The sequence below is a fragment of the Blautia sp. 210820-DFI.6.14 genome (assembly GCF_020558815.1).
Lineage (GTDB): Bacteria > Bacillota > Clostridia > Lachnospirales > Lachnospiraceae > Blautia_A > Blautia_A obeum.
Genome location: NZ_JAJCKS010000028.1, coordinates 1 through 43895 on the forward strand (window position 1 = coordinate 1; position 43895 = coordinate 43895).

The window sequence follows — 43895 nt, forward strand, 5'->3', positions numbered from 1 at the left end:
CCAGTACTGGCGTTATTTATTCTACAGGGGCTTGGGGGTGTAGCCACCAAATATACTATTCGTTTTCTGCTTCGAAAAGTTTGTTAAGGATCCACTCCCTATTGATAACTATTTCATCATCATCGCGGAGATCCTTGAAATCATTGCAGTGTGAAGAAGCAAATTCATACATATGTCTTGACATAAATGATCCTTCTTTCAGTGAGATAAATCTCTATTTTTTTATTGCAGAATACGCTTATCCTTTATTATTTCGCCAGGAAATTACTCTGTATCTCCATCGGCATATGATAAGCCTGGCCTCGTTTTGTCAGGCTGTATAGTTTAAAGCTCATGAGTTCCGGAGTTGCATTCAGAGAACTGCAGAGTCCGAAATAATCCAGGTCTTCGTTCTGAACCATATCTTCGATCTCCTCATCATCAATCAGAAGATCGGCAGCAAACAGATTGGCCTGGTATTCTGTATTATCCGTCATATTATAGAGTGTATCATCTTGCATTGGAGCCATTTTCAGCTGGGAACGATGCAGGATGATATGTCCTAATTCATGGGCGGCAACGATCATCTTTTCTTCTTCTGAAAGGAAACTACTGATCATGACATAGATTGTCTTACAACTCATGAAGCAATAGCCTTTCAGTGTTTTATATCTTGAAGTTTCCCCAACAACAATGTTCATCTGATCCATGATCTCAAAGGGATCCCTGGTGCCATATTTCTTGATTAATTTCTTTGTTTCTGTATATATGTAAGTGTTTCTCAAATAAATCACCTCAAAAGTAAAAAATAAAAAGGGCAGAAATATCCTTGTAACTATAAGGTAACAGATTAGGTGTACAATAATCCCGCCTTCTATTATTTTTCCTCTTGGTTTTTCAGATATTTTTTCGGTGTAAATTTCTTTGCACGTCTTTTGGAATCCAGATAAAGGCTCTGGATCTCATCCATAAAAGCTATTTTATCTTCGTCTGTCAGTGATCCACCGGCAAACATAGCTGCAGCCTGTTCCAGAATCTGCTGAGCCTGTCTGGCACCACGGTTACCAAACTGTTCAGATGCTTCTGTGATAAAAGCTTCATTCTCACTCATGAGATAAGAAACGTCACACTGTAATGCATCTGCCAGTTTCTGATACAGAACATTTTGTTTTGGAAAACGTCCTTCTACTTCCCAGGATCGAATGGTCCTATATGAAACACCAACCATACTGGCCAGTTCCTGCTGACTCATCTTTTTTTCTTTTCTTAATGATCTTACTTTTTCACCGAATGTCATAAACATACCTCTTTCTAAGCCTTGTCTTATAAGTTTCATTAGCCGCTTCAAGGCAAAACGGGAAATGTGTCTCCTAAAAAATAAAAATTAATCTTGACAAAGGGAAATATCTCTCCTATAATGTGAATCACAGATAAGGGAAACATCTTTCCTATAAGATACACAATATTTCCTCTTTTGTCAATGAATATGTGAAATGAATTTCCTGTATTTTGAAGGAAACAGGAAAGATAGACAGTCATTGATAGTTAAAATAGGATACATGTTACAAAAAGAGGAAAGACGTATGGGAGGTGGCAATGTGAGTCAGGATCAGACTTCTATTATCTGTATTGATCTGAAGTCCTTTTATGCTTCTGTAGAATGCGTAGAACGTGGACTGGATCCATTTAAAACAAACCTGGTGGTTGCAGATCCGACCAGATCAAAGTCAACAATCTGTTTGGCAATCACTCCGGCTATGAAGTCTCTTGGCATCAAGAACCGGTGCCGGATCCATGAGATACCGGATTGTGTGAAGTACATTACAGCCATGCCGAGGATGCAGTTGTACATGGATTATTCCGCAAAGATCTATGGAATCTATCTGCGGTATGTCTCAAAAGAAGATATCCATGTGTACAGTGTTGATGAGTGTTTTATTGATGTGACAAACTATCTGCAGCTTTATCATCTCACTGCAAAAGAAATGGCGGTAAAGCTTATGCAGGCAGTCATGGAGGAAACTGGCATCACTGCAACTGCAGGTGTGGGAACCAATCTGTATCTTGCTAAAATCGCAATGGATATCGTAGCAAAGCATGTGGATGACCATATCGGAATTCTGGATGAATTCTCTTACAGAGAGAAGCTATGGGATCATAAACCATTAAGTGACTTCTGGAGGATTGGATCCCGGACTGAAAAAAAACTGGCCGGTTATGGAATCCATACGATGGGCGATATTGCAATGGCTTCTTTAAGATCCGAAGACTGGCTGTATAAGATGTTTGGGATTGATGCAGAGCTGTTGATCGATCATGCATGGGGATATGAAACATGCCGGATGAGTGACATCAAGAACTATCATTCGGAGGAACACAGCCTTTCAAATGGTCAGGTGCTGATGCGAAATTATTCTTTTGACGAAGCACTTGTGATCGTAAGGGAAATGACAGATAATCTGGTCCTGGATTTGTTTGAAAAAGGACTGGTAACAAGCTCTCTCACCTTATGGATCGCCTATGACCACAGGTATGAGCATGAGGCATCCAAAGGAACCGTAAAACTCGAAAGAGAAAGTAACAGTTCCAAAAAGATCATAGATGCAGTGGAAGATTTATATCTCAGGATTGCAGACAGATATACCGGAATCCGAAGAATCGAGGTGTGTGCGAACAGGGTTGCTCCTGAAAGTTATGTGCAGTACAGCCTGTTTGATGACCCAAAACAGACCGATAAGGAACGGCATTTACAGGAAGCAGTATTGAATGTAAAGCAGCGTTATGGAAAGAATGCGATTATGCGTGGATCCAACCTGCTAGAGTGTTCTACTTATAGAGAACGCAACGAGCAAATAGGTGGTCACCGTGCTTAGAGGAGGTGCAAAAAGTGCTGGCAAGTGCATATCAACCGTATTTATATTTACCAAGACCGGTTTCCAGGAGGCATCCCATGGATGTAGGACGCAGGGCAAAACAGTTTGCTCCATTTGCGGCACTTCGTGGACTGGATGAAACGATCCGGCAACAGGAAATCATTTATGAACCAAAAAGAGATTTATCTGAGGAAAAGAAAAATGAGTTGGATATGAAATTAAGGATCCTGGCATATGGAATGAAGATACAGGCAACTTATTTTCAAAAGTCATGGAAGAATCCATTAATTGGTCAGTACCATACATTATCTGGAACCGTAGAATTTTTTGATCCATCAGTCCACTTACGGATTGATGATACCGAGATTCAGATCCAGGACATCTGTGATCTGACTGGTGATGTATTTGAAACTATTGAAATATCATGTTAATTAATCACAGCGGAATTTTTTATACCGGAAAGAGTGAGTGGTAGCTGGTGAAAGGATAAAAAAGGATGCACAGATCGACAAAGCAGATCTGATCAGAATAGAAATCGTGCTGTTCGTGTAGCTTTGGCACTTACGGAATGGATGGCATGATGCTCATAAGGCGGATTTGATTTCCCTTTGGTCCGTTGAGTAATAAATGGAGAAATATCTTATTGCTTAAAGGAGGAAGCCTATATGGGATCAGGTGCTATTAAATGGCATGTACACTGCTCTGTATGTGGAGCATTTATTGAAAAGAGCGCACAAAGCGATTCAGAAGTGGAGTGCAAAAAATGTCGCAGTACATTGGAGATATTTGTAAAGGATGATATGGTGTCGGTTCGTCCGATCCACATCAGAGATGAACAATTAAAGTCCAGGATGCGGACGTATTCCCGAAAGATGATGAATCAGGGATCATAACAGAATAGAATGAGCTGTCTGTAGTAAGCGTTGGATTTGGCAGGAATCATCAAGAACGCACCAGACAGCAAGAGTTTGTCAAGGAGCTGAACCTGACTGGAATCACTAAGAGCCCGGCAAAACATTTACGGATACACTGCAAGATCAGAAGTATTTTCTGGTTTTGGAGATTGTTGAAGTATTTGTTTTGTCGGGCTTTTTTGACGTATTTCGAAAAATTTTTAAATTTTTTGTCGTACCTCACTGTAAAACAGGCTCTCAGCGTTTCGTTATATAGAGGTTGAATTCTTTTTTGCAAAAATAATTGTAAATAGAGATTTTGATAATATGACACAAAGGAGGAAGCAAAGATGACTGAAATCGAATACCAGGAATTTGTAAGGCGTTGTCCTTACGATGCTATGGGCGATTATTCCATGTTTCGCAAACAGCAAACAGAGAATAAATCAGAAGATGCACATAGCAACTGAATAAGCCAGGCAATCTGGCAAACTTAATCTAAACGCAGATACATGCGTTACAAAGGAGTCGCGGACTCCCGTTCAAAAAAAACGGGTGAGTTCGTGACCTCTTGTGCTGCAGTTCTTTATGTCTGTGCAGGAATTTTATAAAAGATGGAATGGACCACCCGGAGCCGAAAGGCAGAAAGGTGGTCTTTATGTTGACATTAAAAGAACTGAAAAAAATCGTGAAAGTTGCTGATATGGAGAAAAGGATCCCAAGCGTGAAATCCTTGAAAGAACACAAAGTTGTAGTAAAAGAAATGATCAATGCAGATACAACAATCTCTGTTTATGATCACGGATATGTGCTTTATACAGCGGGAAATCAATCAACCGTATTTCCACTGCATAGTTGTGATGACTATGAATATGTGAGTGTAACTGGCGATAACAAGGAATTCAATAAAGAGTTCTTTGATAATGAAAACTGGTATATCCGTCTGCTGATGGAGGCTGAAGACCGTATGGCATACAGCCAGAGCAAAATCAGCACCAATCATGGTGTATTTTCTAACAGCGATGTTACAGATGATGCGGAGATTATGAGAGGATCTTCAAAAGATTTTGTTGACGATGTTATCGACAGAGAAATTCTGAACGCTTTGATCAAAGAGTTAACAGAGAGACAAAAGACGGTACTCAATCTGGTTTATTTCGAGGAAATGCGTCAGCAGGATGTTGCAGATTATCTGGGAATCAAACAGCAGAGTGTAAATGACCTCCTGAACAGGGCATTAAAAACGATGAAAAAAAAGGCGGAAAACGAAGAATTTTAAAAAAATTTCAAAAAAATTGAATTAGACCACTGTAAAACAGGCTCTGAGCGTTTCGTTATATGAAGGGTTTGCATAGAACACTTTCATGTACCTTGAAAAATGAATAGCCTGCCCGGAGTGATATTTGGTTTGAACATGCATAGAGCGAAAAGCTGCGTGTCTGCCAGAAGAAAACGTATCATAGATGGAAACTGATATAGGAACGGATCCGGGAAAGAAAACAGGAAAACGCTTAAATCTTAAATCAAAATAAAATGTCTGAATCTAAAAAGAGGATGACAGTAGAAATCATGTGGCGGTATTTGTGACAAACAGGTACCGCCATATATTTGTGCTGTTATCTCAGCTTGTGCTGACTGTCCCAAATAGCGCAAATTTCAGGAAAGGAGGCGATCATCTTCGGATAAAAGATAATATGCAGAAACTAACAGATAACCATACACAAAAGAATCAGAAAGGAAGGATTTAAGAGAATGAACGTGAAAAAGAAAGCACGCAGGGTGATGTCCGGTTTACTGACTGCAGTAACGGTTCTATCGACGGTACTCTCTCCCGCTGTTGCCTATGCTTCTGATGATGCTGGGTCTGTAAAAAAGATTCCGTATTATGAGGAGATCAAGGATCAGTTGGATGAAGATGAAGTGGTAACTGCAAAGGATTATGAGATCAAGGTTGGAGACAATTTCGATGTAAAGAGTGATTATACCGGTCTTACGATCCAGGATGACAGCAAAGTAAAAGTTACATTTCAGGAAGCAAAAGATACGGACGGGAATGATTTTTCTACCGATTATGCCAATTCCTATAAGGCAGTCTATTATGTAGAACCACAGACAACGGATCACCCAACCTACCAGATCAATCGAAAGATCGTGGTAAAAGAAGCGGATCAACAGAAAGATTCGCAGTCAGAAAGTTCTTCTGATCAGGATGCTGGTTCTTCCGATAAGACAGAAACAGAGGATTCTGAGGCTGACTCGTCTACAGAGGAAACTGATGTTGCTGACACGGAGAGCAAAACAGAACTGACAGAAAAAGAATTTGATGCAGAAATCGAAGCAACGGAGGATCAGGAGACCGTTGATCCGGAAACAGGGATCACACTCTCAGAGGTTATGCAGGAAGCTGTTGACCAGGAAGTTGCTCTTGCAGATCTTGAAGCAGGCGAAAGTATTACTTTTGATATGCCAATGATGCTTGCTTCCGGTGAAACAGGAACAAAATCAGTCACAGTTACAGCCGGCTCCTGGTACTATTACGCAGACTATGGATTAGGTTCTTATCTGACTTGTCCATATTATGTGAAATGGGGAAGCATCAATGCGACAGCATACTGTGTTGAACCATCGAAAAAAGGACCGGGAAATGGAACTTATACGATCCAGAAACTTGCCGATGGAAAGACACTTGCAAAGGTCTGCTATTACGGAACAAAAGCAAGTGATGAGAATGGTTTCTTCGATGAGAAACATCCGGATTTTCCGGCAGGAAAGAGATTCATCATTACCCATCTTGCAGCAGCTTATGCAAATGGATCCAGTGACTGGGCATCCGGAACCAATGCAACAGGAAAGAACCTGGCAATGGAACTTTACAATTATTGTGTAAATATGCCGGACATTCCGTCTGTAGATATGAGCTTTTCCGAATCTAATGTAAAGGCTTATGTGGAAGGAAACAGCCAGCGAACAAGAGTGATCACATTCAAAGCAGATAAACTGCAGACAATCACATTTAAGTTGCCAAGCGGTGTAAAGCTTGTAAATGTGACAACCGGTAAAACCAGTGCTGCAGGAGCAAGTGTAGAAATCAGTGGAGGTACACAGTTTTATCTGACAGCACCACTTGATCAGGCAGAGAGCGTCAGTGCTACATTTTCTTCTCGGATGAAGGGAAGCATTGATAAAGAATACTCTGCTTACAAGATTGTAACAGGATCCGGAACACAGGATCTGGCTCTTGTTTTCGGGGAAGGTGTCGGAAATGAGAAATATGTGGATTTTAAAGTAACCTGGACAAAAGAATGCAAGGTATCCATTGTAAAGAAAGACCAGGATACAGGCAATGCACTGGCTGGTGCAGTGTACGGGATCTATTCCGATGCTGCATGTACAAAACTGATTGCAGAGATGCCTGCAACAGATCAGAATGGTGCTTCACAGCTCACAATGGAAAAGACACAGGAAGTTGTTTATCTGAAAGAAATCTCTGTTCCAACAGGATATCAGATTGATACAAAGTCTTATAATGTGACTCTTGCTATCGGAAAGACAACGACCAAAAATGTAACAGACAAACGTGTAAATGCAAAGATCAATATTGCAAAACAGGATGCTGAGACAGGGAATGCAGCACAGGGTGATGCAACGCTGGAAGGTGCAGTATATGGCCTTTATGCAAGGGAAGATATTGTTCATCCGGATGGAAGAACCGGAACGATCCATAAGAAAGACAGCCTGATCACATCCCTGACAACGGATAAGAATGGCGAAGCTTCTGTATCGGATCTCTATCTTGGAAAGTATTATCTGAAAGAGCTTAGTGCTCCGGTGGGATACGTACTGGATCCGACAGAACATGAGGTGGACTGTACTTACGAAGGTGCTACTGTTCCGACAGTAGAAAGAACTTCTGTATGTAAAGAAACCGTCATCAAGCAGCCGTTCCAGATTATCAAGGCAGCAAACAACGGGAAGACCGATGCAGACCTTCTGCAGGGAGTTGGTTTTTCGGCATGGCTTGTCAGTGATCTGAAAGTAAAAGCAGATGGAAGCTATGATTTTGATTCAGCCAGACCAGTTGTACTGACTGCAGATGGCCAGACAGAAATGTTTACCGATGAAAAAGGATATGCAAGATCGATTCCGCTTCCATATGGAACTTATGTGGTAAGAGAGACCACAAGCAAACACAACTATGCACCGGTCGATGATTTTGTAGTGAAGATCACAGAGAATTATCCGGATACACCGCAGACATGGCGAGTGCTGCTGGATAAAGAATTCAAAGCAAAATTAAAGATCATCAAAAAGGATGCAGAAACACAGAAATCTGTACTCCTGGCTAATACTGAGTTCAAGGTATACGACCTGGATAATCAGAAATATGTGGAACAGACAACATCCTATCCGAAGCCAACGGTACACAAATCCTATTTCACAAATGAGGAAGGATACCTGGTACTGCCAAAGAATCTGAAACCTGGTAACTACAGAATTGAGGAAGTGACGGCACCCGATGGGTACACAATATCCAAAAACTATGTGACAGTAAAAGTTGATACAGATACTGCTTATCTGACCGATCCTGTCACAGGAGATGCAGTCATTGATGTGGAATATACCAATGCCCCGGTCAAAGGTCAGTTAAAGATCTATAAACAGGGTGAAGTGTTAAAGGGATTTGATAAGGACTTCCAGTATGAAATGGCTGGACTTGCAGGTGCTGAATTTGAAGTCTATGCAGCAGAGGATATCTATACTGCCGATCATCAGGTAGATGCAGATGGACAGAGAACTCTGTATTTTGCAAAGGATGCACTGGTAGCAACCGTCACAACGGATGCAGATGGTTATGCAACCGTAAAGAATCTTCCACTTGGCAGATACTATGTCAAAGAGAAGAATGCACCGGACACTTATGTGTTAAATACTGTGCCGGAAAATGTCGAATTTGCTTATGCGGATCAGGATACTGCAGTGATCGAGAAAGAAATCTCTGTCACAGATGAACGACAGAAAGTGTCGATTACGGTCGAAAAACAGGATGCTGAGACAGGCAATACAGTAGCCGGAGCAGTGTTCGGTATTTACAATGCAAAAGACATTCAGACGAAAGATGGAAAAGTGATCGTTAAAGCAGATACTCTTTTACAGGAAATGACTTCTGATGAAAAAGGTCAGGCAGCATGTACACTGGATCTTCCACTTGGAAGCTATTATGTAAAAGAACTGAAAGCACCAGATGGATTCGTATCTTCGGATGAAGTATTGAGATTTGATGCTTCTTATCAGGGGCAGGATGTACAGACAGTAACATTAAAATCCGTAAAGAAGAACCAGCCGACAACTGTTGAGATCACAAAATCAGATGCAACAACCGGTGTAGAACTGGATGGAGCTTATCTGAAAGTAACGGATAAAGATGGAAATGTAGTAGACAGCTGGACATCTTCCAAAGATGCACCGCATGTGATCAAATATCTGAAAGTGGGTGAGAATTATACCCTACATGAAGAGTTTGCACCACATGGTTATCTGGTAGCCAATGATGTGACATTCACAGTCAAAGATACCGGAGAGGTTCAAAAAGTGGAAATGAAGGACGAGGTACCGGTTGGTGAACTCATAATCAACAAGAAGGGAGAATTCCTGGATTCTGTTACACTGGCCGATAAGGTCAAAGGTGTGGTGGAACACATTTTCAACTATGTAACTGGAAAGCTGACAGATGTTACGTTTGAAGTCTATGCTGAGGAAGACATTAAGGCTGCCGATGGCGTCAGTGACGATTACTATAAAAAGGATGAACTGATTGCAACAATAAAGACAGATGAAACCGGTATTGCAAAACTGGAAAATCTTCCACTTGGTAAATACTATGTGAAAGAAACAGGAACTGCTTACGGTCATGTACTGGATGGTGAGATCCGTCATGTAGATCTGACTTACATGGATCAGAATACACCAGTTGTAGTCTATGACAAAGACTGGCAGAACAACCGCCAGAGAGTAGAAGTCAGTGTACTTAAGAAAGAAAAAGATTCTGACCGTACATTGGAAGGCGCTATCTTTGGATTATTTGCCAAAGAAGACATTAAGTCTGAGACAACTGGTAAAGTCCTGATCGAAGCCAATGAGATCATTGAACTGAAATCTACGGATGAAGAAGGAAAGATCACATTTGTTGCAGATCTTCCAATAGGAGCCACTTACTATGTAAAAGAACTCTATGCACCGGATGGATTCGTAACCAACGATGAAGTAAAGGAATTTACTTTTGAGTATGCAGGTGAAAATCAGCCGACTGTAACCTATGATTTTACATTTGAGAATCAGCCAACCGTTGTAGAATTTACCAAATCCAGTCTGACAACCGGAAAAGAACTTCCAGGATGTAAGCTGAAAGTGGTAGATGCCGATGGAAATATCGTGGATGAATGGACTTCCGGTAAAGAAGCACATGTGATCCGTGAGCTGACTGTCGGAAAAGAATACGCACTGGTTGAAACAAAACCGGCCGATGGTTATGTGACAGCTGAAAGCGTGAAGTTCACCATCAAAGATACTGCCGATGTGCAGAAAGTTGAGATGAAGGATGATGTGACGAAGGTGAAAATCTCCAAACAGGATATCGCCGGAAAAGAACTTCCGGGAGCAAAACTCACGATCCTTGATCAGAATGGAAAAGTTGTCGAAAGCTGGATTAGTACAGAGAAAGCACATTACATCGAAATGCTTCCAATCGGAAAATACACTCTCCGTGAAGAAACAGCACCGGATGGCTATCTGGTTGCAAAAGATGTGGAATTCGAAGTAAAGGATACTAGTGAAGTACAGCATGTAACCATGGTAGATGAGGAAAAACCGGCAGAAAAGACACCGGAAGGTGGAAAACCTGTCAGTGATTCACCAAAGACTGGGGATAACACCAATCTGTGGCTGTGGTTTATGCTTCTCGGCATTGGTGCGACTGGTACAGGAGCCGTTGCATTTATGAGAAAAAAGAAACACTAATCAAATAAGAATGAGCGTTCATGGAAACCGAAAGGAATCTGTGGACGCTTTTTTAGATGGGAGAAACCATGAGAAATATCATTATTTTTGTTGCTCTTCTGGGAGCAGCGGCAATATTTACAGTTTTGTATTGTCTCATTGTTGCCGGAAGTCAGGCAGAGAAAAAACTGACAGAAATCATGAGAAAAGAGGAAGAACAGAATGAAGACTAATAAAGATCTGATTATAGAACCAAATGCAGCTATTGAGGGAAGAAAGTACAGCGAAGAAAAGCCATGGTCCTGCAAGTACTGTTACTGGTGGGGAGGCAAAAAGAAAGGCTGTAGCTTGAAACAGTGCCACTATCTGCTTCCGGAAAAGAAAAAAGCAGTAAAAACAACACCATGTGGTGGCTGTCCGTATGGAAAACATGTTCCATGTATCGGATATTGTATTGCCCGTCTTCATTCTGAAATGAAAGGAAAGAAAGGACGTGGGTAATTGCAGGAAGAAGTAAATCAGAAAGTGATCAGCCTGAGCATCCAGGGAGTCAAGATCACTGCCAGTGTGCTAAAAGCAGCCCTTCGGAAGTTCCTGGAAATGGACAACCGGAGGAAACAGAAAGCAACGCAGGTGAAAATGGCTGAAAAGACCGGACGGGCTCAGGAGAAAGGAAGGGAAAAAGCCCGAAAAAAGATTGAAAAGAAAAAGCCACATGGAAAGCAGACCATCAAGCAACTGAATGCACAGGGAGTACAGCTTTCCAACATAAAGATCACAGATGAAAATATCAAATCCTTTGACCGTGTGGCAAGAAAGTACGGGATTGATTACAGCCTGAAAAAAGAAGTCGGTGCTGATCCACCAAAATATCTGGTCTTCTTTAAGGCTAAAGATGTGGATGTGATGACAGCGGCTTTCCGGGAATATGCCGGAGTAGAACTGAAAAAGAAACAGGCGAAGAAACCATCCGTCAGAAAGAAACTGCAGAAATCTGTAGAAAGAAAAGCAAAGCACCGCCAGCGTGTGAAGCAGAGACAAAAATCCAGAGGTCAGGAACGATGATCCGGGAAAAATTACAGAAGATCCAGGTCAAACGACTGGTGATCTTAAATCTCCCATATTTCTTTATCTTCTATGTAGCAGATAAAGGATCCTGGCTGTACCGGCATTGCCTGGGAGAAAGCATGGTCCAGAGACTTGGCGTGATGTTAGTCAATTTCCGACTGGCATTTTTAAGCTGGCTGCCAAGTATCGCTTTGCAGGATCTTACAGTAGGTGTTCTGGTTGCAGGTGCATTAAAACTGGTGGTCTACTATCGTTCTAAAAATGCAAAGAAGTTCCGGCAAGGTGTGGAGTATGGATCTGCAAGATGGGGAAACAGAAAAGACATCGAACCCTTTATGGATCCGGTCTTTGAAAACAATGTCATCCTCACAGAAACGGAACGTCTGACCATGAACAGCCGGCCAAAAGCCCCAAAGTATGCCAGAAATAAGAATGTGATCGTCATCGGTGGTTCCGGATCCGGAAAGACAAGATTCTATGTAAAACCCAATCTTATGCAGATGACGGATCACGTGTCCTATGTGGTCACTGATCCGAAGGGAACGATCATCGTTGAATGCGGGAAGATGCTGGTAAATGGAGGATACCGGATCAAGGTATTAAATACGATCAACTTTAAAAAGTCCATGCATTACAATCCGTTCCATTATATCCGGAGTGAAAAAGACATCTTAAAGCTGGTCAATACCATTATTGCAAATACCAAGGGTGAAGGCGAAAAATCAACGGAAGATTTCTGGGTCAAGGCCGAACGTCTTTTGTATTCTGCACTGATCGGATACATCTGGTATGAGGCACCAGAGGAAGAACAGAACTTTTCTACTCTGTTGGAATTTATCAATGCCAGTGAGACCAGGGAGGATGATGAAGAATTTAAAAATGCAGTGGATGAATTGTTTGAAGAACTGGAAGCAGAAAATCCGGAACACTTTGCAGTAAGGCAATATCGCAAGTACAAGCTTGCAGCCGGCAAAACTGCAAAATCGATTTTGATTTCCTGTGGTGCCAGACTTGCACCATTTGACATTCAGGAACTAAGAGAAATTATGTCGTATGACGAAATGGAACTGGATATGATCGGTGATCAGAGAACAGCCATGTTTGTCATCATCAGCGACACAGATGACACATTCAACTTTGTGGTAGCGATCATGTACACCCAGCTTTTTAACCTGCTTTGTGATAAGGCGGATGATGAGCATGGCGGCAGGCTTCCCTATCATGTACGACTGCTTCTTGATGAGTTCAGCAATATCGGACAGATCCCAAAATTCGACAAATTGATTGCTACGATCCGAAGCAGGGAAATTTCCGCTTCTATCATTCTGCAGTCACAATCTCAGCTGAAAACCATCTATAAGGATGCTGCTGAGACGATCACAGGTAACTGTGACACTGTTCTTTTCCTGGGGGGAAAGGAAAGTTCCACACTGAAAGAAATATCAGAAACTCTGGGAAAGGAAACCATTGATCTTTACAACACATCAGACACCAGAGGCAGCAACCGGTCCTATGGACTGAACTATCAAAAGACTGGAAAAGAACTGATGAGTAGAGATGAGCTGGCGGTCATGGATGGAGAAAAATGTATCTTACAGCTTCGAGGAGTCCGGCCGTTTTTAAGCAACAAGTATGACATCACAAAGCACAAACGGTACAAGGAACTTGCCGATTATGATAAGAAAAATGCTTTTGATGTTGAAAAATATCTGAATCATAATCTGACATTTTCAAAAGATACAGAGTTTGAGATGTTTCGGATTGATGTAACAGAGGATGAAATAAGACAAATTGAAATCATTAATTAAGAAAATTCCTATGTTACCAAAGTGGAAACATAGGAAAACCATGCTGGTTCTTTCTTTTTTAATGGTATCATTATATGATATGAATGAAAGAGAGGTAAGAAGTATGGCTTTAAATGATAACATTAAAAAAATCAGAGAAGAAAAAAAATATACACAACAACAACTTGCCGATAAACTGTACGTATCACGACAAACTGTATGCCGATGGGAGAACGGTTCAAGATGTCCAGATCTAATTACAGCAAAAAAGTTAGCAATGGAGCTTGGAGTCACTTTGGATGAACTTATATCTGATGAAGATATCACAGATATTCAATCAAAATATGGAATATGGAAGTTTGATAGGGTAAAAGAAAGGGAAAAAATTCAGATGATGCAAAAAAGGATCCTAGATTTTATAGAGATTATAGGAGGTATATTTTTAGCAATTTCTTTGTTGCTAAGAGTTCAATTTGATATGAAAGTACCAGCGTGGATTACGATAATATGTATTTTAATAGTGACAGTAGCATTTTTGTTTAATTTTGTGCTGGCAAAAAAATTGGATAGGAAGTAAAAAATTTCAAGTATTTGTAAAAAGAACAAAAAGCGATAGAGCATGTAGAAAAATCCATCTATATGCTCTATTTTTTTATGTTTTTTCAAGAAAGAAATCTAAAAGTAGGAAGAAAGGAGAAAAAAGTGAAGATAAAGATAAGATCGCCTTGCAAATAAAACAGGTAAAAAAAGGTCTGAATAAAAGGGAAAGGAGTAGAGCCAAACGCTTACAGACCATAAGAAAAAGCGTTTGTTCACACATTTGATTATGGCTTTTTTTAGCAGTGCAATCAATATTCTTCAGACACTGGTCGTTGCAATCGGTGCCGGCCTTGGTGTCTGGGGCGTAATCAACCTGATGGAAGGTTATGGAAACGACAACCCGGGTGCAAAATCCCAGGGAATTAAGCAGCTGATGAGCGGTGGTGGTGTTATCCTGATCGGAACACAGCTGATCCCGCTTCTGAGTGGATTATTTGGTTAAGAGAAAGGAGTAGAGATCCATGTTCAGTCAGATTTTTGATGCGATTGAGGAATGGATGAGGGAACTCTTAACCGGGATGATCACTTCCAACCTGGACACGATGTTTACTGATGTTAATCAAAAGACCGGTGAGATCGCTACCCAGGTTGGACAGACCCCGCAAGGGTGGAACGGCAGCATATTCAGTATGATCCGGAACTTATCGGATTCCGTGATCATGCCGATCGCAGGTATTATTATCACACTCGTACTCTGCTACGAATTGATTTCTATGCTGACCGAGCGCAACAACATGCATGATATTGATACCTGGATGTTTTTCAAGTACTTCGTAAAAATGTGGATTGCTGTATATCTGGTGAGTAACACATTTACGATCACAATGGCGGTATTCGATGTGGGCCAGCACGTAGTTAATTCTGCGGCCGGTGTTATCACAGGAAGTACCGCCATTGATATTTCTTCGGCATTGACGGATCTTTCCGCAACACTGGAAAGTATGGAAATCGGAGAACTTGTTGTATTGGCGCTGGAAACCCTTATCGCCGGCTTCTGTATGAGAATCCTGTCTGTACTGATCACAGTGATCATGTATGGACGTATGATAGAGATTTACCTATATACCTCAGTTGCGCCGATTCCATTCGCAACTATGAGTAACAGAGAATGGGGACAGATCGGCACGAATTATTTCAGAGGACTCTTTGCCCTGGCTTTCCAGGCATTTCTGATGATGGTATGCGTTGCAATCTATGCAGTGCTTGTTGCAGGTATCCAGTATTCAGATAATCTGAGTTCTTCATTATTTGGCGTTATGGCTTACACAGTAATCTTATGCTATAGCCTCTTTAAGACGGCATCCTTAAGTAAGTCGATATTTAACGCGCACTAAATTACAGGAAGGAGTGAAAATCATGGCATATGTCAGCGTACCGAAGGATTTAACGAAGGTAAAGAATAAAGTAGCATTTAACCTGACCAAAAGACAGTTGATCTGTATCGGGATAGGTGCTGCAATGGGAATTCCAAGCTATTTCCTCTTGCGTAATGTGATGGGAAACAGTAATGCAGCAACAGTCATGGTGCTTTTGATGTTACCGGCATTTTTATTTGCCATGTACGAAAAAGACGGGATGCATCTGGAAGATGTTCTGATGCATATGATCCGGGTGAAGTTTCTTCGTCCACCCGTCAGAAAATATGAAACTGAAAACTATTATGAAACAGATCCGGAACAGATCAAGCAGTCTCCGGATACAGGAAAACCGAAAGGAGGAAAAACGGTTGCGAAAAAAGAAAAATAAGAAAACTGTCGCAGATACCGGGTACAAAAAAGTAGACAGAAAAGAGAAAAAGAAAAAAGAAAAGCAGGAAGAGAAACGCAGGCAGAAAAAACTGTCCGTCCAGCAGTCGATCGCTTATAAGGAAATGGGAAAAGATGGGATCTGCAGGGTACAGGGAAAAACGTATTCTAAGTGTATCCGCTTCTATGATATCAACTACCAGCTGGCTCAGAACGAGGACAAAAATGCAATCTTTGAAAACTGGTGCGATTTCCTCAATTACTTTGATGCCAGTATCCATTTTCAGCTGAGCTTTATCAACCATAAGAGCAGCATGAAGGAGTTTGAGCAGGTCATCCGGATCCGACCACAGGAGGATGCTTTTGATGATGTCCGTATGGAATACGCAAAGATGTTGAAACAGCAGCTGGCAAAAGGAAACAACGGTCTGGTGAAGTCAAAATATATCACCTTTTCCATCGAAGCGGATAATATCCGGGAAGCAAAGCCAAAGCTGGAACGTATTGAATCAGATATCCTGAACAACTTCAAGATCCTTGGAGTTCCGGCATATCCGCTGAATGGCGTGGAACGTCTGCAGATACTGTATGAGACTTTCAATCCGGATATCATGACAGACTTCCAGTTTGATTATGGTTCCATGATCCGGACAGGACTCAATACAAAGGATTATGTGGCACCGACCAGTTTTGTATTCCGAGACAGAAATACGTTCCAGATGGGAAATACTATCGGGGCTGCCTCTTATCTGCAGATCCTGGCACCGGAGCTTACGGATAAGATGCTGGCAGAATTTCTGGATATCGATAAGAACCTGATCGTCAACCTGCATGTCCAGTCTGTGGATCAGATGAAGGCAATCAAGCTGGTAAAAAGCAAAGTGACGGATATCAACCGTATGAAAATCGAAGAACAGAAAAAAGCAGTCCGGGCCGGATACGATATGGATATCATTCCATCGGATCTGAACACGTATGGCGGAGAAGCTAAGCGTCTGTTAGAAGACCTGCAGTCACGAAATGAGCGTATGTTCCTTGTAACAGCGCTCTTTTTAAATACAGCAAAGACCAAACAGGCACTGGACAATGCCATCTTCCAGACTGCCGGAATTGCACAGAAATACAACTGTGTACTGAAACGTCTGGACTATCAGCAGGAAGAAGGACTGATGAGCAGTGTTCCGCTGGGAGTCAATCATATCCCCATCAAACGTGCACTGACCACGACCAGCACTGCTATCTTCGTACCGTTTACCACTCAGGAACTTTTTATGGCAGGAGAATCCCTGTATTACGGATTAAATGCACTCAGCAACAACATGATTATGGTGGATCGTAAAAAGCTGAAAAACCCAAATGGACTAATCCTTGGTACACCTGGATCCGGTAAATCCTTTGCTGCAAAAAGAGAAATCACCAACGCTTTCTTTGTCACGAAGGATGACATTATCATCGGAGATCCGGAGGGTGAGTATTATCCACTGGTCCATGCACTTGGCGGACAGGTCGTACACATTTCACCAACCAGTAAGGATTATATCAATCCGATGGATATCAATATGGATTATTCCGATGATGACAATCCACTTGGAGTGAAATCCGATTTTGTCCTGTCTTTATGCGAGCTGATCATGGGAAGCAGGGATGGAATTGAAGCAGAGGAAAAATCAGTGATCGACCGCTGTCTTCCACTGGTGTATCAGAAGTACTTTGCAGATCCAAAACCGGAAAATATGCCGGTTCTCGGTGACCTGTATGACTGTCTTAGAAAGCAGAAAGAACCGCAGGCCCAGAGAATTGCAACAGCGTTGGAAATCTATGTAAATGGATCACTGAAAGTATTTAACCATAGAACCAATGTGGAATTGAATAACCGTATTGTCTGCTTTGATATCAAAGAACTTGGAAAGCAGCTGAAAAAGATTGGAATGCTCATCGTACAGGATCAGGTATGGAACAGAGTTACAATCAACCGTGGCATCAAATCTACCAGGTACTATATCGATGAATTCCACCTTCTGCTCAAAGAAGAACAGACAGCAGCTTATTCCGTAGAAATCTGGAAGAGATTCAGAAAATGGGGAGGCGTACCGACTGGAATCACACAGAATATCAAAGATCTTCTTGCCAGCAGGGAAATTGAAAATATCTTTGAGAACAGTGATTTTATCCTGATGCTGAACCAGGCTGCAGGTGACAGACAGATCCTTGCAAAACAGCTGAATATTTCCCCATATCAGTTGTCTTATGTGACAAATTCCGGGGAAGGTGAAGGGCTTCTCTTCTATGGAACGACAATTATTCCATTTAAAGATAAGTTTGATAAGACATTGAAATTGTATGGTCTGATGACCACGAAGCCCGAGGAAACATTGAAACGAGATAAAGAAATGAGGGATGCAAATGAAGGAAATTGATAAGATCCGAATCAAGCAGTGGAATCAGGACAATCCTTACATTCAGATGAAAAATCTGGAAAATGTACAGCCTGGATACCGTGTTCATACAGTCAATGATGATCATCATCTGTATGAACTTCCGCTGGAAACACAGAACATTATCCTTGACTGGGTATTCTGGAATTTTTATCCGGCACAGAAATTCTATCCGCATCTTACCAGTGATGATCTGAAAGAAGTTCTGTATAAACGTACCCAGATCCATCTGCACAACAATCAGTTCAAGGAGGCTATGCTGATCAATGGTTTCTGGCCGAGAGATCCGAGTGAATTGAACTGGGTATTTCATATCCAGGCGAGCTCTCCAGCAATCAGGACACAGGCAGATGGTTATCCTGGTATCCCGATTATAGGACACCAGGAACTGAATGAGTACAGAAAGAAAAGTTGTGCCAGGAGGTGATGACCTATAGCTGGAAAAGAATTTAAAGGCAAAGATAAAAAGGTCGCAAAGATGACCAGGGATGGTCTAACAGAAGAAAATCTTCGTGATGGTAGTGTAAAAGATATCAGTCACAGGAGTCGAGGACGACCGGAAAATAAGGAAGAATTTGTTCCTGAACGGGAACGGAAAAAGGCTGAGAATGAAGATTCAAAATCGGGAAAAGATAAACGACTGCAGATGGAAAAGATCCGGAAATCTTCTGTCCGGCAGGAAGCTGTTGAGAATACAGTTGAAGTTACATCGGAAGAAAAAGTATCCGGATATCGAAAGAAACTGCATCGCCATGAAAAAATCCCGGATGATGATAACACTCTGAACAGCCAAAAGAAATCCATTCGGAAGAAACAGCTGCAAAAACAGATGACCAAAGAACAGGCAAAAGCCGGAAGATTATCCTTTGATGATGAAGGAAATCAGATGGTGAAAGGTGCTGGCATGAAACCGGGAGGGACAGCCGGAAAATACATTGCCACACAAGCTGTTATATCTGGTATGAAAGCAGTCTCTTCCGAAGAGGAAGAAGCAGATGAAAATGCAGGTGTGGAAAGTGCCAGACTTGCAGAGCGTGAAACAGAAGCTGCGTTACGTGGTCTGCGTCATGCTCAGATCCGAAGCAAACGAACGGACGTGAAAACCCATCGCAGAGGTTATCGTGAGGCTACCGTAGAAAAGAAACTGAAATTTGGTTCTGCAGAAAGTATGGAAGGAGTCAAGAATGCAGAAACGGTAAAGAAAGCCGAACAAAAGAGACATTTCTATAACCGCTTCTTTCAGAAAAAACGATATAAGGATGCATACCGGGCAGCCAGAGCCGGAAAATCCGCTGGCAGTCTAGGTGGAGCAACAACCATTGCCGGTGTCGAGAACATGACGGTAAAAGCAAAGATTGCCTTGAAAGAGATCATAAAGCGTAATCGTGCCATGTTCGCAGGCATCGGTATTTTTGCGCTTCTTTTTCTTGTCATAGCGGTATCTCTGGGAAGCTGCAGTGCTTCTATCGAGGGTGCTGGATCTGTGATCGGTATTACAACGTATCCAAGTTCAGACGAGGATATCTATGCTGCTGAAAATCAATATGCTGCTTTGGAAAGTGCCTTGAATCAGCAGATCAATGAGATGGAACGAAGACATCCAAATTATGACGAGTATCAGTACAACATTGCAGAAATTGGTCATAATCCATACCATCTTATCTCGTATCTTACCGCAAAATATGGGGACTGGACGTACTCAGATGTTGAAAACGAACTTCAAGCTCTTTTTGAAGCACAATATCATCTGAATACAGAAGGTCGAACAGAAACGGTGACAGAAACCAGAAATGTTCGAGTCGGAGAATCATTGGGACAGGTAGTGACCAGTGGATACTGTAACTGTCGAATCTGTTGTGGTGTATGGTCCGGAGGTCCAACTGCCAGTGGTGCATATCCAACTGCAAACCATACCATTGCTGTAGATGCTTCCAATCCATTTGTGCCGATTGGCACTAAGGTAGTAATGAATGGTGTGGAATACACAGTTGAGGATACCGGAGCCTTTGCACGATATGGTGTGCAGTTTGACGTTTACTATGATAACCATGCTGCCGCTTCTGCTCATGGACATCAGACCTGGGAAGCCTATATCGCAGATGACAATGGCAGTCAGGAAGTAACGGTTACCAGTACAAGCACTAAGAAGATTCTATATGTGACACTGACAAATGGAAGCTTTGATGCTGTGGCAAGAGCCAATCTGAATGCGGAGCAGCTGATCATCTACAATGCATTAAATACGACCTATGGAAACAGAAATTATCTGTGGGATGTAAAAAATGTGACCAGTGGATCAGGCGGTAATGGAATGAGTTATGAGATTCCACCGGAAGCACTGCAGGATGAAGAATTCGCCCGGATGATTCGAGAAGCAGAAAAATATCTGGGAGTACCTTATGTATGGGGTGGCTACTCTCCGTCCGGATTTGACTGCTCAGGTTTCGTATCTTATGTCATTAACCACTGTGGTAATGGCTGGAACTATGGACGATTGACCGCGGATGGATTAAGAGGCGTATGTACTTATGTATCACCGCAAGAAGCAAAACCAGGAGATCTGATCTTCTTCCAGGGAACGTATAACACATCCGGTGCAAGCCATGTGGGTATCTATGTCGGTAACAATATGATGATTCATTGCGGAGATCCGATCCATTACTCAAGTATCAGCACATCCTACTGGCAGCAACACTTCATGTGCTTTGGAAGACTGCCATAAATGGGTGAACGAAGGGAGGTGAAAGTTTGAATAAAAAGATTAAGAAATATCTGGATGAGATTGCTAAGACAGAGAAAAAGATTGCGGATCTGCAGCAATATCTCAGAGGTGTCCAGGCTGCATTAAAGCAGGAAGAGGACAATGAGATGATCAGGTGTATCCGTGGTATGAAGATGGATAATGATCAGTTATATGATCTTTTGGATGGTATCCAGAGTGGAACAGTTAAATTTCAGGTAAGCAGGGAGTCTGACGAAGAAGGTTCAGGCTCCTTTGTATTCACAGAAAAAAATAAGGAGGAAAATCAGAATGGTGAAATGGAAGAAAATGAATAAGAAAATGGCAGGACTGTTGTTGGGAGTCATGATGCTTTTTACAGCATCAACCACAGCATTTGCCTATGTGGATGAATCAGCAGAGGCATCCAAAGTAGAGACAACTCAGACAGAGCAGTCAACAGACAAAGAAGAGAAAAAAGATGACAAAAAGGATGAGGTGGCAAGTACAAGTGAGGTGCTGCCGGAAGATGGAACAGACAAGGGAACTGCCTTTACGACACCAGGAAATGGCGAAGTCAAGGATGACATTACCGATGATTCCACAAAGGAATTTCTTACGGTTACAACGAAGAATAATAACACTTTCTATATCGTGATCGACCGTAGTGCCACATCACAGAATGTCTATATGTTATCCCAGATTGATGAGAATGATCTGTCCGAATTTCTGGATAAAGACAGCACTGCTACTGTCGTAACACCACAGCCAGATAAATCAAAGGTAGTGCTGGATGAAACAAATAATGAGGATGTAGACAAGGAAGCTACCGTTGATCCGGAGAAAACAGCATCTACCAAAACCAATATGGGTGCAATGGCAACAATCCTGATCCTGGCTCTCGGCGGTGTAGCAGCATACTACTACTTCAAGATCTATAAGCCAAAGAAAGAGGAAGACGAGGATGATCAGCCGGAAGGGTTGGAAACAGGTGGACTGGAAGAAATTCCGGATGAGGAAGAGTCTGAAGACGAAGATTTTGAAGAAAATGAAAAATAAATAAACTTTTTTAGCGGAGGGGGCTGTAAAACATGCTCTCTCCGTTTCGTTATATGAAGGAGGTTATACATCATGTATTTAGTAATTGCAGAAAAACCAAGTGTATCAAGAGCAATCGCAGAAGTGATTGGAGCACAGGAACGAGAAGACGGATATTTAAGAGGAACCGACTGTATGGTCAGCTGGTGCTTCGGACATCTGGTCGAGTATGTTTCACCGGATGTCTACGATGAGAAATTTAGCCAGTGGAGATATGAAGATCTCCCGATCATCCCGAAAGACTGGAAAGTTACAGTCTCAGAAGATAAGAAAGATCAGTTTTATATCTTAAAAAGACTGCTCAACAGTCCGGAAATTGAATACGTCGTAAATGCCTGTGATGCCGGACGTGAAGGAGAATTGATCTTCAAACATGTCTATGACTTATCCGGAAGTAAAAAGCCGGTGAAACGATTATGGATCAGTTCTCTGGAAGATTCCGCAATCCTTGATGGAATGCAGCATCTGAGATCCGCGGAGGAATACCGACATCTGGCCGAAGCTGCTGTATGCCGTTCTCAGGCTGACTGGCTGGTAGGAATGAATGCAACCAGAGCTTACACCACAAAGTACTTCAAAAAGCTGACAGTTGGAAGGGTTCAGACACCGACACTTGCCATGTTGGTGGAACGTGCCGGACAGATCAGCAATTTCCAGAAAGAAAAGTATTTCAATGTGGAACTCGATTGTGATGGAATTCCGGCTATAAAGCCAAAAATCTTTGATCCGGATGAGGCAGAACAGTTAAGAAGCAGATGCCAGGGAAGTGAAGCTAGTATCAGCGCTGTAAAAGAAACAGAAAAGAAAGTAAAAGCACCAAAGCTTTATGATCTGACCACATTGCAGAGAGAAGCAAACCGTATCTATGGAATGACAGCCAAACAGACACTGGATACCGCTCAGAGCCTGTACGAAAAGAAACTGATCACTTATCCAAGAACAGACAGCCAGTATCTGACAGAAGATATGGAACAGACCGCAAGAAATGTGGTTCGTCAGATTTATGAGAAATATCAGCTGACAGGTCCGTTTGATCAGCCGGAGCAGCCAGATGTGAAGAAAGTCATGAATAACAGCAAAGTGACAGATCACCATGCAATCATCCCAACGATGGAGCTTGCATCCAGCCATCTGGATGAACTGAAATCCTGGGAAGAAAAGATTCTCTTCCTGATCGCAGTCCATACGGTCATGGCAATGAGTAAGGATCACATTTACCAGGAAACAGAGATTGAAGTGGAATGCCAGGGAGAAATCTTCAAAGCAAAAGGAAAGATTGTTCTGCAGGATGGATGGAAACTCTTTGAAAACTGCTTCAAGAATAAGGACCGCATGGCAATCGTAGATCCGGATCAGGAAATGAAAGAGAGGATGCCGAAAGTAACCCAGGGACAGACTTTCTATGCTGTAGCTGCAGAAAAGACAGAACATTTTACATCGCCACCAAAACCATACAGCGAAGATACTCTCCTTGCGGCAATGGAAACAGCTGGAAATAAGGAATTCGATGAAGATACGGAAAAGAAAGGATTAGGAACTCCGGCAACAAGAGCCGGTATCATCGAGAAACTGATCTATTCCCAATATGCCACCCGAAAAGGAAAACAGATTCTTCCAACAGATGATGGAAAAGTCCTTGTTGAGATCCTGCCAGACTTCCTGAAATCTGCAAGTATGACTGCAGAATGGGAAAATCAGCTGCTCTTGATGGAGCATGGAGAGATTGCACCGGAACAGTTTATGACCGGGATCAAAAACATGCTGACCATGATACTGAATGGATGCGATGCGATTTCCGAAGAAGAAACAAGAAGATTTCAGACCAGAGAAAGCATTGGAACATGTCCGGTATGTGGAAGCCTGGTATATGAAAGCAAAACCAACTTCTATTGTAGCAACCATGATTGTCACTTTGCTCTCTGGAAAGATAACCGCTATCTGCAGAGCATGGAAAAAAACATGGATAAAAAGATGGCTGCAGAACTTCTGAAAAGTGGATGTGTGCATGTAAAAGATCTGTATTCCAGAAAGAAAAATATGTACTTTGAGGCAGATCTTCATATGGATGCAGATGAAACCGGAAGGGTGAAATTTTCTTTATCCTTTCCAAAAAAGAAACCAAAAAACAAAAGCAAAAAGAAATAAAAAAACAGATTAGAGGAGGAAACGAAGAATGAATTTTAATGAATTTGTAAATGAAGTAAAGGACAATATCAAACTCTTTTTACCAAAGGATTATGAGAATGCAGAAGTATCAACGATGGAGTGTCAGAAACTGAACCGTGCCTATACGGGATTGATGGTGAGAAAAGAAGGTGAGATGCTTACCCCGACGATCAATCTTAATCAGCTGTATGAAGCATATAAAGCACAGCCTGGCGTAACAATGGAAACTGTATGCAGAAAGATTGCAGATATAGTTATTGAGGCCCCGATACAGGTTGATCTGAAAGCTATTTTAAATTATGAAGATGTGAAGGACAAGCTGTTTATCCGTGTATCATCAGCCGAAGCAAATAAGGAAGTCCTCGAAAATGCGCCACACCAGCTGAAGGAAGATCTCGCAATCACCTATCATGTGGCAGTAGGCAAGGATCAGGATGGATTAAGTTCCATGTTTATCAAGAATGATCTGCTTGAACAGTATGGAATCTCTGCAGAACAGCTTCATGAAGATGCGATGAAAAGTTCACCGCGTGTCATGGCTCCGGAGGTATCAAGTATAGGTGCATTGATAGATGAAATGTACCAGAAAAATATTCTCATGCTGACACCGGATGAACGTGAAATGCTGCAGGAAACATTGCAGGAATCAAGCGAGATGCCGACATTCTTTGTTGTTACGAATACAGACAGAATTGATGGAGCCGGTGTGATCTTTTATCCGGAATTCATGGATAGCATGGGGGAACTTCTTGGAAATGATTTCTTCATTTTGCCATCATCCATCCATGAAATGCTGGTCTTGCCAGATGATGGGCAAGTGGATGCAGAAATGTTAAGAGATATGGTAAAAGAAGTCAATGCGACTCAGGTAGCACCAGCAGAACGCCTTACCAATGATGTATATCACTTTGACACAAAGGATCACGTCTTTGAAAAAGCCGACAGATTTACAGAACGTCAGAAAGAAAAAGAAGCGCAGGCTGCAAAAACAGAGAAAGCAGGAAAAGAACAGCCGGATCAGAAACCGAAAACAAAGAAGCACGATATGGAACTCTAATATCAAGCATGAAACCCGTTAAATGAGCAAACGCCCTGCGGCATAAGGAAATGTCGTGGGGCATTTTGAAAAGGAGAAGATTATGACGAAAGAGAACATTAAAACAAATACAAGCTTAAGATACAGCCAGTATCGAAAAAGATTATCACACACATTTTCGTTTAAAAAATTGAAGAAGCAAATTGAGACGTTACATGATCAGGAATTTATTATAAATGTGCCGATTGGAGGTGTTGCTGATGGCAGATAAATTAGAACAGGTAGCAATTCGTATGGTGGAACAGCCACCAATTTATAGTAATGAACCTATGAATAATCCAGATGTAGCAATTCGTGTTATGAATGAATTTCTTTCCCAGATGGATCGGGAACTCTTTTGTATTGTTAATTTACAGGCAGATTTAACACCGATCAATATGAATATCGTATCTGTAGGATCGCTGAATGAAGCATTAATTAATCCAAGAGAAATATTTAAGAGTGCAATTCTTTCGAATGCTCATTCAATGATGCTCATTCATAATCATCCGTCCGGAAATCTGACACCATCTACATCGGATATCCAGACTACAGCAAGAATGCAGGAATTAGGGGAATTGATGGGGATTTCATTGGTTGATCACATCATTACAGGACGGAATGGGAATTACTATTCCTTTCGAGATAAAGGAGAATTTCCAGATAGCAGGGTTCGTTTTTCTACTCGTGTTGAAGATATTGATCTGACTAAAGGAATGGTGACTGAAGCCACCGCACCCTATGAAGAAGTAACAGATACAAAAGAAAAGGGTGACGTAAGAGATATTCCAACAGTGCAGACAGCAACAATTCCATTACCGGTTCAGGGAAAAGATATGGACAGCATTATGCAGTCACTGGAATCCGGTGTGGAAGAACTTTTTACAAGTAACCGCTATCAGGAATTTCTTAAAACCATGGCAAAGTTTCACAATTATTCCTTTAATAATACAATGCTGATCGCCATGCAGCGACCGGATGCCACACTTGTTACCAGCTACAAAAACTGGCAGTCCATGGGTAGACAGGTCATGAAAGGCGAAAAAGGAATTACAATCATTGCACCGGCACCATATAAGAAAATGAAGGAAAAAGAGGTTCTGGATGAAAATCAGCGACCGATCATGGGAACCGATGGAAAACCTAAGACTGAACAGGTGGAAGTTACAGTTCCGCATTTTAAAGCAGTTACCGTCTTTGATATTGCTCAGACATCCGGGGAACCAATCCAGACACTGGCACCGGAATTACTGACTGCAGCTGTACAGGATTTTGATTCTTTCATGCAGGCTATTCAGAAAATATCCCCAGTGCCGATACGATTCGATGAGATCGATGGCAATGCCAATGGATATTATCACAATGCAGATAAGGAAATCGTGATCAAAAAAGGACTCAGTGAAAGCCAGACCTTAAAGACTGCTATTCATGAAACCGTCCATGCTAAACTGCATGACAAGGAAATCATGGAAAGCCTGGGTGTAGAAAAAGACCGTCTGACAAAAGAGGTTGAAGCAGAATCTGTTGCTTACTGTGTGTGTTCTTCCTTTGGTTTGGATGCATCGGATTACAGTTTTCCTTATATTGCAGGGTGGAGTAGCAGCCGGGAAATGAAGGAAATGAAAGCATCTATGGATGTGATCCGCAAGACAGCCGGTGAAATGATCGATCAGCTTACAGAAGAACTGGAAATCATTCTTGAAGAAAAACAGAAAACAGAATTACATGAAAAATACGGCATTCTGGTAGATGCACTGGAAGCAGCCGGATACCGCTATGATTATCGGGAAAGCGAACCGGGACATATTGTACTGGCACCGGATGGGACACATGAAATTGCCGGGTATTTGCAGTTTGAATCATGGGGAGATATCAAAGATTGGCTGGAAGATACGATTGCAGAAGGAACGGATATTTCGGAAAGAGTTGATCGGGCTTTGTATCCATTTAAGTTTGATTATACCCTAGAGGAAGAAATGTTCAGAGGTAATGGTGACCGCTATGCGATTTACCATGTGGATGAAGGCACACCGGGAAAACAACATTTATTTATGAATATGGCAATGGCCAAAGAAGATGGCATTACAATCGATGCAGCAAATTATAAATGTGTCTATTCTGGCAGATTACATGAAAATGAAAAGATGGATGATTTGTATGCCGTATTCAACGATAATCCACCAGCAGATTATAAAGCACATTCTATGTCGGTCAGTGATGTTATCATTACAAACCGTGGTGGGGATATGCAGGCATATTACGTGGATCGATTTGGATTTGCAGAACTTCCAGAGTTTGCAGCACAAAGAGAAAAAATACTCGATATTGTCCCAGAAATAGAAAATGTGGATTATGAAAATGATCTTACATGTATCAGCTTTTATGCGGCTGAATGTGCTGAATTTCCTGTAATGGGTGAAGTACATTATGACCTGACATTACCAGAAGCCTTGGAAGCTTATGAGAAAATCCCATCAGAACGTATGCATGGACTGAAATGTGTTGGCTTTGATCTGAAAGACGGAAGTGATTATGAAGGAATGCAGAGTCTGATGATTGAAGGAAAAATACAGAAAGAATTTTTGAATTCGATTCCTGGATTTAGAGAAAATTCTTATGTGCAAAATGCAATCAGTCGTGTGGAAAAGTACTTGGAAGAAAGACATCCAAATGTGGAAAATCCTTTGGAATCTAATAAAAAAGTGGATAACGAAAAAAATATAAGCGAAGAAAAAAACGAGAAGGAGCTGAATATACAAATGAAACCAATACCGAAAAAGAAAAGGGGGGAAATGAGCCTATGAGAAACGTAAACCTGGAAGAAAACGAACTGACTATTACTGCTATCTTCCAGCAGCACACAAAGGAAGAAACAATCCAAACACTGAAGGAAGCTTTGGAAGTCCTGGAACAGGAAGAAAGTGATCCTGAGAATGATGAAATGATTGAGATTATCAATTCTACAGTTGGAAAATTACAGCAGATCGAAGACAAATACTACTATTCTCTGGATCTGAATTATTATCTGAATAACTTGGAGGACGATGCCTATGAAGCTTAATCAATTTGCAGTCTACCGAGTAGATCAGCAGACAGCAGGAAAAGCACTGTGGCATCTGCCATATCAAGAGGCAAGACAGCAGAATGTGTCGATTACTGTCGAAAATTACCGATTAATCTCGATTCATGAAATGCAGGAAAATGAAAAAGTCGCTGACATCTGGAAACGGACGAAAAATCAATGCGAAGTCAGTGACGTGCTCGTATTGAACAAGAATGGAGAAATCAGCTGCTACTATGTAGATGAGAACTATCCACAGTATCTGGCCGGATTTATTCGTATCAACACATCCGGTGCACTGATCACTATGGAAACTGAGAATTATCAGATTGATGGGAAAAAGGGGAACTGGATTGCAACAGACACCATCATTATTGATGGAAAACAGTTTTATTTGATGGAACATCAGGTATACCGAGATCAGGCCCAGGGTATTATCCTGGATGCCTATGGAAAAATGGTTGTCGAAGAATGTAAGAAATTCGATGAAAAGACAAAACAAAAGATTCATGATTACATCCAACAGCAGGTACCGCTAAATCCGGTCGAACAGCTAAAACAAGATGGTAAAATCCGTCTGGAACATTACCAGAAATTCTACCAGAACGGCACTTATGAACGAAGCAGAGAATCTGGTACAGAAGCTAACTATGATATGGTGGACGGTCTGGTGAATAATCAGAAGAAGAACCTGGAAAAAATTTCTGATGCACGCAACAACAAACAGACGTCCCGAAATCAACAAAATAATAAACCTAAGAAACGAAGGTCCGTAATCAAACGACTGCATCAGAAACAGATTGCCATTGCTCGCCGGTCCGGAAAGCCGATACCAAAGTACCTAGATCAGGAAATGGAAAGAAAGCGGGGATAGAATATGCGAAGGTTAAAGTGTGAAAAAGAAACGATTATTCTGACTAATGAAGATGATGGATTCTATGATGTGTATACCTTCAATCAAACTTGCAGAAACGGTTACGAGGCTTTGCAGCGAAGTATCCGGATGATTGCTGGTTGAAAGGATCTTCGGAGGATGGTAGTGAAACGTATATGATTAAAAAAGCGCGGTTATCATTGAATTTAAGACCACCCTATTCCAAGGATAGAATATCTGAAAAATCCCCAGAACTGTCTTATTTATATAAAAGCAATGATACTCGAAAGAACATCGGCCGGTCTTTGTAGTAGCCTGATTTTAAGCGAAAAGCTGTACCCGCACCTGTTGGAGATTGACCGGGCGGAGCAGGAACGGATGGACGCCATGCTGCCCCGGATGATGGAGGCGGCGGGTGTCACCGAGGAACTGAAAGCCTGTGACCCTATGCGCTGGGTGGGGCTGATGAACACGCTGAAAGCGCAGGCAGAGGAAATTATTCAAGATGAACTGATTTACAAATAGTTTTTAGGCACAAGAAAGGCCGGGATTTTGCTATCAAGCGGAAAATCCCGGCTTTGCTCTTATCGGTTTTCCAAATTCTTTGACCGCCGGTATTCCAGCGGCGATAGTCCAAACTGCTTTTTGAACACGGCTGCAAATTTCCCTTGATTAGAGTATCCGACCTGTTCGGATATTTCGGCAATCGGACGCTTTGTGTCCGAAAGAAGCCTTGCGGCTTCGGTCATACGGATTTCCCGCAGCCAAGTGGATATATTCTGTCCATATACGCCTCGAAAATAGTTTTTCAGGCTGGTTTCACTGACCGAAAAGCGTTCTGCAATCTGCCGTACAGGAATGTGCTGGCGAAGATCATCGGAAAGGATTTGCGCTGCCCTTTTTGCAATTTCAACCTGCGTTTCCGTGTAGAAGCCGCAGGTTTTCGGAGGCCGGATTTCCATGTTGAGAAGCCGGTGGAGAAGTTCAAGCGTATAGATTTGCAAATGGAAGATAGAAGGCCTTTCAGAAAGCCGCCAGAGGTTTTGAAATATATTTTCCAGTTCACTATCCGCTTCGTTGATATATGTCTTATGATTGCCACAATAATTTTCTTCCAGCGTAGGGAGGTCAAGTGAAAAAGATTTCAAAAGTTCACCGCAGGACTGTAAAAGAAGTGGCAGGTCAAAGTATATTTTTATGCCCTGATATTGCCGTGTAGGAAAGATATATTCTTTCTGTGCGGTCTGTTCACTGACACAAAAATCATTTTCTTTCAGGTAAATGTAGGAGCCGTCATCCAGAAGCAATTCACTTCTGCCCGAAACGCAATAGTTAATCAGCAAAGGCTTTAGATTTGAATTTTCATCCGACTCCGGCCATACGGGAGCGTTTACAAAAATAAAAGCCAAAGTCAGCCCCGGAAAGAGCGTATGGAATGTCATGCGTCCCTTGCCATCTGCCCGATCCAAAAGCAATGTGCTGCTATTTGGACTGTTTTTCAAGGTCACACCAGAAACAGCATCGCTGTTTTCTAAAATGTTGTATATCATGTTACGCAACTGCTTCGCCCCTTTCATCACGCAAAATCGCTGATAGTATTATACCTGCGAGAAAACTCCTGGTCAATGGATATTCTGGTAGAGCGAAAAAGCTCCTTGCTATACGGGCTTAAAATACCGATATGTGCATAGAAGCACAGCTGAATTTATGCTATCATTAGGGTTAGTTAGCAAGAACTAACAAAGACGAAAGTAATCATGTTAGGAGGTTTCGCAATGAATAACAAATTGCAAGGAAAGGACTTAATCAACATCGGTATTTTTACGGCGATTTACTTTATCGTCATCTTCGCAGCGGCGTCTATCGGTTTTATCCCAATCTTTATTCCGCTTATTAGCGTGATCGTGCCGCTTGTCGGCGGTATTCCGATGATGTTGTTCTTCTCCAAAATTAAGAAATTCGGTATGCTTACCATCTGCGGAGTGCTGCTGGGTATCATTATGCTACTGACCGGCATGGGCTGGTGGTGCATCCCTACCGGGCTGATCTTCGGGCTGATTTCCGATTTTATGATGAAAGCCTGTGACTACAAAAATGCCAAGCGCGAAGTGTTGATTCACGGCGTTTTTTCCATGTGGGTAATCGGCGCCTTTATTCCCATCGTTGTGACGCGTGACGCTTACTACCAGAATCTGCTTCCCGGCTACGGTCAGGAATATGCCGACACGCTCATGGCCTATATGCCCGACTGGATTTTGCCGGTGCTGCTTATTGCTGCTTTCGTCAGTGGTCTTGTCGGTGGCCTGATTGGACGAAAGATTTTCAAAAAGCACTTTGAGCGGGCGGGAATTGTGTAATGAGCCGCGAACTTCTTGCAAGTCAAAAAAAAAATCGCGGAATTTTTTTAGACCCTCGGACAAAACTGGCGGTACTGATTACCATAGCTGTCTTTATTTTAGGCGGTTCGTATGAAGGTATCATGCAGTATTACATCATCGTGTTGGCGGCGATCCCGCTGTTACTTTTGTCAGCGGCTAGAAAATGGAAAGGTGCTGTTCTCTATATCCTGATTTTCGGGGGAAGTCTGTGCCTGGAAATGTTTGGCCTGTCCCGACTGACCGGCGTAGCAAACTACATCGCGGTAGCCGTCGTTGGTATTCTGCTGCGGTTCACCCCCAGCGTGGTCATGGGATATTTTGTGGTAACGACAACTACGGTCAGTGAATTTGTTGCGGCGATGGAACGGCTCCACCTGCCGCAGCAGATCACCATTCCCATGTCTGTGATGTTTCGCTTCTTTCCCACGGTTGCGGAAGAATGGAGTGCCATTGGGGACGCCATGCGGATGCGTGGCGTCCGCTTTGGCGGTGGAAAAGCCAGTGCGATTTTAGAGTATCGGATTGTTCCTATGATGATCTGCTCCGTCAAAATCGGAGAAGAATTGTCCCAGGCAGCCCTTACGCGGGGATTGGGAGGCCCGGTAAAGAGGACGAATATCTGTAAGCTGGGCTTTCATGTGCAGGATGTTATTTTTCTGCTGATCTGTCTGGGAGCATTTGCAGCGCAAATCTATGTGCTTGCCGCAAGGGGGTGAAGAAAATGATTGAATGTCAAGATGTGTCCTTTTCCTATCCGGCCAGCGCCCTTCCTGACAGTGAGAGGCAAACCGGTGGCGCTTTGAAACATATTTCCTGCACTATTGAGGACGGTTCTTTTGTCCTGCTCTGCGGGACTTCCGGCTGTGGAAAAACGACCATGACCCGGTTGTTTAACGGACTGATCCCTCATTACCATGAGGGGACTTATACCGGCTCCGTCTATCTGGATGGAAAGGACACCCGTGACCTGTCACTGTTTGATATTTCTCTGAAAGTCGGCTCTGTATTTCAAAATCCGCGTTCTCAGTTTTTCAATGTGGACACGACCAGCGAACTGGCTTTCGGCCCGGAAAACCACGGGATGCCGGAAGATATCGTGCGCGACCGGGTAAAGTGTGTAGCTACACAACTAAAGCTGGAGCCGCTGCTTGATAGAAGTATTTTTTCTTTGTCCGGCGGTGAAAAGCAAAAAATCGCCTGCGGATCAGCAGCGGCGATTGCCCCGGATGTTTATGTGCTGGATGAGCCATCATCCAACCTTGACGCATACGCTATCGCTGATTTCCGGCAGCTTCTCTTTACTTTGAAATCGCAGGGAAAGACCATCATCATCTCTGAACATCGGCTGTATTATCTGTCCGGCCTCTTTGACCGCGTCCTGTACCTGAAAGATGGAGAAATCGAAGGTGATTATACAGCAGAGGAATTTTGCGGCCTGTCGGCAAAACAGCGCGATGATATGGGATTACGGCCCCTTGACCTTGCGGGGCTTTCAGAAGTTGAAGGCTCGCCGCAGAGAATGAACGAGGCGGTTTGGACGATAAAGAATGTGTCCTTCGCCTATAAGCATGAGCCGGAAACCTTGCATATAACGGAAACCTCTTTCCCATCCGGCAGCGCCACGGCCATCATCGGACATAATGGTGCGGGAAAATCCACCTTTGCTCGGTGCCTCTGCGGGTTGGAAAAGCACTTCAAGGGAACGGTGCAGGATCAAAGCAAGAACTATTCCAGAAAAGAACGATTGAAACTCTGCTATATGGTCATGCAGGATGTAAACCACCAGCTCTTTACCGAAAGTGTTCTGGATGAAATTCTGCTCAGTATGAGAACCGAGGATAAACAGAAGGTAAGAGAAATCTTGCAGGAGATGGACTTGCTTTCCTTTGAGGACTGCCACCCGATGGGGCTGTCCGGCGGCCAAAAGCAGCGTGTGGCGGTTGCCTCTGCGATTGCTTCGGGGCGGCCTCTGATTTTATTTGATGAACCGACCAGCGGCCTTGACCTGTTTCACATGAGGCAGGTCGCTAATGTTGTCAATCAGGTGGCAAATGCCGGAAGAACCGCGCTTGTGGTAACGCATGACCCGGAATTTATTCTACGCTGTTGCAATTATGTCCTTCACTTAGAAAATGGGCAAATTCAGGAAAGTTATTCCATAGAGGACAGCGATGGCCGAAAACGCCTGCTAAAGTTTTTTCTGAGTGATATGAAGAAGGAGGTGTCCACAGAATGAAGGAGGAAAAGAAAGAGTCGCCCATAAGCGTCTTATGGGGATGGGGCAAAGCTTATCATGGAAAATTCATCGGCAGTATTATCCTTGCGGTATTAGGCGTGGCCTGCCAGATGGTGCCCTATTTCTGCGTAGCGCATATTGTCACAATGATGTTGTCTGGGGAACAGAATTTTTCCCGCTATGTGACCGCTGGTATTATTGCACTGTGCGGCTACTTTGGGAAGGTGCTGTTTTCCTGTCTTTCTACAACGATTTCCCACACAGCGACCTATTACACGCTGCGTGATCTGCGGGAGAATATCACCGCAAAGCTGGCTCGCGTCCCGATGGGGACGATTTTAGATACTCCGTCCGGCCAGTATAAAACGACGATTGTTGACCGGGTTGAAGGCATGGAATCGACCTTTGCGCACCTGATCCCGGAAATGACCGCAAATGTGCTGGTTCCCATTGTGATTGTCGTGTACCTGCTTATTCTGGACTGGCGTATGGCGCTTTTGTCCCTTGTCACTCTCGTGGTGGGCCTTGTGGTTATGTCCGCCGGTATGAAAAACTATCCCGTCAAGTGGGAGGGTGCTGTTAAGGCAGGCAAGCAGATGACAGACGCCATCGTGGAATATATCGGAGGCATTGAGGTGGTGAAAGCGTTCAGCCAATCCGCCGGTTCCTACAAAAAATATTCTGACGCGGTGAATTATAACGCCAACTACTATGTGGACTGGATGCGGGAAAACCAGAAAACCATGAGCGCTTACAACGCCATCCTGCCCTCAGTGCTGATTTGCGTGCTGCCCTGCGGTTTTGCATTCTGGCTCTCCGGCAGTCTGGAGCTTTCCACCTTCCTGTCCATTGTGATTTTCTCGCTGGGGCTGATTGGGCCGATTATTGCGGCCTTTACCTTTACGGACGATTTGGCTGTACTGGGGACAAATGTGGAAGAAATCAGCCAGCTTCTGAACGCCGAAGAACTGAACCATAAAGAAACGCCGATCAAGCTGGAAGATACCGGCATTTCTCTTAGGTCTGTGTCGTTTTCCTATGACGGGACAACAGAGGTTTTGCATGATGTGAATCTCACCATCCACCCCGGAACCATGACCGCCCTTGTAGGGCCGTCCGGCTCCGGCAAGTCTACGGTGGCGAAGCTGATTGCCGGGTATTGGGATGTTACATCCGGCAGCATTACCCTCGGCGGCCATGAGCTGAAGGATATACCTCTGTCTGAAATTGCAGACCAGATTTCCTATGTGTCCCAGGACAACTACCTGTTTAACCGCAGTATCCGGGAGAATATCCGCATGGGAAGGCCCGGTGCCACGGACGCAGAGGTGGAACAGGCAGCCAAACAAAGCGGCTGCGACGCCTTTATCCGCAAGCTGGATAATGGCTATGATACGGTTGTCGGCAGCGCCGGTTCCCATCTTTCCGGCGGTGAACGCCAGCGGATTGCCATCGCCCGCGCCATGCTGAAAAATGCGCCGGTTGTCATTTTGGACGAGGCAACTGCCTATATCGACCCAGAGAATGAGGCGCTGGTACAGAAAGCCATTTCCACTTTAACTGTCGGCAAGACCCTGATTGTGATCGCACACCGGCTGTCTACCATTGTTGGCGCAGATAACATCGTTGTGGTGAAGGATGGAACCATCCACGCACAGGGTACGCATGAGAAGCTGCTGGAAACCTGCCCCCTCTACCGGGATATGTGGCAGGCGCACATCGGCGCGAAAGACCAGATGTAAGGGGGTGTTGTCAGATGTATGGAACATTGAAAAAAATCTTTGCTTTTGCAGGCAGCAAAAAGGGGCTTCTAAAAAAATCCCTGTTATTCTCATTCCTGTCCGGGCTGTTTTCAGCCATGCAGTTTGCCGCCCTCTTTGTAGTGATCGGCGCGTTAGTATCTGACAACCGGGACGGAAAGTTTATCTGCATTTCGCTGGGAATTATGGCCGTTTCCCTCATTGGGCGTATCATCACGACCTATTTTTCCACGATGGAGCAGACGGAAACCGGCTATTGCATGGTGGTGGAAAAGCGTATCCACATCGGAGATCGGCTGCGCTACATCCCGATGGGCTACTTCAACAAGAATAGTATCGGGAATATTACCGCCATTGTCACAACAACTTTGGGTGATGTAGAGAACTCAGCAGCCCGTGTCCTGGTGTCAGTGCTGGGCGGTTTTTTCAACTCGGTTGCCCTCGTCATCGTCCTGTTGGTATTTGACTGGCGGATCGGTCTTGTGGCCACTGCCGGTGTCCTGATTTACCTTGCGGCGGCGGAACTGGCGCTTCGCAAATCAGCCGCGCTCAGCGGTGTACGCCAGCACACACAGGAGTCCCTTGTAGAGTCTGTGTTGGAGTACATTCAGGGGATGGGGATTGTTAAAGCATTTGGACTGGAACGGGACAGCACGCAGTCTATCGGCAGTGCAATTAAGGCGAGCTGCCGGGATAACCTGAAATTGACAAAGGCCAGTGTTCCCTATGACGCTATCAAACAGGCTGTTGTCCGAGTGTTCAGCGTCCTGTTACTTTTGGCCTCGGTCTGGTTCTGGCTGGACGGCTCCCTGCCGCTGGCCTACGGTCTGATTTTGGTGATTGCTTCTTTTATGGTGTTCAACGATTTGGAGAACGCCGGGAATATGGCCTCTTTGCTGCAAATGTTGGCGGCCTCGATGGATACGGCAAACTCCATTGATGACACGCCGGTAATGGATGAAAAAGGCGTTGACATTACGCCGGAGTCCAGTGAGATCGTGTTTGACAAGGTGGATTTTTCTTACGCAGACCGCAAAATACTGGATCAAGTCAGCTTTACCATCCCGGAAAAGACAACAACGGCGATAGTCGGCCCCTCTGGCGCTGGCAAAACAACTATGTGCAATCTGATTGCCCGCTTTTGGGATGTGAATGCCGGGAAGATTACCATAGGCGGTACGGATGTACGAGATTTCAAGCTGGACAGCCTGATGAAGAATATCTCGATGGTGTTCCAGAGCGTATACCTCTTTGCAGATACGATTGAGAACAATATCAAGTTTGGCTGCCCGGACGCCACCCATGAACAAGTGGTTGAAGCGGCGAAAAAGGCTTGCTGCCATAACTTTATTTCTGCCCTGCCGGATGGCTATGACACCGTGATTGGCGAGGGAGGCGGTACTTTGTCCGGCGGCGAGAAACAGCGGATTTCCATCGCCCGCGCCATGCTGAAGGACGCACCTATCATCATTTTGGACGAGGCAACAAGCAGCGTTGACCCGGAGAATGAGGATGAATTGCAGCGGGCTATCGAGGCATTGACCCATGACAAGACCATCATCATGATTGCCCACCGTCTGAAAACCGTCCGCAACGCCGATCAGATCCTTGTACTGGACAACGCTCATATCGTCCAGCGCGGCACTCATGCGGAGCTGATCCAGCAAAAGGGCCTGTATGCCGATTTTGTATCGGCCAGACAGGAGGCCATCGGCTGGAAGCTGGCTCAGTAAAGGAGGTTCAGATGAAACTTCATGCGTCCGGGGAGGACTACCTGGAAACCATCCTTGTTCTCCAAAAGAAACGCGGTATGGTGCGCTCCGTAGATGTGGCCCGGCACATGGAGGTGTCAAAGCCCAGCGTGTGCCATGCAGTGGCTACCTTGCGGGACGGCGGCTTTCTCACAATGGACGAAGATCACTTTCTCCGTTTGACCGATGTGGGCCGCGAGGTGACTGAAAGAACCTATGAACGCCACTGTTTCTTTACCGAGCAGTTTATCGCCGCAGGCGTTGACCCCAGGACTGCGGAGGCTGACGCCTGCCGGATTGAACACATCATCAGCGATGAGAGCTTTTCACGGCTGAAAGAGGCAGCCGCCATGAAAGAACTTGTCCGCCGACAAATTCAGACTGTATTTGCACTGCTGTCAAAAAAAGCCCAGCCACCGAACAGCCCCCATCTGGCAGCCGGTGCGAAAATTGTCACAATGTAACAGAATACCGTATTTTTTGCGCTCGAGTAGCTTTCTGCTGTCTGGGCGCTTTTTTATATTTCCGAGTTTAATTCGGGCCATGTTGGCCCGAAGCTGGGGAAAGCTCAAAGAGCGGCACCTTCCGGGGTGCCGTTTTTTGACGTTTCCCCATTCGGACAAGAGGGAGACTGGTCGGCATTAACCTATACTGGAAAAGGGAGGTTTTCAATGGTTCAAGCTGTTACATACCAAAGCGACAAGCAATCTGTTTATTTTCAAGGCAAGCTCATTGTGCTGGAAAACCTGACGCCGGTACTCTCCCCGGAGGAAAAGAAGAAACGAAAAAGAGAAATCGAAAATAACCCGTACGATATATTCAGCAAATACGGGGACAGGTTTCGCTAATCAATCGCAACATTGTTGTCCGGGGCTGCTAATGGTATAATATAGTTGTAAGGTTGGTAGCTCAATTCCATACGGAAAGGAGCCCAATATGGACATTATCAGAGAAGATTGTATTTACGCAAGGCAGTCAGTAGACCGAAAGGACAGTATCAGCATTGAAAGCCAGATTGACTTTTGCAAGTACGAACTGAAAGGCGGGAGCTGTAAGGTATTCAAGGATAAAGAGGATTGCTCAACACAGGAGGATATTTTCAATTACCCTCAAAATGATAAAAGCGAGGCAGCGGAAAATCCGTTGCCTCATTTCAGTATTATGACAATTAAAAGTGTATAGGCTCAAAAGGGAAAGTGCCCTTTTGGGCCTTTTTAATTTAAAATAGTTCTAAAGAACAAGTTGACAATCTGTAGATTCTGTATGTTTTAAAGATCAATCGTTATACTAATTTTAGACCGAATTATCGTTCTAAAGGAGGTGTCACAATGGATTTAAAGGCGGTTGGTCAGAGAATAAAAGCTGCAAGGGAAGCTAAGAATCTTACACAAGAAGAATTGGCAGCACTGGTAAACTTGAGTCCAACTCATGTAAGTGTTATAGAGAGAGGACTGAAAGTAGCAAAACTTGATACCTTTATTGCGATTGCAAATGCATTAGATGTTTCGGCAGATACACTATTAATTGATGTTGTGACACATTCGGTTACTGGTGTTACGAATGAATTATCTGAAATGATAGAGAAACTACCGAAAGAAAAGCAACAGAGAATTATCAATGCAGTTAGAGCATTGGTGGAATAAATACGTGAATAAGAAGATGGAAGGGCTTATTGCTCTTCTTTTTTTATTTGGTTTAACGTGAAAATATGATATAGTAGTTCTAAAGACTTATATATAACTCTAAGGAACTTAATAAAATGAAGAAAAAAAATATAACACTTGTATTTGTTGCTATCGTTTTTTCGATTATTGTTGGAATGATAATTGGAAAAAGCTTATTAAAGTATAAAGAAGGTGAGCCAGATGTAGTTGGCAGTTTTTCTATGAATAGAGATGAGAATCTTACAGTAGTTGCTAACAAAAAAAATATTTCTGATAAAAAAGCATTTTCAAGACTGCTTTTAAAAATGTATAAAGAGAATTCATTTCATTCAATAAAATTTTCTACAGATCATGGATATGCAACCAGTCTTGATATGACCGTATATTCTTGGAAAGAAGATATCGAAAATGGCGAATCCATTATGCAGATAGAACTTAGGCCGATTGAATATGGAAAAGATTATGATATTGTTCATAATCCGGATAAATATGTGCTTTTTATCGATGGAACAGAAATAAAATGAAATATATAGATATGCAGATAAAGCGCAGAAAAAGAGGATTGCTCAACACAGGTTATTTTCAATTATTACCCCTAAAATGATAAAAGAGAGGCAGCGGATAATCCGTTGCCTCATTACAGTATACGACACTTAATCTAGTTCCGCCCCTAACTCATACCTCCAATACTCCGCCGCTTCATACTCTCTGGGTTCTGAGAGTACCGGTACGGTAAAGAGTTCAACCGGAACACCGAGTGTTGATGCGAAGAGCTTCATAAGATCCTCTTTCGGTGTTCGGACATCACTCTCATACTGAGCAATCCGGACATCAGCACAGCTGTCGGGAAATCCAACAGCCATGCCAAGTTCTTTCTGGGTGAGATGATTTTTCTGTCTTAAATGTTTTAATTTTCTTCCAAATGTAATCATAGTATTATTCTCCTGTACTTCCGAAAGCCCCGGTTCCTCGTTTTTCACCGAGATCCAGAACAAAGTCTGCGATCACGACTGGTGTGATCACCAGCTGACCGACGCGTGTGTCTTTATGAATGGTCTGAGAAAATGTGCTTACGTTGCTGATAATGGCATGGATCTCACCACGGTAACCGGAGTCGATCGGTGGAAGTTCGCATACCAGTCCTTTTGCTGCCATGCTGCTTCGTGGAAAGACATATCCGGCAAATCCATCCGGTATGATGAGACCGAATCCAAGTGGAATTCTTGCAACCTCACCTGGTTTTAATACGCAATCATAAGGCATGAATACATCAGCACCGGCATCATTTTCATGTGGCCGGAAGGGATGATGATCTGCTTTCAGACCAAAGTCAATCAGTTTAATCTTTATGGCTGCTCACCTCCTTCCTGATGAGCAATGGATAATCAGTTTTTAAAATATCTGACGGCATCCAAAGTTTCGAAATAGGATTCTGGCAGGACATCTGTTTTTCCATGCAGCTTCCTCTCTGACAGAATGGACCGGTCAGATCCGGTGCAAAAAGGATCGGGCTTAATTTGTACAATCTTTGCCAGATATAGAGCATCACAATCCTGGTTTCATCAGTATTCCTTCTGCAGGTTCTCTGGCCGATCATATGTTTCCACTGGTAAGGTGTCGCGCTGATGATCAATACGTTTCGAAGTCCCTGAGGTGTAGCATATCCGGCTGAATCATGATCAATGCCTAAGGCACAGAGTTCTGCATAGTGATCCAGATCTGACTGACAGCTTTTCTTGTAAATATCCTGGATTTCTTTATCTGCTTTCATGATTCCATATGGAATAGCAAATGCAGCATGACCGGAATAATTGCTGTACTGCAGAGATGCACTCATGTACTTTACTTCGTTCTGATGCCTTGTGATCTGTGTCAGAAAGCGTCTGCTTGCACCGACAACAGCCACGGTAATGACCATGAATTTCTGTACTGTCGGATGGGGAAGTCCTGCAATATTTTCTACGGTCTTCTGACTGTAGGATTGATGGTAAAGATCCATCAGATCTGCCATGTTCTGGATCGTATGACCGTGTTGTGTGAGCCTGGCTGCAAAGACCATATTTTGTTCTGCTTCCCGGATTCCATAGCAGTTTAAGATAGCTGTTTCAATGTGATCCATAGGCCTGTTCCTCCTTTACCAGAGCTTTTAAAAGGATTAGATAATTGATGCAGTCTGTGATTTTTTCATCCCACTGTTCCATATCAAAATGTAACAGAGTGGAATAACACATATCGTAAAGGGATACGACATGTTTCGACATCATACCGGCCAGTGCTGCTTTTGGATCACAGTTTTGTAAAGCGGCAGCAATCTTGAATGCACTGAGGCGGTCAATATTATCACCGGTATATTCTTTCTTTTTATGTGCCAGAATATCGGCACACTTTCTCATCTGAAGTTCAAATACAACATTAAATTCTTCTTGTGTCATATGATAGTTTCTCCTTTGTTTTGTAATAGTTATCGTTCGAGATCTTTTGTTTTTGATCTCACTGGTTCCGGAATCTGCATCTGAAGAATGGCATCAACATTCTGATCGGCAGTATCCAGATCTTTTAATTTTTCTTTCAATCTGCTTATTGCTTCTTCTTCGGAAGCTATCTGCTGTTGCAGTTTTTCTTTTTGTAAAGTCAGAGTTTTTAGGCTTGTCATCTTTCCATCCTGATAAAAGGATTTCAGCCAATCTCTGGCTTCTTCATATTTCTGAATTTCCTTCGCATGTTCTTTTCGGTACTTTCCTTTGTACTTTGCTTTTGAAAACTCGGAATAAAATTCCTTGTTTGCATAGTACTGTCCGGTATAACGAATCTGCTCGTTGAGGATCCTTAGATTGGATCGATGCTGAGCAACCTGTGTCTGCATTTCTTTTAGTTCCTGCTTTGATGCAAGCAGTGTATTTTTCAAATCTGACTGCGTATCAAATCCATGTTCCTGCACATAGATAATGGTATTTGCCATTTGTTGCAGGTTAGAAAGTTTTACCCGATGAGCATAAGCCGGGCTCTGCATTGCTTTCACATTTGTCTGGAGATTTACAACCAGGCGCAGGTGAGATCTGACGTAGAGAATGGCCAATGGATCTTTGCGTAAGAAGATCTGTTCCAGGTGTTCTTTTCCATATCGTGTTCCAAGTGCACGTTCAGTGATCCGCTTCTGTCGATCAGGATGAAGATAGCTGTATCTGCCACGATGCTCAATCACAGAAATCTGAAATTGTTCCAGAAGTTTGGATTGGAATTCATCAAAACTATTGGATGTGGCAGCACATTCATCAATCGCATTTCGTAAATATTCTTTCTGTGTAAGGAACACGGTGGATGTTGGTTTGAGACCATCTTCAATAATTTTCTGATTGATCTCATCCAGTTTTTGCTGGCCGTGTTTCTGTGACATATATTCTTTCTGAGTAATTTTTCTCTCAGCCGGAGCAAGAAGATCTATCTGGTGAAGTCCTTCCTGTTGGCACCGATCCATGACAGTTTTCTTAAAAGCGTTCATGAATTTATCAGTGGAACGATGCTTGTAACCGGCAGCTTCCTCATGTGGTTTATCCATATAAGGCTGCCTTTTCACTGCAGTCATCCTCACACTGTTTATGACGATGTGGGTATGAATATTTCCAGATTCATTGTGTCCATCGGTATGAGTAACCACCAGAGCCTGATATCCGGGAAACATCTGCTTCGCAAGTTCCAAACTGATTGCCTGTGCTCTCTCTCCGGTAAGTCCGTTTTCTGTAACATCAGCTGGATCGTAGCTGATAATGTAGTGGTGACTTTTGATATCTTCACGTTTCTTATTTTTGTGAAAATGAGTATTTGTCAGTTCACATTCCTTGTCAAAAGACATCGGATCACAGTTCAGTCCATCCATGTAAAACTCTTTTCGCAGGATGCCTCGCCCGGATTCATCTACAATCTTTTTTCCGGTTTTTTCATCATGTTCAAACAGAAGATAATTGATAGCCGCCGAGTAATTTGCATTTCTGCTTTTAATGTGTTTTACGATTGCCATTCATACCACCTGCTAGTTTTAGTACCTCTTTTCTCAATAGGAATAAGTCGGTGATGCACTGATGGATTTCATTTTCTATAGCACGTGACTGACTGCCACCGCTATTAAAATGCTTGGCGATCTGATTGAGATTCGATCCGATTTTTCCATATTCACTGACCAGTTTTCTGAGATCATTCATGTCTGCAACAACTTCAATCTGATGATGGATTTGCTTTTCCAATAGAAGTTTCCTCAGATATTCTGATCGGCTAACAGATAAACAAGCAGCGCCTTGGTCTAATAAATCCAGTTCGACATCAGTAAGACGTAATCCTATAAAATGTCTGTGATTCAGTTCTTTATCTTTGTTTTCTGTTCTCATATTCCTCCTTTTGCTACGATTATTCCTCCCACTGGGAGTCCACGTATTTCAATATCGGCTGTCCCTTCCGATATTAGAAATAGTGCTGTGAACACCTTTAGGTGGAACCAACAGACAAGTGAAACGTCTGTTATTGAGAGGGTATGGGGAGATCCCCATCAAGATAAATCCCATAGGAGAACAGGATGCCAAATGGCAATACTGTTAAACATGGGTGGATCTTGCTCTGTATGTGTACCCCTCTATATAACGAAACGCTCAGAGACTGTTTTACAGTGGGGGAAAAGAAAAAATATCAAAAAAATAATGATTAATGGTGAGCTTGTGATAGAATGAAAAAAAGAGAAAAGCATAAAGGATG

Annotated in this window: 45 protein-coding genes and 1 pseudogene; 36 read left to right on the forward strand and 10 right to left on the reverse strand. The window is 43.1% G+C overall.

Features of this window, described 5'->3' with window-relative positions:
• Window positions 1–55 precede the first annotated feature (55 nt).
• From LI112_RS18220 to LI112_RS14975, 3 genes are all read right to left on the reverse strand, one after another.
• Window positions 56–184 carry a hypothetical protein gene (locus LI112_RS18220; protein ID WP_255647074.1) on the reverse strand — a complete coding sequence of 43 codons (129 nt, stop codon included), beginning with the start codon at window positions 182–184 and terminating at the stop codon, window positions 56–58.
• A gap of 64 nt (window positions 185–248) precedes the next feature.
• A complete protein-coding gene (locus tag LI112_RS14970; protein WP_225876977.1) occupies window positions 249–764 on the reverse strand; it encodes an ImmA/IrrE family metallo-endopeptidase in 516 nt (171 codons plus the stop codon).
• Window positions 765–856: 92 nt separating this feature from the next.
• On the reverse strand, window positions 857–1315 hold the full coding sequence (locus LI112_RS14975) for a helix-turn-helix domain-containing protein (protein WP_005423558.1): 459 nt from the start codon (window positions 1313–1315) through the stop codon (window positions 857–859).
• A 247-nt stretch (window positions 1316–1562) separates the two neighbouring features.
• Here LI112_RS14975 and LI112_RS14980 point away from each other — a divergent pair, with 247 nt between their 5' ends.
• The 26 genes and pseudogenes from LI112_RS14980 (at window position 1563) to LI112_RS15105 (ending at window position 29891) form a co-directional block, all read left to right on the forward strand.
• Window positions 1563–2852 (forward strand): DNA repair protein, encoded by a 1290-nt coding sequence (locus tag LI112_RS14980; protein ID WP_227190968.1) that lies wholly within the window; start codon window positions 1563–1565, stop codon window positions 2850–2852.
• A gap of 77 nt (window positions 2853–2929) precedes the next feature.
• Complete coding sequence (locus LI112_RS14985; RefSeq protein WP_003864619.1) at window positions 2930–3283, forward strand: hypothetical protein; 354 nt, start codon at window positions 2930–2932, stop codon at window positions 3281–3283.
• A gap of 234 nt (window positions 3284–3517) precedes the next feature.
• Window positions 3518–3745, forward strand: a complete 228-nt coding sequence (locus tag LI112_RS14990; RefSeq protein WP_005334838.1) for a hypothetical protein — start codon at window positions 3518–3520, stop codon at window positions 3743–3745.
• A gap of 619 nt (window positions 3746–4364) precedes the next feature.
• Window positions 4365–5024: a sigma-70 family RNA polymerase sigma factor gene (locus LI112_RS14995; protein WP_215719416.1), complete on the forward strand. Its 660-nt coding sequence runs from the start codon at window positions 4365–4367 to the stop codon at window positions 5022–5024.
• Window positions 5025–5497: 473 nt separating this feature from the next.
• Window positions 5498–10759 carry a SpaA isopeptide-forming pilin-related protein gene (locus tag LI112_RS15000; RefSeq protein WP_227190969.1) on the forward strand — a complete coding sequence of 1754 codons (5262 nt, stop codon included), beginning with the start codon at window positions 5498–5500 and terminating at the stop codon, window positions 10757–10759.
• A 68-nt stretch (window positions 10760–10827) separates the two neighbouring features.
• Window positions 10828–10971, forward strand: coding sequence for a hypothetical protein (locus LI112_RS15005; protein WP_171027933.1), 144 nt, complete (start codon window positions 10828–10830; stop codon window positions 10969–10971).
• Window positions 10961–11239, forward strand: coding sequence for a hypothetical protein (locus LI112_RS15010; RefSeq protein ID WP_055183036.1), 279 nt, complete (start codon window positions 10961–10963; stop codon window positions 11237–11239). The genes LI112_RS15005 and LI112_RS15010 overlap by 11 nt, the downstream gene beginning before the upstream one ends.
• Entirely contained in the window at window positions 11240–11803 is a 564-nt protein-coding gene (locus tag LI112_RS15015) for a PcfB family protein (RefSeq protein WP_101872529.1), read from the forward strand.
• Window positions 11800–13614 carry a VirD4-like conjugal transfer protein, CD1115 family gene (locus LI112_RS15020; RefSeq protein WP_173817049.1) on the forward strand — a complete coding sequence of 605 codons (1815 nt, stop codon included), beginning with the start codon at window positions 11800–11802 and terminating at the stop codon, window positions 13612–13614. Before LI112_RS15015 ends, LI112_RS15020 begins: the two co-directional genes overlap by 4 nt.
• Window positions 13615–13717: 103 nt before the next feature.
• Complete coding sequence (locus LI112_RS15025; RefSeq protein ID WP_118044833.1) at window positions 13718–14170, forward strand: helix-turn-helix transcriptional regulator; 453 nt, start codon at window positions 13718–13720, stop codon at window positions 14168–14170.
• Between the two features lie 249 nt (window positions 14171–14419).
• Window positions 14420–14635: a Maff2 family mobile element protein gene (locus LI112_RS15030; protein WP_005334815.1), complete on the forward strand. Its 216-nt coding sequence runs from the start codon at window positions 14420–14422 to the stop codon at window positions 14633–14635.
• 19 nt (window positions 14636–14654) lie between these two features.
• Window positions 14655–15527 (forward strand): VirB6/TrbL-like conjugal transfer protein, CD1112 family, encoded by an 873-nt coding sequence (locus tag LI112_RS15035; RefSeq protein WP_015514791.1) that lies wholly within the window; start codon window positions 14655–14657, stop codon window positions 15525–15527.
• 22 nt (window positions 15528–15549) lie between these two features.
• On the forward strand, window positions 15550–15939 hold the full coding sequence (locus tag LI112_RS15040) for a PrgI family protein (RefSeq protein WP_118358489.1): 390 nt from the start codon (window positions 15550–15552) through the stop codon (window positions 15937–15939).
• Entirely contained in the window at window positions 15836–18355 is a 2520-nt protein-coding gene (locus LI112_RS15045) for a VirB4-like conjugal transfer ATPase, CD1110 family (protein WP_369123565.1), read from the forward strand. The genes LI112_RS15040 and LI112_RS15045 overlap by 104 nt, the downstream gene beginning before the upstream one ends.
• Complete coding sequence (locus LI112_RS15050; protein ID WP_227190970.1) at window positions 18342–18800, forward strand: hypothetical protein; 459 nt, start codon at window positions 18342–18344, stop codon at window positions 18798–18800. Before LI112_RS15045 ends, LI112_RS15050 begins: the two co-directional genes overlap by 14 nt.
• Window positions 18801–18851: 51 nt before the next feature.
• Window positions 18852–21095 carry a CD1108 family mobile element protein gene (locus LI112_RS15055; RefSeq protein WP_227190971.1) on the forward strand — a complete coding sequence of 748 codons (2244 nt, stop codon included), beginning with the start codon at window positions 18852–18854 and terminating at the stop codon, window positions 21093–21095.
• A 26-nt stretch (window positions 21096–21121) separates the two neighbouring features.
• Window positions 21122–21430, forward strand: coding sequence for a DUF4315 family protein (locus tag LI112_RS15060; RefSeq protein WP_003864571.1), 309 nt, complete (start codon window positions 21122–21124; stop codon window positions 21428–21430).
• The gene (locus LI112_RS15065; RefSeq protein ID WP_227190972.1) at window positions 21405–22151 is read left to right on the forward strand and encodes a CD1107 family mobile element protein; all 747 of its coding nucleotides are present in this window, start codon (window positions 21405–21407) and stop codon (window positions 22149–22151) included. The genes LI112_RS15060 and LI112_RS15065 overlap by 26 nt, the downstream gene beginning before the upstream one ends.
• A gap of 72 nt (window positions 22152–22223) precedes the next feature.
• The gene (locus tag LI112_RS15070) at window positions 22224–24335 is read left to right on the forward strand and encodes a DNA topoisomerase 3 (RefSeq protein ID WP_227190973.1); all 2112 of its coding nucleotides are present in this window, start codon (window positions 22224–22226) and stop codon (window positions 24333–24335) included.
• Window positions 24336–24363: 28 nt separating this feature from the next.
• Complete coding sequence (locus tag LI112_RS15075; protein WP_227190975.1) at window positions 24364–25413, forward strand: DUF5688 family protein; 1050 nt, start codon at window positions 24364–24366, stop codon at window positions 25411–25413.
• 82 nt (window positions 25414–25495) lie between these two features.
• Window positions 25496–25663, forward strand: a complete 168-nt coding sequence (locus LI112_RS15080; protein ID WP_005423587.1) for a hypothetical protein — start codon at window positions 25496–25498, stop codon at window positions 25661–25663.
• Entirely contained in the window at window positions 25653–28235 is a 2583-nt protein-coding gene (locus LI112_RS15085; RefSeq protein WP_227190976.1) for a JAB domain-containing protein, read from the forward strand. Before LI112_RS15080 ends, LI112_RS15085 begins: the two co-directional genes overlap by 11 nt.
• Window positions 28232–28492: a transposon-transfer assisting family protein gene (locus LI112_RS15090; RefSeq protein WP_005423594.1), complete on the forward strand. Its 261-nt coding sequence runs from the start codon at window positions 28232–28234 to the stop codon at window positions 28490–28492. The genes LI112_RS15085 and LI112_RS15090 overlap by 4 nt, the downstream gene beginning before the upstream one ends.
• Window positions 28482–29366 (forward strand): YodL domain-containing protein, encoded by an 885-nt coding sequence (locus LI112_RS15095; protein ID WP_055225890.1) that lies wholly within the window; start codon window positions 28482–28484, stop codon window positions 29364–29366. The genes LI112_RS15090 and LI112_RS15095 overlap by 11 nt, the downstream gene beginning before the upstream one ends.
• Before the next feature lie 3 nt (window positions 29367–29369).
• Window positions 29370–29677, forward strand: a pseudogene (locus LI112_RS18555) (molecular chaperone).
• Window positions 29586–29891: a TnpV protein gene (locus tag LI112_RS15105; protein WP_195979456.1), complete on the forward strand. Its 306-nt coding sequence runs from the start codon at window positions 29586–29588 to the stop codon at window positions 29889–29891. The pseudogene LI112_RS18555 and the gene LI112_RS15105 overlap by 92 nt, the downstream one beginning before the upstream one ends.
• 59 nt (window positions 29892–29950) lie before the next feature.
• On the opposite strand, the gene LI112_RS15110 is transcribed toward LI112_RS15105, so the two are convergent.
• Window positions 29951–30916, reverse strand: a complete 966-nt coding sequence (locus LI112_RS15110) for an AraC family transcriptional regulator (RefSeq protein WP_227190977.1) — start codon at window positions 30914–30916, stop codon at window positions 29951–29953.
• Between the two features lie 225 nt (window positions 30917–31141).
• On the opposite strand from LI112_RS15110, the gene LI112_RS15115 reads away from it, so the two are divergent.
• From LI112_RS15115 to LI112_RS15160, 10 genes are all read left to right on the forward strand, one after another.
• Window positions 31142–31723 (forward strand): MptD family putative ECF transporter S component, encoded by a 582-nt coding sequence (locus tag LI112_RS15115; protein WP_044930260.1) that lies wholly within the window; start codon window positions 31142–31144, stop codon window positions 31721–31723.
• Entirely contained in the window at window positions 31723–32460 is a 738-nt protein-coding gene (locus LI112_RS15120; protein WP_227190978.1) for an energy-coupling factor transporter transmembrane component T, read from the forward strand. The genes LI112_RS15115 and LI112_RS15120 overlap by 1 nt, the downstream gene beginning before the upstream one ends.
• Window positions 32461–32465: 5 nt before the next feature.
• On the forward strand, window positions 32466–33980 hold the full coding sequence (locus LI112_RS15125; RefSeq protein ID WP_227190979.1) for an ABC transporter ATP-binding protein: 1515 nt from the start codon (window positions 32466–32468) through the stop codon (window positions 33978–33980).
• Entirely contained in the window at window positions 33977–35722 is a 1746-nt protein-coding gene (locus LI112_RS15130; protein ID WP_227190980.1) for an ABC transporter ATP-binding protein, read from the forward strand. Before LI112_RS15125 ends, LI112_RS15130 begins: the two co-directional genes overlap by 4 nt.
• Before the next feature lie 14 nt (window positions 35723–35736).
• Window positions 35737–37473 (forward strand): ABC transporter ATP-binding protein, encoded by a 1737-nt coding sequence (locus LI112_RS15135; RefSeq protein ID WP_227190982.1) that lies wholly within the window; start codon window positions 35737–35739, stop codon window positions 37471–37473.
• Window positions 37474–37484: 11 nt separating this feature from the next.
• The gene (locus LI112_RS15140) at window positions 37485–37955 is read left to right on the forward strand and encodes a metal-dependent transcriptional regulator (RefSeq protein WP_227190984.1); all 471 of its coding nucleotides are present in this window, start codon (window positions 37485–37487) and stop codon (window positions 37953–37955) included.
• A gap of 207 nt (window positions 37956–38162) precedes the next feature.
• Complete coding sequence (locus LI112_RS15145) at window positions 38163–38339, forward strand: hypothetical protein (RefSeq protein WP_005423614.1); 177 nt, start codon at window positions 38163–38165, stop codon at window positions 38337–38339.
• A gap of 88 nt (window positions 38340–38427) precedes the next feature.
• The gene (locus LI112_RS18420) at window positions 38428–38673 is read left to right on the forward strand and encodes a hypothetical protein (RefSeq protein ID WP_330664203.1); all 246 of its coding nucleotides are present in this window, start codon (window positions 38428–38430) and stop codon (window positions 38671–38673) included.
• Between the two features lie 146 nt (window positions 38674–38819).
• Complete coding sequence (locus tag LI112_RS15155; protein ID WP_227078657.1) at window positions 38820–39134, forward strand: helix-turn-helix domain-containing protein; 315 nt, start codon at window positions 38820–38822, stop codon at window positions 39132–39134.
• Window positions 39135–39250: 116 nt separating this feature from the next.
• Window positions 39251–39679 carry a hypothetical protein gene (locus tag LI112_RS15160; RefSeq protein WP_227190985.1) on the forward strand — a complete coding sequence of 143 codons (429 nt, stop codon included), beginning with the start codon at window positions 39251–39253 and terminating at the stop codon, window positions 39677–39679.
• Between the two features lie 129 nt (window positions 39680–39808).
• Here LI112_RS15160 and LI112_RS15165 read toward each other — a convergent pair whose 3' ends face one another.
• From LI112_RS15165 to mobC, 6 genes are read right to left on the reverse strand one after another with little or no spacing between them, the layout of a single operon-like run.
• Complete coding sequence (locus LI112_RS15165) at window positions 39809–40087, reverse strand: helix-turn-helix domain-containing protein (protein ID WP_003864548.1); 279 nt, start codon at window positions 40085–40087, stop codon at window positions 39809–39811.
• A 4-nt stretch (window positions 40088–40091) separates the two neighbouring features.
• Entirely contained in the window at window positions 40092–40505 is a 414-nt protein-coding gene (locus LI112_RS15170) for a deoxyuridine 5'-triphosphate nucleotidohydrolase (protein ID WP_319638642.1), read from the reverse strand.
• Window positions 40495–41274, reverse strand: a complete 780-nt coding sequence (locus LI112_RS15175) for an FAD-dependent thymidylate synthase (protein WP_227190986.1) — start codon at window positions 41272–41274, stop codon at window positions 40495–40497. Before LI112_RS15175 ends, LI112_RS15170 begins: the two co-directional genes overlap by 11 nt.
• Window positions 41261–41587 (reverse strand): hypothetical protein, encoded by a 327-nt coding sequence (locus LI112_RS15180; RefSeq protein WP_029471619.1) that lies wholly within the window; start codon window positions 41585–41587, stop codon window positions 41261–41263. The genes LI112_RS15175 and LI112_RS15180 overlap by 14 nt, the downstream gene beginning before the upstream one ends.
• A 29-nt stretch (window positions 41588–41616) precedes the next feature.
• The gene (locus LI112_RS15185) at window positions 41617–43170 is read right to left on the reverse strand and encodes a relaxase/mobilization nuclease domain-containing protein (RefSeq protein ID WP_227190988.1); all 1554 of its coding nucleotides are present in this window, start codon (window positions 43168–43170) and stop codon (window positions 41617–41619) included.
• Entirely contained in the window at window positions 43148–43534 is a 387-nt protein-coding gene (gene mobC / locus LI112_RS15190; protein ID WP_004843919.1) for a plasmid mobilization relaxosome protein MobC, read from the reverse strand. The genes LI112_RS15185 and mobC overlap by 23 nt, the downstream gene beginning before the upstream one ends.
• Between the last annotated feature and the right edge of the window lie 361 nt (window positions 43535–43895).

Bases quoted from the DNA above. Each gene is read 5' to 3' on its own strand.
- LI112_RS18220 (WP_255647074.1), bottom strand. From the start codon at position 184: ATGTCAAGACATATGTATGAATTTGCTTCTTCACACTGCAATGATTTC.
- LI112_RS14975 (WP_005423558.1), bottom strand. From the start codon at position 1,315: ATGAAACTTATAAGACAAGGCTTAGAAAGAGGTATGTTTATGACATTC.
- LI112_RS14980 (WP_227190968.1), top strand. From the start codon at position 1,563: ATGGGAGGTGGCAATGTGAGTCAGGATCAGACTTCTATTATCTGTATT.
- LI112_RS14985 (WP_003864619.1), top strand. From the start codon at position 2,930: ATGGATGTAGGACGCAGGGCAAAACAGTTTGCTCCATTTGCGGCACTT.
- LI112_RS14990 (WP_005334838.1), top strand. From the start codon at position 3,518: ATGGGATCAGGTGCTATTAAATGGCATGTACACTGCTCTGTATGTGGA.
- LI112_RS14995 (WP_215719416.1), top strand. From the start codon at position 4,365: ATGGACCACCCGGAGCCGAAAGGCAGAAAGGTGGTCTTTATGTTGACA.
- LI112_RS15000 (WP_227190969.1), top strand. From the start codon at position 5,498: ATGAACGTGAAAAAGAAAGCACGCAGGGTGATGTCCGGTTTACTGACT.
- LI112_RS15005 (WP_171027933.1), top strand. From the start codon at position 10,828: ATGAGAAATATCATTATTTTTGTTGCTCTTCTGGGAGCAGCGGCAATA.
- LI112_RS15010 (WP_055183036.1), top strand. From the start codon at position 10,961: ATGAAGACTAATAAAGATCTGATTATAGAACCAAATGCAGCTATTGAG.
- LI112_RS15020 (WP_173817049.1), top strand. From the start codon at position 11,800: ATGATCCGGGAAAAATTACAGAAGATCCAGGTCAAACGACTGGTGATC.
- LI112_RS15025 (WP_118044833.1), top strand. From the start codon at position 13,718: ATGGCTTTAAATGATAACATTAAAAAAATCAGAGAAGAAAAAAAATAT.
- LI112_RS15030 (WP_005334815.1), top strand. From the start codon at position 14,420: ATGGCTTTTTTTAGCAGTGCAATCAATATTCTTCAGACACTGGTCGTT.
- LI112_RS15035 (WP_015514791.1), top strand. From the start codon at position 14,655: ATGTTCAGTCAGATTTTTGATGCGATTGAGGAATGGATGAGGGAACTC.
- LI112_RS15040 (WP_118358489.1), top strand. From the start codon at position 15,550: ATGGCATATGTCAGCGTACCGAAGGATTTAACGAAGGTAAAGAATAAA.
- LI112_RS15045 (WP_369123565.1), top strand. From the start codon at position 15,836: ATGAAACTGAAAACTATTATGAAACAGATCCGGAACAGATCAAGCAGT.
- LI112_RS15050 (WP_227190970.1), top strand. From the start codon at position 18,342: ATGAAGGAAATTGATAAGATCCGAATCAAGCAGTGGAATCAGGACAAT.
- LI112_RS15055 (WP_227190971.1), top strand. From the start codon at position 18,852: ATGACCAGGGATGGTCTAACAGAAGAAAATCTTCGTGATGGTAGTGTA.
- LI112_RS15065 (WP_227190972.1), top strand. From the start codon at position 21,405: ATGGTGAAATGGAAGAAAATGAATAAGAAAATGGCAGGACTGTTGTTG.
- LI112_RS15070 (WP_227190973.1), top strand. From the start codon at position 22,224: ATGTATTTAGTAATTGCAGAAAAACCAAGTGTATCAAGAGCAATCGCA.
- LI112_RS15075 (WP_227190975.1), top strand. From the start codon at position 24,364: ATGAATTTTAATGAATTTGTAAATGAAGTAAAGGACAATATCAAACTC.
- LI112_RS15080 (WP_005423587.1), top strand. From the start codon at position 25,496: ATGACGAAAGAGAACATTAAAACAAATACAAGCTTAAGATACAGCCAG.
- LI112_RS15085 (WP_227190976.1), top strand. From the start codon at position 25,653: ATGGCAGATAAATTAGAACAGGTAGCAATTCGTATGGTGGAACAGCCA.
- LI112_RS15090 (WP_005423594.1), top strand. From the start codon at position 28,232: ATGAGAAACGTAAACCTGGAAGAAAACGAACTGACTATTACTGCTATC.
- LI112_RS15095 (WP_055225890.1), top strand. From the start codon at position 28,482: ATGAAGCTTAATCAATTTGCAGTCTACCGAGTAGATCAGCAGACAGCA.
- LI112_RS15110 (WP_227190977.1), bottom strand. From the start codon at position 30,916: ATGATATACAACATTTTAGAAAACAGCGATGCTGTTTCTGGTGTGACC.
- LI112_RS15115 (WP_044930260.1), top strand. From the start codon at position 31,142: ATGAATAACAAATTGCAAGGAAAGGACTTAATCAACATCGGTATTTTT.
- LI112_RS15120 (WP_227190978.1), top strand. From the start codon at position 31,723: ATGAGCCGCGAACTTCTTGCAAGTCAAAAAAAAAATCGCGGAATTTTT.
- LI112_RS15125 (WP_227190979.1), top strand. From the start codon at position 32,466: ATGATTGAATGTCAAGATGTGTCCTTTTCCTATCCGGCCAGCGCCCTT.
- LI112_RS15130 (WP_227190980.1), top strand. From the start codon at position 33,977: ATGAAGGAGGAAAAGAAAGAGTCGCCCATAAGCGTCTTATGGGGATGG.
- LI112_RS15135 (WP_227190982.1), top strand. From the start codon at position 35,737: ATGTATGGAACATTGAAAAAAATCTTTGCTTTTGCAGGCAGCAAAAAG.
- LI112_RS15140 (WP_227190984.1), top strand. From the start codon at position 37,485: ATGAAACTTCATGCGTCCGGGGAGGACTACCTGGAAACCATCCTTGTT.
- LI112_RS15145 (WP_005423614.1), top strand. From the start codon at position 38,163: ATGGTTCAAGCTGTTACATACCAAAGCGACAAGCAATCTGTTTATTTT.
- LI112_RS18420 (WP_330664203.1), top strand. From the start codon at position 38,428: ATGGACATTATCAGAGAAGATTGTATTTACGCAAGGCAGTCAGTAGAC.
- LI112_RS15155 (WP_227078657.1), top strand. From the start codon at position 38,820: ATGGATTTAAAGGCGGTTGGTCAGAGAATAAAAGCTGCAAGGGAAGCT.
- LI112_RS15160 (WP_227190985.1), top strand. From the start codon at position 39,251: ATGAAGAAAAAAAATATAACACTTGTATTTGTTGCTATCGTTTTTTCG.
- LI112_RS15165 (WP_003864548.1), bottom strand. From the start codon at position 40,087: ATGATTACATTTGGAAGAAAATTAAAACATTTAAGACAGAAAAATCAT.
- LI112_RS15175 (WP_227190986.1), bottom strand. From the start codon at position 41,274: ATGGATCACATTGAAACAGCTATCTTAAACTGCTATGGAATCCGGGAA.
- LI112_RS15180 (WP_029471619.1), bottom strand. From the start codon at position 41,587: ATGACACAAGAAGAATTTAATGTTGTATTTGAACTTCAGATGAGAAAG.
- LI112_RS15185 (WP_227190988.1), bottom strand. From the start codon at position 43,170: ATGGCAATCGTAAAACACATTAAAAGCAGAAATGCAAATTACTCGGCG.
- mobC (WP_004843919.1), bottom strand. From the start codon at position 43,534: ATGAGAACAGAAAACAAAGATAAAGAACTGAATCACAGACATTTTATA.